The organism is Actinoplanes sp. NPDC024001, assembly GCF_040638955.1.
Taxonomy (GTDB): Bacteria; Actinomycetota; Actinomycetes; order Mycobacteriales; family Micromonosporaceae; genus Actinoplanes.
In genome coordinates this window covers 1-57,671 of the sequence record NZ_JBEZZB010000007.1, presented here as the reverse complement: position 1 = coordinate 57,671, position 57,671 = coordinate 1, and the positions used below count along the sequence as shown (strand labels likewise).

Genomic DNA, 57,671 nt, shown 5'->3' with positions numbered 1-57,671 from the left:
CGACGGCGACACGATCACCGCGGACGAGATCGTCGTGGCCACCGGCCGAAGCGCCAACAGCGAGGGCATCGGTCTGGAGACCGTCGGCCTGCCCGCCGGCGGCCCGGTGGCCGTCGACGACCACATGACCGTGACCGGGGTGGCCGGTGACTGGCTCTACGCCGTCGGCGACCTGTGCGGACGCGCGCTGCTGACGCACATGGGCAAGTACCAGGCGCGGATCGCCGGGAACGTGATCGCCGCCCGAGCCGCCGGCCGGCCACTCGGCGATGATCCGTTCACCCCGTACACCGACGTCGCCGACCACGGCCTCGTACCGCAGGTGATCTTCACCGACCCGGAGATCGGCGCGGTGGGCCTGACCGAGGCGGAGGCCCGGCAACAAAACCTCGACGTCCAGGTGGTCGAGTACGACATGGCGGCGCTGGCCGGCACGTACGTGTTGCGCGACAACTACGTGGGCCGCGCCAAGCTGGTGCTGGACAGATCGGCCGACGTGGTGGTGGGAGCGACCTTCGCCGGCACCGGCGTCGCCGAGCTGACCCACTCGGCGACGATGGCTGTCGTGGCCCGCATTCCTGTCCCGGTTCTCTGGCACGCGGTGCCGAGCTACCCGACCGTCAGCGAGGTCTGGCTCCGCCTGCTGGAGACTCTCGACGCGGCCCGGCACGGAGGCTGATCCGGTCAGTGGATCACCGGGCGGTCCTGCATGGTGGTGCAGTCCAGCGCGGCGGCGGCCGGGGCCGCCAGGCCCAGTTGCACCACCTGGCGGGTCAGGGCGGCGTCGAGCAGCCAGTCGGCGGCGGTGCGCACGCGGTTGCCGGGCGGCGCCAGCAGGTGGTAGCCGCGGGTGACCGCCTTGGCCGGCAGGCCGGCCAGCGGCACCCCGACCGGGTTGGCGGCGGCCTCGGTGCCTCCGAGATCCACCAGGAAGCCGAGGTCATGATGCTTGTACGCGCGCCGCCTGCCGTCGCCGTAGGACGCGGCGATGTTGTACGCGGCGCGCCGGCCCTGGCGCTGGGCGTGCTGGGCGGTCATCGGGGTCAGCTCGCCCGGGCGGGTCAGGTCCGGCACCGCGGCCGCGTCGCCGACGGCGTACACCTCGGGGTGCCCCGGTACGGTCAGGTACTCGTCGACGACCAGCCGGCCCCTTTCGGTCTTGAAGCCGAGTTCGCTGACGAGCGGGTCGGGGCGTACCCCGACGCACCAGATCAGCGAGCGGGTCGCGACGAACTCGCCGTCGGTGAGCTGCACCCCCTCGGACGTCGCCTCCCGCACCGACACGCCGGTGCGCACGTCGACGCCGCGGGCGCGCAGCACGGCGTCGGCGGTGTCCGACAGCCGCGGGCTCAGCTCGGGCAGGATCCGCTCCGCCAGGTCGAGCAGCAGCCACCGGGGCCGGGCCGGCAACCGCGGATGCCGGGCGTGCAGCACGTCGGTGTAGAGCACCCCCTGCGCGGCGACCTCGGTCCCGGTGTAGCCGGCGCCGACCACCACGAAGGTGGTGCGGGCGGCCCGCTCGGCGGCGTCGCCGGCCTGGACCGCCAGCTCGATCTGCCGGGTCATGTGGTCGCGCAGGTAGAGCGCTTCGGCGATGTCTCGGAAGCCGCGGGCATGTTCGTTGACGCCCGGGATGGGCAGCAGCTTGTTCACGCTGCCGAGGGCCAGCACGAGCCGGTCGTAGCCGCAGTCGCCGTGGCGGCCCTCGGCGTCCACCCAGCCGACCCGCCGCTGGTCGACGTCGATGCGGTCCGCCTCGCCGAGGATCAGACGGATGCCCGGCAGGGTCTCCGGCAGCGAGACGGTCACCCGGCGCGGATCGATCACCCCGGCGGCGACCTCCGGCAACAGTGGCAGGTAGAGGAAGTAGTCCATCGGGTTGATCAGCGCGATCTCGGCGCGCCCGCGGGAGAGCCGCAACAGGGCGCGAGCGGCGTGGTAGCCGGCGAATCCGGCGCCCACGATGACGATCCTCGGGCGGGCCATGGCGGTTCCCTTCCGCCGCGCCGCCGGGCGACGCGATCGCGCTCACCGTCGCACACTGCGCCTTTCCTTCGCCCCCGGGACAGTCCCTGGTCCCTGCCGCAGCCGACCACGAACAGGTCGCACCTGCCGTGACCACCGTCGGCAGGTAGCTTGACCGAAGCCCTGGCTGACCTCGACGCCGAACCATGCGCGACTGCTCTGCCGGCAACGCTCAGGGCCACCAGCGGCGAATGCGAAGGATCTCCTCGGTGAGGCGGACCGGCAGGTCGGGGTCGAGGGTGGCGACGATCGGGCCCGCGGCTTCAAGGTCACCCAGGCGCTCGCCTCGGTGGGCGGTGGCAAGGGCTCGCAGCAGTGGGTGCCAGTGATCGGTGGTCAGCTGGGGAGAAAGACGCTGAAGCATGCGGCGGCGGGCGTTGTTGTCGTCGGTTGCGAGGGCCGTGTTGAGCGCCAGGCCGGTCATGTGGGGTGCGAGGCGCGGGTGCAGACCGTCCATGACGGCCTCGAACAGGCTGGGTCGCTCGTCGATGTGGGTCACTGCGGCACACTCGCGGAAAAGGAGTGCCGCGCGGTCCGCGGAGTCGACGCCGCAGCGGGCCAACGTCCGAAGAGCCTGCCATCGAGGTGCGCCGGTCAGCGCGGCAGCCGCGACCTCCAGGGCAGTCGCTGCTGTTCGGCGGTGGGCGGGATCCAGCCGAGGCTGGAGGTCGTTGAGCAGCACGACCCGCTGCTGTGGGTGCGGCAGGGCGAGCACCGCCGACAAGAGGTGGGCGGGTGCCGGGGTCGGCGCGGTCGCGATGTTCAGGTGCAGAGCAACCGCGGGACCATCCCCGGCGCCGCGGTCGCCGGCGCGGGCCAGTAGATGCGGGTGGCCGGACAGATACGGCACGGCCTGGACCAGTGCCCAGCCACGGAGTACCTCGCCGTTGGGTGCCGCGGCGGGCAGGGTCAACAGGACGTCCAGGGCACGTTCCAGCAGGGGAGTTGCCGTCTGCAGGGAGGGCAGGAGGGCGACCACCGCCACGGTGCGTTGCCGGTGGCCGGTCAGGGCGGCGGCGAGAGTGAGGGCTCGCTCCGCCACGGTGGGATGCCCGGCCAGGTGGGGCCCCACAGTTTGAAGCACTTGGGTACGGCTGCCTCCGCGGAACCCGGAGGCCTCCGGCATGGCGGTGGCGTCGTCGAGGGCTGCCGCGGCCGCCGTCCCGCGCAGCCGATCCGGCAGGAAGCGGACGCTGTGAGCGACGGCGAACGCTCGCGGGTCAGTTGGCAGGGCCAGGAGAAACGCGAGCGTCTCGTCCAGTACACCCTCGGGACATCGGGCCAGGTGCGGAAGCAACGCTACGACCGCGTCGGTGAAGATGGGTCCCAACTGGTGTCCGGGCTCGGTGGCGCGAAGGGCGGCGATCAGGGGCCGACACAGCGAGCCGGGTTCGAGGCCCGCGGCCAGCTCGGCGATGCCGTACGCGAACGAGAACGTCGCCGCGTCACAGCTCGCCTCTTCGACGGCCGCGGCGACCAGGGCCGCGCGGGCCCGGGGTCCGCGTTGTGCGCCAAGGCTGACAGCACCCGGGCCCGCTCCGCACCGGCGGGCAACTCATCCGTCAGCTGCACCATCCGGTCCAGCTGGCCCGGGCCGGCGGCTACCGCGGCGAGGCCGGCGACCGCTCGGGAGCAGGCGAGGTCGTCGCCGATGACGGACAGATCCGCGACGGCCTGCTGAAGCAGTGGTACCCGGTCCGCCGGTGACAGGACAGGCGACAACCCGGCCACGGCATCGGCGCGGGCGGCGGCCTCCGGTATCGACCGGGCAATGCCGATCGCCCGGCCGACGAGGTCCGGGTGGGCGCCGAGTGCGGGCGCCAGGTCGCCGATCGCGGCCGCGCACCACGACTGTCCGAGGGCGCTGTGCGGTTCAAGCAGGCTCAATGCCCGGTCGAGCAGGTCGCGGTAGCCGGCGAGGTGCGGGGCGAGCGCACTCAACGCCATGTGGTGGTTTCTGCCCTCGGCCCGTACCAGGCCGACCAGCTCGAGCGCGTCGTTGAGCTTGGCCCGCCGCGGTCCGGGTGGCCACGTGGGCGCGAGGGAGGCGATCACCTGTACAGCGCTGATCATCGCCGTGGCGTCGGCCGCGTTCCGGATGTCGGCCAGCGCCCGGTCTTGGGCCTGTCGCCTGGTCCGGCCGTGCAGGTTCGGCACCAGCCGCGCGGTCGCCTCGGCCCGCTCCAGGGCGAAGGGGATGGCGTAGGCGATCGTCAGGGCGCGGCGCGCCAGGCCTGGTCGGTCGCGCAGGAGCGGGGTCAGGCTCGTCAGCGCGCTGCCCCGGTAGAACTCGGCCTCGATGCCCGCCGTGACCGCCAGGGCGGCGTCGAGCAACTCGGACCGGCGCTGCGGCAGCGCCCTGGCGAGCGCGATGCGGCAGGCGGCCCGGGTGTGTGCGATCTCCGCCCGCGCCGATTGTTCGGCGTGGTGCAGGTGCGCTGCCTCGCTGTCGTGGTCCACCCACTCGCCGTATCCGCTGTAGTCCTCCCGTGCCGCGGCGAGGAGCAGATCCTCGTCGATGCCGGCGAACGCGAGTCGCTCGGCGGCCGCTCGGAGACCGGGGTTTGTGCCCAGGTACGGAGCCAAGTCTGTGAGCACAGCGGCGCGGTCGAGGACGTGATCGGCCGCGCCGGCCCGGTGCAGCAGCTGCGCCACCAGCGCGTCGCGGTCGGCCGGCGGCAGCAGCGGCAGCAGTTCCGGGCCGGGGTCGGTGGCCAGCGCGCTGTGGGCGATGCGCTGTCGATCCGGCTCCGGCGCATGGCGGGCGATCGTCGCGAGAGTCGTGGCCCGCTGCCGTTCGCCGGTGATCCGGTTCGCATGGCCCAGCGCGGCGGCGGTGGTCCACACCCCGTACTCCAGTAGGCGCCCGAGCAGTGTCAGGCTCAGGTTCGCGGCTGGCGTGCCCACACTCGCCAGGGTCAGGCGGTAGCGCAGCTCCAGCGTCATCCGCTGCGTTGGGCCGACCCCCGGCCCTTCGATGCGGCGCCGCGCCTGCTGCACGTCGTCGAGATAGCCTTCGAGGTCGTCTCGGGTCGTCCGCAGCCGAAACCATGCGTTGTCGCCGTCGGCGTCCTCCATGACCAGCAGATGGTGCAGCTCCGTGCCGCGGCCGGACTCCGCGAGGTGGAAGGCGAGGCTGCGACGCTCGTAGCCGGAGAGCGGCCACATGTCAGGGCCACCAGCGCCGGGCCCGCAGCACCTCCGCCGCCGCGTCTTGCAATTGGCCGGCCGTGGCTACCCGCTGCAGCAGCGGGGTGAGTTCGGCGAGTCCTGTCGCGCAGTCCTCCCGCGTACCCGTGGCCAGCTCACGCCAGCGGGAACGGAGGTGCTGGTACACGTCGGTCGCCGACCATCTGTGTGCACGTTCTTCCTCGTCCAGGAACGCCTCACAGATCTCGTCCCGCCGGTCGGCGGGCAGCCGCCGGGCGAGACGACGGATGCTGTCCGTGTCGTCGCCGCCCTCAGCGATCGCCTGTTCGATCGTTTCCTGGTCGAGCGGCACGTCCGGCCGGTCGGCCAGATCCGCCAGCGCCGACACGCGTAGAGGCGTGATGCCGATGGCGCGTATCCGGGCGAGCGCCTCCGCCGGGCCACGCCGCACCGCCAACGCGCACAGCGCGCTCTCCCGGTCCCACTGATCCAGAATTTCGTCCGCCAGGTGTGTCGCGGTGTCCAGGGCGTCGCCACGCAGATGCGGGCTCAGTGCCGTCAGGAAGGTGGTCCGGCTACCGTGGCCGCTCTCCTCGGCGGGGAAGTCCGCGGCAGCGTCCAGCAGGACCTCGACCATCAAGTCCCGCTCGTGGTCGTTGGCCATCAAGGCGAGCGCCCCGGTGTGCGCGGCGATCCACGGCAGCCGTTGCGTGATCGAACGTGCCGCGACCCAGAATTCGTTGTCGAGCAGGGCGCGACGGTGGCGGGCGAACTGCAACAGAGCATGTCCGCGATCCTCGTCCTTGCGGATTTCGCGGATCAGGCCGAGCACGGTGGAGACCTGCTCGTCGGGGATGAACGGGTAGAGCGGCACCAGCGCCCGGTCCGGGTGGAACTCGCCTGGCACCCACTCGTACCAGCGCTGGGGGCGCTGCCTGAGAGCGTGTCGCAGCGGTTGCTGTTCCGCTACCCGGGCCGCGATGGCCTGGAGGATCTCGGTGACCAGGTCGTCCTTCGTTTCGGTCACCGGCAGCAGCGTGGTCAGGGCCTCGACTCGGTTGTCGGAGGGGGTCTGCCGAGCGAGTGTGCGCAGGCGCGGTAGGTGCGCGTCAACAGGTACGCCACGGCTGGCGATCTCGTGTACGAGGGTGAGGATCGTCATCGGGTCCTCGATGCGCAGCGACAACCGCAGCGCGTCGTCGAGCAGCTGCCCCCGATCGGCGCCCAGCCGGTCGGCCAGCGCGATTCTGGCTTCCACCTGTGTGTAGGCATCGCTGAGCGCGTCGATGGTGGCGAGCTTGGCCCGGTCGCTCGCTTCGCGGGCGAGCGCGAGGACCGCGTGGCGGCGATGGTCCGGGTCGGGAATAGCCGAGGCGTGAGCGAGGGCGACCTCGAAGTTCCGGTGATCGAGTAGCGGCGCGAGTTCCGCGATGACCCATGCCGGGACGGCGCCGTCCTCACCGTCGATGCCGCCGAGGAGGGCTTCCTCGACGATCGCCGGGGCGGCGCGCCCCGCAGCCGCCAGCGCCGCGAAGGCCGTCGTGATGGTGATCGCGTCGCCGATGCGCCGTGCCGAAATCAGCGCGCGGTCGACGTCGGCTGGGGTCAGGCGCGGAGCGAGCGCCGTGACGACGCGGCCCCAGCGGCTTCCGGTGAGCGATTCGGCGTGGGCGAGCGCGGTCCGCGTCAGGGAGTCGGGCAGCAGCGGCACGAGCAGGCGCAGCGCGAAGGAGCGGTCGTCGGCGCGACTGATTCCGGCGGCCGCGTCGAGCGCTTCGCTGAGCAGCGGTTCCGCATCGGGGACCAACGGAGCTAGGGCGGTCAGCGTCCGGGCTCGTTCGGCCGAGCCTGCGGGCAGATCCCGCAATGCGCCGGCCAACCGGGCTGCCCGTTCCTCCGGTGGCAAGTGCGGGGTGAGGGCCGCCAGCGCCTCGGCTTGCAGTGGGCCCGGTACGAGCGCGTCGACGGCCGCACGCGCACGCGGCAACAGTTCCGGACGGCGGGCGGCGCAGCCGGCCAGGAGGATGGCGCCGACGACCGGTTCCGCCGCCTGCTCGGCGGCGCGGACGAGCCTGTCGACGAGGGGATCCGGCATGGCGGGCACCAGTGTGCTCAGACTGCGTACGCCGAGCGTCCACGGCATCGGGCGACCGTCGATGCGGTCGGCGCCGGGCCGCACCGGCGCCTCAGTGGTGATCGGCACGTCGGCGAGTGGCGGCCACAGCCTCGGCGGTAGGGCCCCGAGCAGACAGGCGAGGTTCTCGTCGGCCTCCACCTGACCGGTGGATGCGATCACCTCGGTGGCCTCCGCTGCGATCTCGCCCAGCAGGTCGTCTGGAGCGGCGGCCGCAAGCTGTCCGTACGCCCGCAGCCGCCAGTCGGGCCGATGCGAGATGGACCGGGCAGCGTCGAGCCCAGCCGCCAGAGCATTCCGCCGCTCGCCGTCCGGCAGTCGCAGCGCGAGCAGCGCGAACGCCTCCGCACGTAACGGACTGAACGGCTGCTGCGCGGCGAGTCGAAGGGCGTGCCGGATGGGCCACAGACGATGGTCGACCGCGGCGGCCAGCAGGGCGGGTGGGATGTTGCGCGAGACGCTATTGACGGATGCGACGGCTAGGCCGTACCGAATCTGACGGACCAGGCCGGACGGGGTTCGGCCTCGCGCCACCTCCAGATCGGACTCGCGGTCTGCCAGCCGCCAGGCGAGCCGTACGTCGTCGACATACTCCTCCATCGCGCCGCGATCACCCTTGCGGGCGTACCAGGCGTTGCGGGAGCCCGCGGAGAGCCCGAGCAACCGGTGCACCTGTCCGTCCCGGCCGGCCATGGCCAGATGCTCCAGGAGGTGCCGCAAGTCGTAGGCGCTGAGCGCTGCGAAGGCATCCGCCGTCATGAGCAGCGAGCGTATGCTTGACCGCGATGACGGCGATACTCACCGGACTGGACGAGTACGAGGTCCGGCATGTGATCGCCCACCTCCTCCGCTCGGGTCACACCGCTGAGGCCATCACCAGCCTGCAGCATCTGCCGTTCCTCGGCGATGCGGTCACGCGTACGGGTGTCGATGCCCTGTTGTCCGAGCTTGACGACGTGATCCGCCACGCTGACAACGACTCGGGCCGCGGGGCGGGACCGCGTCTACGGGCCCTGCGCACGGGACTCTCTCACTCGGCGCACGTCCTTCGGAGGGATCCTGCGCAGCTCCCCGGTCAGCTGCTGGCACGTCTGACCGCTGAGCAGATCGGCGCGCGCCTCACCGGTCAGATCGATCAGTTCGCCGGCTGGCCCTGGGTGCGGCCCCTGCAGCAGGCGCATCTGGCGGCGCCGGCCGCATTACTGCGCACCATCGCCGCACGGGGCAGATTCATCGATGTGGCGGCCATGTCCGGTGACGGGTCCGTCATCGGGTCGGGCGACCGGGACGGGTTCGTGGCGATCTGGGAAGCCGGCACCGGACGGGAACTAGCGAGGTTGCGCCAGTTCGACTCGTACATCGTGGGACTGTCGGTGGTCGATGAGCAGACGATCGTCGTGGCTACCGGGCGCGGACCGGTCGTACGGGTCGGCCTGCGGACCGAGACGATTGAGGCGCGAGCCGACGGCGAGGGCCGGATCAGCGCGTTCGCGGCTACGCCTGACATGTTCTTCGTCGGGTACGCCGATGGCCGAGTGGCCGCGCTGGCGGCCGCCGATCTGCACACCCACTGGGTTCGCGACACCGGTGCGGGGGAGGTCAACGCCGTGGCGGCGTGCCACGGCGGCGTCGTGGCGGCAACCCGTGACGGCGCGGTGGTGCTCCTTTCGGATCCACCGACTGAGCCACGCCACCTGGCACGCCTGCCCACTCGACTGCACTCGGTCGCCGTCGCGCCGGACCAGACTGTGCTGGCCGGTGGCAAGGACGGCATCGTCTACCGGTTGTCCACCGAGGGGCTGGTCGGAAAGCTGATCGGCCACCGCAACCAGGTCCGGGCGATCGTGGTTACCGCTGCGGACCCACTGGCGGCGTTGAGCGCCTCCTATGACGGATCGGTGTTGCGGTGGGATCTCGTAACGGGAACACCGACGCTGGTCGGTCGGCACGCGGGCTGGGCACTGGCACTCGCGGCGAACGGCGACGTCGCGGTCAGCGGCTCGGAGGACGGAACGCTGCGGATGTGGCGACTGTCGCTTGCCGAAGGTACGCCGCAGCCCGTCGCGCGCGGGGTCCGCGCGGTGGCCCTCTCCGCGGACGGAACATGCGCCGCCGCCGCGGGTCCCGGACGGTTGCTGCGGGTCGTCGCGCTGCCGTGGGGTGAGGAGATTCTCGCTCGACGGCTGCCGGGACGAGACGTGACCGGCGTTGCCGTCACACCGACGGGCGATTACGTTCTCGCTTGTGCCAACGACGGATCGGTGTGGCGCGTGGACCTGGCCGCCGGCGAATGCCGTCGTCTGGGTCGGCACGGCAGAGGCCTGGACAGCCTGAAGCTGGCCGCCGGCGGCCAGCTCGCGATCTCGGCCGGACGCGACAGCACCGTCCGGGTGTGGGACGTCCGATCGGCCGAGCCCGTCGCGACATTCAGGGCGGACGCCTGGTTCGGCGCGATGACGATCACGCCGGACGGCGCCCGGATCGCGGCCGCGGACTGGGACTACCACATCCAGCTTTTCGGTCGCCGTCGCTCGAGGCCGATGCGTACCTTCGTCGGCCACGAGCAGACGATCTCCTGCCTGACTTTTGTACGGCAGGGACGCGCCCTGGTCTCCGGATCATGGGATGGGACGGTCCGGTTGTGGCCGATGCGGTCCAGCAGCCCTGGATGGGTCGTTGCACACGACGAGTGGGTCACCGAGCTGGCTGTCACGCCGGACGATCGCCTGGTGGTGGTCGGTTATGCGAGCGGGCTGGTTCGCGTGCACCGGCTTCGTGACGGCAAGCAGGTACATCACCTTCGCGGACATGAAAGCTTCGTCACGGCGGTCGAGCTGACGCCGGACGGAAAGCACGCTGTGACGGCCGGAGGGGAGGGCACCCTGCGGGTGTGGTCTCTGGCGGACGGCCGGCAGGTCTGCGCGTTCGATGAGGAACCGGCGCTGAGTTGCTGCACCGTGACGGGCGGCGATCCGGTGACGGTCTTTGCCGGTGACAACGCCGGAGAACTACGGACCTACCTGGTGCAGGGCGACCCGGATTGAGGTTGTCCGGGTTCCGGCTCTGGACCCGCTTTCCGGCAGTATTCGCGACGATCGCGGTCAAGGCCAGAACACGACCACCTGCGCGAACGCGCGTGCGACGTCGGTCGCCGGGTCGCGCCCGGCCACGGTGGCGACTGCCGGGCGCATCGCCACCAGGTCGGCCAGGAGGGCGGCACGGCCGTGGGCCGTCGCGGCGCGGAGCAACTCGCACCAGGCTTCGTCGCGTCCCGTCGGGGCGAGCTCGGCGAACCGGGACGCGAGCTTCGCGAGCACGCCGGCCCTGGTCTCGTCGTCCGTGATGTCGGCGGCCTCGGCGAGCAGTCTCCGGGCGAACGCGTCGTCCCCGACCACGGCGAGATCGGACAGGGCCCCGGGCCACCCGCTCTGCCGCTCGCCGCGTGTCGTCGCCCGGAGGCGCTCGGTCCGGACCAGCTCCAGCGCGCGGTCTGCCAGCTCTGTCCGGGTGTCGCCGGGCAGGTGCCGGGCGAGCCTCACGATGGCCGTCGCGCGGCTGGTCCGCAGGATGTCCCCGTCATCGCGCACGCGTACCTCGGCGAGTTGCCGCACCATGTCTCGGATCGCCGCCGGCGGCAGGGTGCCGGGCAGGAATGTCTCCCGCAGGTCGAGCAGGTCAGCCCGGGTCAGCATGCGGCCGATCACGCCCAGTTCGTCCCGGGCAGGGTGCTGCTCGTCCCGGTCCGCGAAGCCCTCCAGGGTCGCCAGGGCCTGCCGTCGCCGCTCCGCCGACCAGAGCGGCATGAGCGGCCGGACCGCGTGCGTGCCGCTGATCCGCCCCCACCTCGGCAGGGTCTGCAGGCACGTGGCGAGTAGCCGCTCGAGTTTGTCGCCGCGCAGCAGTTCCGCGACGGCGGCCGCCTCGGTGGTGAGCGGGTGACCGCCGCGAAGGCTCTGTTCCAGCAGATCCTGGGCGCGGTCGAGCAGGCCGGCCCGCGCGGCGCCGTCGCTCCGCCGGGCCAGGGCCACCAGCAGCTTGCACCGATGTCCCGGATAGTCGAGCGTCTCAGCCAGTTCGGCCGCGTCGGCGACGAGCCGCTCCGGCAATTGTGGGGCCAGACCGGTGAGCGCCCAGGCACGCTCGCTCTGTTCGCCCAGCGCGGCGGCCCGGCGTACGGCTTCGCGCAGGGCGTCGTCGGACAGGAAGGGCGCTGTCTCGACGGCGACCGTGGCGCGGGCGCTGTCGGCGTAGTTCGAGCCCGCGACCCGCTCCGTCTCGGCCGCCACGACCGGGGCGCGATCGGCCGGGTCGAGCAGCGGCAGCAGTGCCGGAACCGCGATCATGCGCTGAGGACTGGACCTGGTCGCGGCGACCGCCTCGCCCACCACGGCGGCCCGTTCGGCCGGCGGCAGTGACGTGTGCAGGCCGAAAGCAACCAGCAGCGGCGACCCGGCGGGACGGACCGAGGCGAGCCGGGGGCGCAGCGTGTCGTCGGCAGGTCGGCCGTGCAGGCGCAGCAGGGGCAGCGCCCACAGACCCGCGTCGTCCGCGGCGGAGAACCGTTCCTCCAGGGTGCCCACCGCCTCGTCAGGCAGGTGCGGAGCGAGGCGGTCCCACTGCTCCTCCCACTGTGTCCGGGAGATGCCCCGCAGCGCGGAGAGGGGCCGGTCCGCCGCCGCGAGCCAGTCCGCCAGGATCGCCTCGCGGGCGGCCGGGTCCATCGCGATCATGACATCGACTATCGGCTCGGCGCGCTGGTGCGGCTCGGGCACCTGCTCGACGGCCCGCAGCGCCTCCCGGGCGAGGGCTCGCTGGCGGCGCGCCGAGGCGCCGGGCACGAACGCGGCCAAGGCGGTGGCACGGTCGCGGGGGTCGTCGGCCCGGACGATGCGCAGGGCCTTGCGGCGCAGCGAACCCGACAGGTGCGGCGCGAGGGTGATCAGAACATCGCGGGTTTCGAACCAGCGGGTGCGTCCGGACAGCTTCCGCACGGTCCGGCCCAGCAGCCCGTCGCGCTGCCGTGCGGTCAGCGCCGGCAGCAGGTGTGCCAGCGCCTCCGCCGTCTCCCGCTTCTCCAGGGGAAGCCGGGCGAAGCCGTCGAGCACCTCGGGCAGGAGCTCATCCCGGTCCGCCGGGGGCAGCGACGGGAGGACGACCGCGAGCAGGCGGGTGCGCGGGTCCGCCCGGTCGAGCGCGCGGATCGCCGCAACGGCCCGCCGGAGGCCGTCCGCGGTCAGCCAGGGCGCGAGCGTGGCGAGCTGCCGGGCGCGATGCGGCCAGCGGAGCGCGTCGCGTACGCAGTCGTCCAGGGTGTACTCGGGAAGGTGGGGTGCCAGGCCCGCCAGCGCCGCCTCCTTGACGGCGTCCGGAAGGCGCAGCACCTCGATGACCGCGACGTTCAGCTCGGCGTCGGTCATCATCGGGGCCAGCGCGGCCAGGGTCTCGGCGCGGGCGCGCTGATAGCGGACGTCGCGCAGGCGCCGATAGACGCGCCGGCCGTCCTCGGCGGACAGGAACGGCACCACGGGGGCGAGGAAGGGGGCGACGTACTCCAAGTTCGGCGCCGCAGCCGCGGCGAGCTCGATCAGCTCGTCGACCACCGGAGCCCGCTCGGCCGGCGGAAGATGCGGTGCGAGCAGTGCGAGAGTCTTGGCGCGCCAACCCGGCGCCGGGATGGTGCGGGCCAGCGTGATCGCGTACGGCCTGCCGATCAACAGCAGCCGCTCGATCAGGGCGGTCGGCAGGGAGTCGCTGCGAGACTGCAGCGTGGCCAGCGCGAGCGCGAGGTAGACCTGATCCGCGACCAGCCCCGGCCGGCGATCAGGCCCGGCCGCCGGCAGCTCACGGTCGAGCATGCCGAGAGCACGGCCGAGGTCTCGGGCGTACCCCTCGATGTCGCCACGCGCCGACCTGGCCACGAACCAGGCGTTCCGGTAGGCGCCCAGGTCCTGCACGATCCACTCGAGCCGCAGCAGTCTCAGTACGTCGCTGGACCGGCCGCTCGACTCCAGATGCTCGACGAGGTTGGTCAGCTCGTACGCGTCCAGCGCGCCCACCGGGTTGTCCACATCACCTCCGCAGAAGGCTGTCCGGGTTCCGACTGAGGGACCCGCATCCGACGGTATTGTCGCGACGCCGGTGGCGCGGAACCATGTCGGCATGGCCAAGCCGCTCCGCGACCTCATCGTGGTTCTCCCGGGCATCACCGGCAGCGTCCTGCGGGCGGACGGCCGCGACGTCTGGGCGCTGAGCCCGCAGGCCGTCGGGTCCTGGGTGTTCAGCCGCGGCGACTCGCTGCAGAGTCTGGCGCTGACGGGCGGCGATCCCGGCGACGTGGTCGCCGACCGCCTGATGCCGACCGCCCACATGGTCCCCGGACTGGTCAAGATCGACGGTTACTCGAGGCTGGTGCGGCTCGTGCGTGACACCTTCGACACCGTTCCCGGGGGCAACTTCATCGAATTCCCGTACGACTGGCGTCTCGACAACCGCGTCGCGGCCCGCAAGCTGGCGCAGACCGTCGAGCGCGCCCTGTACGACTGGCGGCAGCGCACCGGCAACCCCGGCGCCAAGGCCGTCTACCTGGCGCACAGCATGGGCGGCCTGGTCGCGCGCTATCACCTGGAGGTTCTGGAGGGCTGGCGCGACTGCCGCGCCCTGGTCACGTTCGGCACGCCGTACCGCGGCTCGCTCGATGCCCTCGACTACCTGGCCAACGGCTACAAGAAGGCGTTCGTCAACCTGACCGCGGTGATGCGCTCGTTCCCGTCGGTGCACCAGCTGCTGCCGATCTACCGCGCTCTGCGCGTCGGCGACGACTACGTCCGGGTGGCCGAAACCGGCCCGCTGGACGGTGTCGACCCGGTGCTGGCCGCCGACGCGCTGGCGTTTCACCGCGAGATCGAGGCCAAGGTGACCGAGCACCAGGACAACGACGACTACCGCCGCGAGGGCTACACGATCGTCCCGGTCGTCGGCACCCGGCAGCCGACAAGCCAGTCCGGCGTGCTGGCCGGCGGCCGGGTGATCGTCGGCAAGGAGCTGCCCTCCTGGATCGACCCGCTGCTCGCCGACGGCGACGGCACCGTGCCCCGTGCGTCCGCGATCCCGATCGAGCTGTCGGACGCCTACCGCGACACGTTCGTGCCCGAGCGGCACGGCTCGCTGCAGTGCAACGCCGCCGTCCTGAACGACCTGCGCGGGCGCCTGGAGCAGTCGCAGGTGCGCGGCCTCGCCGCGATCCGCGGGCCGGGGGAGAGCCCGACCGCGGCCGAACGTCCCGCGATCGCCCTGGACCTGGACGACCTCTACCTGCCCGGTGAGCCCGTGGAGATCCGCGCCGAGCTGGTCAATGCCCCGGCGACGTTGCCGCTGCGGGCCCGGGTGGAGCCGGTTGAGCCGTCGAACGGGCCGCAGCCGCGGACCGTCCATCTCACGGCCGGGGCCGCGCTGGAGCTGACCGGCCTGCCACCCGGTGTCTACCGGGTCACCGTCGACACCGCGCAGGGCGGGCCGGCCGCCCCGGCGCCGGTGCACGACATCTTCGCCGTTGCGGGAGCCGACCATGACCTCGGATAGCGGCGCGCTCGCCTGGCCGGCCTGGCCGCGCGCCGATGAGCGTGGGCTGGTCCGCTTCGTCACGCCCCGGTCGAGTCGCTGGCAGCCGCTCGACGTCAGCCGCTTCGACCTGTCCGCGCAGCCGGACCGCTGCCGGGCCGTGGCGGAGGCGGTCTTCGACGCGCTGCGCGGCCGGGACATCCGGTACGCGCTGGAGGAGTACCACCCGTCGGACGCCCTGCAGAGCATCCGTACGCCGGCCGAGGTGCTGGTCTCGCCCCGCGAGGGCACCTGCCTCGACCTGGCCGCGCTGTTCTGCGGGCTGTGCCTGGCGTACGAGCTGCTCCCGGTCCTGGTCGTGGTCGAGGGCCACGCGTTCGCCCTGTTCTGCACGACGCACGGCCTCCGTCAGTGGAACGGGTACGACCGGCCCGGCCGGGAGCTGTTCGCCGGCGGTCCGCTCACCGACCCGGCGAGACTGGCCGAGCTGGTCGACAGCGGCACCTACCTGGCCGTCGAGTGCACCGGCTTCGCCCGCAGCGAGCTGCTCGGGCAATATCCGGACCTTCCCGAGGCCCGGGACCGCGCCGACGGGCTGCTCACCTTCGAGCGGGCCCTGGCGGCCGGCCGGGAGCAGATCGGCCGGGCCGACCGCCCGCTGCGGTTCGCCCTCGACGTCGCCACCGCGCACTACGAGTGGCGGATCGAACCGCACCCGGTCGAGGCGCTGCCCGGCGCCTACGCCACCGACATCTTCCGCCTGCTGGCGCAGGCACCCACCACGCTGGCCGGCGGGCTGAGGGTCCTCGACAGCGAGCGGATCGTCGCCGAGCGCACCCGCGACTTCGTCGGCCGCGACTTCATCTTCCAAGAGATCGACCGGCTGCTCGCCAAGACCGACTTCCCGTCCGGCTACATCCTGGTCCGCGGCGAGCCGGGCATCGGCAAGACGGCGCTGATGAGCATGCTGGTCAAGACCCGCGGCTACGTGCACCACTTCAACGAGGCGCAGGCAAACATCCACAGCACGCGTACGTTCCTCGCGAACGTCTGCTCTCAGTTGATCATCCGGTACCAGCTGGACCACGTGGTCCTGCCCGCGGAGGCCACCACCGATGGCGCGTTCCTCAGCCAGCTGCTGCAGGAGGCCGCGGAAAAGTCGGGCGGCCAGCCGGTGGTCGTGGTGGTTGACGCGCTCGACGAGGCCGAAGACGACGGGTTGGCGCTCCGGGCCAACCGGCTCGCACTGCCGCGCACCCTCCCACCCGGCGTGTTCTTCGTGATCAGCTCACGTGAGAAGAAGAACTACCGGCTCGACGTCGACCGGCGCGAGGACGTGTACCTCGAGGACACGAGCGACGAGAACATGGCTGACGTACGCACGTACGTCGTCAACCAGCTGCGGGCCCACCCGGAGCTCGTGCCCGCGCACAACGAGGACGAGTTCGTCGACGTCATGACCGGCAAGAGCCTGGGCAACTTCATGTACCTGGTCTACGTGCTCGCCGACATCCGGGCCGGCAAGATCTCGGTCGACACCATGGACGACGTCAACAACCTGCCGATCGGCCTGCGCGCCTACTACGAGCAGCACTGGGCCACGATGCGCGACCAGGACCAGGACCGTTTCGAGCGCATCTACGAGCCGGTGCTGCGGATCCTGGCAACCGTACGCGAGCCGGTGGAGTTGGCGAAGGTCGAGGAGTGGACGCAGCTGCCGCCGACCCGCATCCTCGACGTTATCCGCGACTGGCGGCAGTTTCTCAACGAGACGCCGTCCGACACCGGCGAGCCGCTCTACCGCGTCTATCACACCAGCTTCCAGGACTTCCTCGCCGTCGAGGGTGTCGGCCTGCGCCCCTACCACGAGAAGATCGCGCTGACCGCCCTCGCCAAGATCCCCAACTTCCTCGACCCGCCGTAGGGTCCCGGTGCATTCCCCGTCGCCGCCCGCGGCCCGCCCGCTGTCCGACCTGAGCACGTACGAGCTGCGCCACCTGGTGCCGCACCTGGCCGGCGCCGGCCGCAACGCCGACCTTCACCGTCTGTTGGCCATGCCCGACGGTGACCGCAACGCGCTGTGGCGCGAGCTGGACGACCGGGACGACCCGCAGGGCTTCCTGAACGCCGTGGCCGTGGCCGTGGCACGGCGGGAGGCGCTCGACTCGATCGGCACGCACCTGCCCGAGGCGGTCCGCTACGCCCTGTACGCCGGTTCGGTGCGCAGCCTCTCCGAGACCATCCCGGCGCCGCTGCTCGTCCGGGCCGTGACATGCCGCGTCCTGGAACCGCGCCAGGCCCTGGCCTACGCACGGCAGATCCTGTCACCCGGCCGGCGAGCCGCCACCCTGGCGCTGCTGCACCGCGAATTGCCGGAGCCCGACCGCAACGAGGTGGTCGGCGAGGCCGTTGACGCGGCCCGGGCGGCAATCGGCGGCTCCTCCGATCGTGCGATGCTCGTGCAGGTCACCACCGCGCTCCCGGTCGACCGCCTGGCCGAGGTCGTCGTCGCCGCGCGGGAGGCCACCGGCGACAAGGTGGCCGTAGCGGTCACCGCCGCCGCGGCGGCCCGGCGCCCCGACCTGCTGCCGGACGCCCTGCGATGGGCCCGGGAGCTGACCAGTCCCGCGGTGGGCGCGCTGGCCCTGACGCGCCTGGTCCCGCTGCTGCCGATGGACGACCGCGTCGCGGTCGCCCAGGAGGCGCTGGACCGCGCGCTGCGGTTCCCGCGACGCCGGGGCGACGGCAGCGTGGTGATGGACGGCGAGGACTGGTCGTACTTCGACGCCCTGGAACTGCTGTCCGAGCATCTGACGCCCGCGCAACTCGACGTCGCCGCAGCGGCCGCGGAGGAGATCGCGCTGACCGACGACCGGGTCCGGGTACTGAGCGCGCTGGCGCGGCGCTACCCCGACGGCCGGCGGGCCGCGCTGGTTGCCCAGGCCCTCACGAGCCTCGGCGAGATGACCAACCAGCAGTCCCGAAATCGGGCCGCCGCACCTCTGGCCGGGCTGCTGCCGAAACGCCGGGCCCGCCAGGTCCTCCTGCAGGGCTGGTGGTGGGCGGGCTCCGAGTGGACCGCCGACCGGCTGGTGGCGTCTGCCCCCTACGCGGGCGGCCGGCTCGTCGCCCCCTACCTGGCGGCGGTCCGGCGCATCCGGTCGCCGTGGCACCGCGCCCGCGCGCTGGCCGCCCTCCTCGACGTGGCGCCGCCCGCCGACCGTCCCGGCCTGGCCACGCGGGCGTGGCGTAACCTGCGCCGGCATTCCCCCAGCTCGACGAACGACACCTACACCTGGCGCGGCTGCGTGGAGCAGATCGCACCCCACCTCGAGGCGGCAGACGTTCCCGAGGCGCTGGCGACCGCCGAGCGCATCGGCGACGCGGACCTCCGCCACCGCGTAGTGTCCGCCCTCCGCCGCTACGCGCCGGACGACCCGGAGGTGCTCGGGGCGGTGGCGCTCATCGCCGACGAGGGCACCCGGGCCGAACAGCTGGCCGCTCTGGCCCCCGGCCTCGGCCCCGACCAGATCTCCCGGGCGCTGTCGCTCGCCGAGAAGATGACGCCCACGTGGCGCGTCATTCCACTGGCCGCGCTGGCGAGCCGGGTCCCCGCCGCCGACCGGCCGGCCATGCTGCGCCACATCCTGCAGGTGCTGCGCAAGGCGTGGAACACCGGCCAGACCACCGATCCGTTCCTCGCCATCGCGGCGATGCTCGACGGGCCCATCCTCGACGAGACGGTCGAGATGCTGCTCGACAAGCGCCCACCGGCGGACGTGGTGCCGGCCGTCCTCGCACTGGCGCCCAGGCTGACCATGGACCACTGGCGGCGGATCCTCGACTCCCGGCATTGGGCCGGCATCGTCCGAGCGGTGCCGGAGGACCTGGTCGCGGACGCGGTAGAGCTGGCGCTCGAACGGCTGGACGACGACGTAGGGGCGCTCTGCGCTCTGGCCTCGCGGGCGACGCCCGACCAGGAACGCCGGATCCGGCTCGCCGCCGACCGGTGCCGCTTCCCCATCGACCGGGCCGCGCTGCTCGGGGCGGTCGCGCCGCACCTGCCCGACGACGAGGCCACGGATGTCGTACGCGACGTCATTTCGTTCCTTCACGACGAGAGGCACCGCGACGACCTGCCGGGTGAGCGGCTGCGTGAATGGGGCGAGGGCTGGGCGGACCGTCCCTGCCCGCCCGAGGTCCAGCGGCTTCTGCTCGACGCCGCCTTCGAGATCGAGGCACCCGGCAACCGCGCGGCGGCGATCCGCGGCATCGCCGGCTGCCTGTCGCCGGCCATGCTGCGGGAATGCGTCGACCGGGCCCGGCGCGGCGACCATCCGTGCGTCGTCCTGGCGGCTGTGCTCCCGGCGCTGGCGGGCGAGGAGCGCAAGCAGGTGATGAACGAGATCCTGGCCGCCGACCCTGGTGGTGCGGCCCTGACCGAGGTGGCCGACCGGCTCAGCCCGGAGGAACTCGCCAGCCTGGTCGGCTTGGCCGGTTCGGGCGGTCCGGGGAAGAAGACTGACGCGGCGGGTTCGCTCGAGAACCTTCTTGCCTCTGACCTGACCAGGCTGCCGCCCGCCGCGGCGTCCGCGTTGCTGGTCGCGGAGTTCTCGGCCGACGGCACGCCGGCCCGCCAGAGCGTCACCTGGGAACCCCTCGCCGGTGCGCTGGTGGATGCCCCGCCCGACCTGGTCCGGCCGGTCCTGCTGGCCTGGCTGAGCCGGACCGACCGCACCCGCGCCCAGTTCCTGGCCGAGCTGGGCTCGCTGCATCACCTGCTGGCCTCTCGCGCCCGCCCTGTCATCCGGGCCGTCGACGAGGCGGGGGAGTGGTGGCCCTGAGACCGTTGGAAGTCTTCGGAGAACCGCCTATTCGCAGCCGCCTTCGGTAGTTCCCGTCCCGCCGCAGAGCTCACCTGCTGCCGTCGGAGGCGGCGGCGCGGGCCTCGCTGTTCACTGTGCGGGCGTCGGCCGCCTCGACGCCGCGCTCGGGATTCGGAGCGAAGTACCGGACGGTGATGCATGATCAGAGAAAGGCGGCGGATGCCTGCGTAGTGGGGCAATTCGGGTGTACTTCGGTCCAGCCGTGATCCGCGGCCGGCTCCCGTCAGGGAGTCGGGAAGGGGGAACAGATGGACGAGGTGATCCGGCCCGTCGAGCATGACGCCACGGAGATCACGTACGACGAGCAGCGCTACCCGGCCCGTCCGAACAGACTGCGCTCCCGCGCTCAAGTGCGCCGGCCCGAACGGCGCAGTACCGACTGGCGGACGGCCGACGGGACCAATCCGTCCTACGTTCAGTGGCTGGTGGGGCAGTCGATGCTGGCGGATGCCGACGTGCTGGGCCGGCAACTGTCCGGGCAGGCGATCATGTGGCGTAATCCGTACGCCCGGCCGGACGCGCGGCGGGCGCTGCGGACCGCATCGGTGTGGTTCACGGCGTACCCGATCTCGCTCATCACGCGCCCCGGTGAGTCCTTCCTCGGGGCGCTGGGCGATGACCAGCTGTGGCAGACCTTCCGCAAGATCGGGATCGATGCGGTGCACACCGGGCCGGTCAAGCAGGCGGGCGGCATCCGGGGCTGGCAGATGACGCCCAGCGTCGACGGCCACTTCGATCGCATCAGCACCCACATCGATACCGCCTTCGGCACCGAAGCCGAGTTCCGCCGGTTGTGCGAGACGGCGGACTCCCACGACGGCAGCGTCATCGACGACATCGTTCCCGGCCACACCGGCAAGGGGGCGGACTTCCGCCTGGCCGAGATGGCGTACGAGGACTATCCCGGCATCTACCACATGGTCGAGATCCTCGAGCAGGACTGGGATCTGCTGCCGGAGGTGCCCGAGGGCCGCGACGCTGTCAACCTCGACGCGGTCGCGGAGGCCAAACTCGCCGAGGCCGGGTACATCATCGGCGCCCTGCAGCGCGTGATCTTCTACGCCCCGGGGGTCAAGGAGACCAACTGGAGCGCCACGGCGCCGGTCATCGGCGTCGACGGCACCTGCCGGCGCTGGGTCTACCTGCACTATTTCAAAGAGGGCCAGCCGTCGATCAACTGGCTGGACCCGACGTTCGCCGGCATGCGCCTGGTCATCGGCGACGCCCTGCACTCGCTGGGCGACCTCGGCACACAGGCGCTGCGTCTGGACGCCAACGGGTTCCTCGGCGTCGAGAAGAGCGCGGAGGGGCTGCCCGCCTGGTCGGAAGGTCATCCGCTGTCGCAGGCGGCGAACCACGTGATCGCCGGAATGGTCCGCAAGATCGGCGGGTTCACGTTCCAGGAGCTCAACCTGACCATCGAAGACATCCGTGACACCGGCCGTGTCGGGGCCGACCTGTCCTACGACTTCGTCAACCGTCCCGCGTACCACCACGCTCTGGCGACCGGCGACACCGACTTTCTGCGCCTGACCTTGCGGACCTCGCTCGAGGTCGGGGTGGATCCGGTCAGCCTCGTTCACGCGCTGCAGAACCATGACGAGCTCACCTACGAGCTCGTCCACTGGGCGACCCTGCACAGCGCGGACGTCTACCGGTTCCGCGGGCGCGACATCACCGGCGCCGAGCTCGCCGAGACGATCCGCGCCGACCTGCTCCGGCACCTCACCGGGGAGGCCGCCGACTACAACCTCGTCTTCACCACCAACGGCATCGCCTGCACGACGGCGTCGGTCATCGCCGCGGCGCAGGGTCTGCGGACGCTCGATGAGATCGGCGAGGAGCACGTCGACGACATCCGCCGTGCCCACCTGCTGCTGGCCAAGTACAACGCCTGGCAGCCCGGAGTCTTCGCGCTGTCCGGGTGGGACCTGCTCGGCATGCTGCCGGTCCCGGCTGACACAGTCCAGGACCTGATCGCCGAGGGCGACACCCGCTGGATCCATCGCAGCGCCCACGATCTGATGGACGTGGCCCCGGACGCTTCGACGTCGTCGGCCGGGATGCCGCGGGGGCGCTCCCTCTACGGCGCCCTGCCCGCCCAGCTCGCCTCCGGCACCTCATTCGTCGCCGGGCTGCGCGCGCTGATCGCCATCCGCAACCGCCACGACATCGCCGTCGCCACCCAGCTGGACATCCCGGACGTGGCCCACAAGGGCATGCTCGTCATGGTGCACCGGCTGGACCAGGGCGAGACCGCGGTCGCCGACGCGCCGATCCAGGTCACCGTCCTCAACTTCACCGGTGACACCATCAACGGCGCTGTGCGCTCGACGCATTTCGTGCCCGGGTGCCGTGTGGTGGACGCCTGCACCGGCGACGAGATCGGTCGGGTGGACGGCCTGTACAGCTTCGGCGTCACCCTCGACCCGTACGACGGCCTGTTCCTCCTTCTCGAACCCACCTGATTTCTCATGAGATGGCAACTCCACGCCACTAGATCGCGGCCAGCGCGGTGCGGCAGGCGTCGAGCAGTCGCTCGTCGCTGTGCACCTGATCGCTGGAGGAGAAGTCCTCGGCGGCGTTGTGCCGACGCCGCTGCGCGAGCTCGCCTTCGAGAAGCGGCGCCAAGGCGGCCGCCAGCGGCCCGCGCGCGGCGGCGGCAATCGACGTACGCGTGTAGACGTTGCCCCGCCACGCTTTGCGCAGCACGGGCGCCGTCCGCTTGACGTCGCCGGTGATCTGCCACAGGGCGAGCGCCGCTCGGGCCGGCGTCCACCACGGGTTGCCGGACACCTTCATCAGCGGCGCCAGTGCCGGTGCGGCCGGGGCGGCGGCCGGGCCCATGGCGGCGAGCTGGGCGAGTGCGTCGACGGCCGCCGCGTCGCCGAGATGACTGATCAGCACCGGCAGGGCCTCGGGGGAGCGCTCGATCCGCCACAGCGCGCCCGCCGCGGCGACGGCGGTTCGGGCCTCGTTCCGGTGGGCCGCCGCGCGCAGGGCCGGCAGCGCCTCAGCCGCGCCTATCCGGCCGAGCGCGTCCGCGGAGTCCTGCCGAAGCGGCTCGGCCAACAGCAGCGGCACCGCAGGCGCGGCCGCCGGCCCGAAGGCACGCAGCGCCACCAGGAGGCTGTCTCGCTCGGCCGGTTCGCGAGCGTCCAGCCCGGCGATCACCTCGGCGACGATCCGGTCGGCATGACCCGGATATCTGCCCAGGTAGAAACCGGTGTTGACCGGCAGGACGGGCAGACGCAGGGAGGCGAGCAGCAGCGGCAGCGCCCGCTCGTCGCCGAGTTCCGCGAGCATCTGGAGCAGCGGGTGGAGACCGACAGTGTCACCGGCCCACACCGGTAGCCCATCGGTCCCCGGGTGGCCGGCGAGATCGGCGAGCCGTTCGGCGGCCGCGTCGGCGGCGGGCGCGGCCACCGGGCCCCAGCCGTTGAGGAACCGCGCTGCACGCCCGGCGATCTCCGGGCTGTCATGCCGGAGAAGCCCGGCGGCCCGGCCGACGATCTCCCGATAGTCGCCGCGCCAGCCCTCGACCAGTTTGTTGGCGGCGTACAGGGCGTCGCCCGTGATGTCGGGGTGTGGCGAACCGAGCAGCGGGATCAGGACCGTGATCCGCTCGTCCACGCGCGGGCCGAGCGGATCCGTCAGCCCCTCGATGAGGCGGGCGCAGTGCGGTGCGCGGCGTCCCGCCTCAGCCTCTTCCCGGAGCAGGCGAACGGCGCCGCGCAGGGTTTTGGTAGTGAACCCGGCCGGCACGGCGGGCGGGGCGACCTCTGCGTAGGCGCGATCCAGCAGCTCCGGGATCCCGTCGAGAGGCACCTGGTCCGGGTCGATCCGCGCGACGGCACTGAGCGCGGCCACCGCGGTGGAGGCGGGTGCGGTCGCGGCGACACCGAGCAGGTGCCCGACGGAACCCGGCTTCAGGCTCATACCGCCGAGGGCCTCCAGCAGGGCGCGGCGTACCCGGGCCTCGGGTTCCTCAGCCAGGCGGCCGGTGAGCCGTTCGGCAATGCCGGGCACGCCGGGATGCAGGGCGGCGAGCAGGGCCGGAACGGCGGCCCGCAGATCTGGATCGGGGTCGCCGGCGAGATCGAGCAGCCGCGAAACATCCCCGGTGATCCGGGCCTGGGCGGGCTTGGACTCGGCGATGCTCGCGAGCAGGTCCGCGATCCCGGACCGGCCGGGCACACCTTGCGTGGTGAGCGCCTCGACGAGAAACGGGACGGTGGCCAGCGTGGATTCGTACACATCGCCCTGGTGATGGACAGCGCCGAACAGAGCATCGAGGGAGGTCTCGCGGATCTCGGAGTCGGGGTCGGTCAGCCCGCGGATCCAGCCCGGCACGTCCCCGGCCGGACCGTAGGCGTGTTCCAGCGAATTCCAGTCGATGTCGTCGAGCGCTGCAAACATCCGAACATTGTCGGAGTGGCCTGCGGCGGATACAACGGTGGATCCCGTGCGGGACGGTCCACCGTACGCAGGCGCCTCCTTCGGCCTACGCCATCGATGATGGCGGTGATCGCGTTGACCACCCTGCCCCGCACTGATGGCACTGTAGTCCTTCCTGATTTGTTTTAATTCATCGCTTTTCAGTAAGACTTTCGCGGCGTCGTAGATCTCGTCGTAGATCTTCTCTTCGGCGTCCGGCGCGAGCATTATCTCGAGCGGTTTGGTCGGATCGGGAATAACGTAGGGGATACGCGGGACTGCGGCTTTGACGAAGCGTGCGAAGCGCTGCGGCCCGGAGCCTGGCGTTTTCGGGCCGGACCCGGTAGGGGTTCCGTAGTAGCTCTGCAGGATCTCCGAGGGCGGCCGGTCAAGGGTGTTGCGGATACTGACGTACGGCGGGCCGTCGACGGTGGGTATGACGTCGTAGCTGGTCGTTGTCTCGCTCGCGACCATGATCTGCGCATCCATGTCGGACAACAGGTCGTCCAGGGAAACCTTCCTGTTGACGATCGAGAGCAGAACAGAGATGTCGCTGTCCTCTGGTTTCTTGCGCTTCTCCGCGGGCCAATCGACGAACCATGAGGAAAGGTCGCCGGTCCAGGTGAACACACCGGTGAGGGGCGTGCTGCCTCCGATTTCGACTACTCCTCCGAGCCCGGACGCGCCGTTCACGGTGACATCGAGAGCGGCGAAGATGTGACTCGGGTCGAGGCTCTCCCCCGCGGGAGTCCGAATGGCGTTGGTTCCGAATAGCCCGTTGAGCGTTGCGAGGCTCACCGGCGGGCTGGTGAGCGGTGGCATCTGGTCAGGCCCTGCAATCAGCCAGTCGAAGGTCGGACCCAATGAGCCGGACGGGTTCATCGGCTTGGGTGGTCCGGCGGTGAACGTGCTGTAGTACAGGCGCCGGAGGCGACGGATCACATCGCCGCGGTCGGTGTACACCTGCTCCACTTCGCGGACCCAGGTTACGTACTGGCCGAGCGGAGTGACGTTCTGCTTGCGTACGACCGTTGGCCCGTTCGTCCACCACGGAGACGCCACCGGGCCGGCGGAAGCCGCCGCGGGCCCCGATCGTCCCGGTTCGACGTGGATGATGACGCGCCGGTTCTGTTCCTCGGGTCCGAACTCGTCTGTCTCCCTGTGCATGAACGTGGTGACCGACGCCGCCGGAATGCCGGGCGCTCCCGACGCGGGATGCATCAGCTCCGCGGCAACCGCGTCGGCGCGCGCGCAGGCGAGCGTCCAGTTGAGAGCGTCCTCCCCAGGCGTGCTGGCGTAGCCGTCGACACGCACCCGAGGCTCATCACCGCCGGCATACCACTTGGCGACCAGGTCGTCGATCTGCTGCTGTTGCGCGGCGGTCAGCGTGGAGACGGCGTTCGGGAAGAGCAGCATGGCGGTCGCCTCCGGCGAGGCGATCGCCGGTGTGCACGCGGTCCCCAAGAACGCCGACACCCCGCTGTTGCCGAGGCGTCGTTGCAGGTCTGCCGGTGTTCCGGCGGCCGGCGTGGCGCCGGGTCGCGCCCTGCCGGACGGGGTGCCGCCGCGCGAAGCGGTCTTCGAGTGTGCTGGACGCATCCCGGCGCCTACGCCGTTCCGCCGGGGGCGGTGTTGTCAGGTTCGGGAACGGGCAGGCGCAATGGATGAACCACAGCCCGGCGGCTCAGGTTCGGACTGCTCTGCGGTACGAAGGTCCAGTTGTCGGTGAGCTCGGAAACTCGTATATCAGTGACCACTGATCCCTGAGTCAGCGTCCGACTACCTCAGCCAGCCCACCCGGTGGGCCACCGCACCGAGGACACCCGACGAGAGAAGTGAGACAAGATGCCATCGATGGCACAGAAGATCAAGACATTCCTGGCGGGCCCCCAGGGCCGGCGTCTGGCCACGCGGGGACGGCAGGAAATGGCCAAGCCGCAGACCCAGCGTAAACTCCGCGAACTCGCCGGCAGGTTCAGCCGGAAATGGTGACCACAGCATCAAGAACAGCCGCCGGCTCACCCTCACATCGCTTTCTCACTTCGATCTGAGCCGGACCAGGCCAAGATGATTTTCATGGTGCCGTAGTACCGCAGGAAGCAATGAACGGCGACCCGATGAACCAATCGGGCCGCCGTTCGCAATGTTGGGGAGGGCTCTCCGTGTGACGTCACCGTTCGTCGATCGAGGAGCGGACAGAGTTCTAGGCTGCGGTGCGCAAGGCAATGGAGATGCCGATGCTGTGGGCGGCGAACGCGGCGATGGTCAGGGCGCTTGCCGGGGCCAGGACGCCATCTCGTCAAGGACCGGTAGTCTCGCCGGCTGGCTGCAGCGAGGAAGGCGGGGCGGCCGTTCCGGTCGCGTAGCGGCCCAGCCGGAGCATCAGATAGGGGAAACGGACTTCGGGTGCCGTGCGGCGCAGAGCCTGCCGGGCGTCGGCGTGCTCGACGGGTGCGCTCAGCGGTAGAACCGACACTCCGAGGCTGGTGGCGACGAGAGAGCCTGTGGAGAGGGCCTCGCCGGCGTGCAGCCAGTCGATCATGTGGTCGCTGGACCCGTACAGGACCGCCAGGGTCGCGGCCCGGTCATGGTCGCCGTGAACGATCGGTTGTCGCAGGTCGTCGTCAGCGGCGGCGATCCGGTCACTGCCGGTCCACAACGCCAGTTCCCCATGCCATTGCGCGTCGGTGGAGTCGAGGACCGGGACGTGCACGGACGCCACCGTCAGCGCGAGGATCTGGTCCGGGCGTAGGACCTCGAGGCGAACGTGCTGGGATCCGAATGCTGTACCGATGGCCTGCAGCGTTTCCGGGTCGATCGGATCGCCGGTGATCGGGTGCACGTCCGTGTGCCGCTGCTTGATACGGCGGGCCAGGTCGGCCGTGGCCGGGCTAACCGGGGCGGCCCCGTCGATGTGCAAACGTGCCAGGTGAGCCGGATCTGCGGCCTCGGGAAGGCGGGTCACCGTCACCTGCCACCCGCGCGCCGCCAGCGTCACCCGGGCGTGATGCAGGGCGGCGCCGCAGCTGATCGTGACGAGCCGACCGTCCGGGTCCGGCAACCCTGACATCCGGGTGGGGTCGGTGAACAGGTCGAGCACGCCATCACCCATCTGCCATCGCCACGGCTTTCTGTCGTACGCCGATGGTGCCCGTCCGGCCGCGACGACAGCCCGGTAGAAGGCCTCGCTGGTGATGCGATGGCTGAGCGGGCGCAGGACGCCAGCCGACATCATCGGACCGCTCGCTCGGTCAGTGAATCGAACACGCCGCCCGCAGTCTCCGAGACCTTGCTGCCGACGTCTGCTCTGAGACCGTGTGCTGCTCCGGGGGCCGGCCCCCGCGGAGCCACCCGGATGGTGAAGGTACCGCCGTCGGCGCAGATCACGGTCATCATCCACGGTGACCAGCCGGCACGGTAGTCGACGGTGACCGTGCGGGCGTCCATGACGATGTGGCGTGACCGGTCCGTCCAGGCCTCGGCACTCAGCACGAGCCGTTTCACCGGCCCACGGACATGATCGAGAATCGGCACCAGCAGGCGTAGCTCCTCATCGAGATCGGACGAATCCGGCCACCAGCTGCCGTCGCACAAGAGATGCTCGGACTGCGTCGGCTCAAGGCGCGCACAAGGACCGTCGAGGTGAGATGCCGATTCAGACTGATAGCGCAGAGATTTCATGATCGTGTTCCCGTCGTCCGGGACCCAACGCAGGCGCGGGCCCAGCCCGATGACACAGGGCGAGGACGAGGTCCACCGAGTCCGGTGAAAGGCGCGGCGTCGGCAGGCGAACCGCGCACCAGCCGAGGCCGGTACCGATGATGGAGCCACCGGTTACTCCTAGTGTACGTGCTGCCGAGCCCAAAGACGCGTACGGCATGGCGGGCGGCTTCCGCGACTGGTCAAGGACGGCTGCGGGAATCGGCACCTGTCCTGTCTCAAGAGCGGGCTGGCTACCTCGTACGCCCCCGCCCCGGCACCTCGACCGACAAGGCGGAGCGGCCCCGCTCTCGACCGCTCCAGTCGCATTCTCCCGGGACCCGCCGGGGGATCCGGAAGGATGACCTTGTGAGTGTCGAATCGTCCCTGGTGTTCGTCCTTGCCGCTGTTGCGGTGGTCGTGGTGGTGCGATGGATCGCCAATCGAACCGGCCTGCCCGCCGCGGCGCTACTGCCGATCATCGGAGTCGGATACGCCCTGCTGCCCGGACCCAACATATCGCTGGACCCCGACATCGTGCTGACGCTGGTGCTGCCACCGCTGCTGTACAGCGCGGCCCTGGAGTCGTCGCTGCGCGGGATCCGGGTGGTGAGCCTGTCGGTGATTCTGGTTCTGCTGACGGCCGTGGCGATCGGCTACGGCTCGCGTGGTTCGTCCCCGGCGGGACCCTGGCCGCCGGTATCGCGGTCGGTGCGGCGGTAGCGCCGCCTGACCCGGTGGCCGCGCTGGCCGTCGGCCGACGGGTGGGGCTACCCCCGAAATCGTCACGCTGATCCAGGGGGAAGGGCTGCTCAACGACGCGACCGTTCTCACCATCCTGAGCGTCGCCGTCGCCGTCGCCGCGGCTACGGGTGACGATTTCTCGGCGCCGTTTGCGCTGGGCCGTTTCCTGATCGCGGTGGCCGGTGGAGTGGCCGTCGGCGTGCTGGTCGCTTTCGCTGTCCGCCTTCTGTCCCGGGCGCTGAGCAGCGATCCGATGATGGCCAACGCGGTCTCGCTCGCCACCCCGTTCGTCGCCTACCTGATCGGCGAACACGTCCACGTCTCCGGCGTGCTGGCGGTGGTCATCGCCGGGCTCGTCGTCGGGCACCACACGCCGCGGTCGGCCTCGGGCGCGGGCCGGCTACAGATGAGCGCGGTGTGGCGGCTGGTCGACTTCCTGCTCGAAGGATGCGTGTTCCTGCTGATAGGTCAGCAACTGCCCGACGTCGTACGAGGACTGGCACAGTACGAAACCGCCACCATCGTCATCGCCGTCACGATCAGCGTCGGTGTCGTCCTGGTGCTACGGCCGGTGTGGCTGCTGCTGACCCAATCGCTGCCCCACTCGCTGCACACCTGGCTGGGCGGGAACCCGCCGGGATCATCCTCGCGGCGATCCAGGGTGAGCCGACCTCGCTCCGCGATGAGCCGGTCCAGCGGCTGCCCGTCCACGTGCGCCATGACCAGGTACGCGTCCTGGCCGGGTTCCTGGCCGAAGTCGTACACGTCGGCGACGCCGGGATGATGCAGGGTGGCCATGGCGCGGGCCTCGTGCTCGAACCGGCTCTGGAATCGCGGGTCGACGGCCCGGTCGGCGCGCAGTGTCTTGACCGCCACCTTACGGCCCAGCACGGTGTCGGTGGCCTGCCAGACGTCGCCCATCCCGCCGGAGGCCGCGATCTTCGCCCGCACGAGTGTGTGTATCCGGCACGTACCCCAGTCCTTCCTGCGCCGACCTATCCGGGGGCCGGGGCCGGCCCGCAGGACGGTCGCTGTGTGGTACACATCGCTCTCGAGCGGGGGAACGCCGCCTACGGACGGGGGACAACACCGGTTCGGGTCGGGATGATGTCGTAATGTCATAACTCGCAGGCACCCCAGCATGTCGCTCCAGACCTCGGCGACGCCGCGCTTCCGTCGCCCTGGAGCACCCTTATGAGAACGTCCGCCGGTGATGCGGTCGAACCGCCACCTTTCACCCGCGTTCCCGACAACCCCAGCGATGCCGTGTTGATTGACGCGGTCTCGCACGGCAGCGTGCCCGCGTTTGTCGCCCTTTTCGACCGCACGTCGCCAGCAGTCAGTGCCGAGGTGGCGGGGCTTCTGCCCGGAACCGGGCAACGCTGCGAGGTACTCGCTGCCAGTTACCTCGAGGTGTGGTGGCTGGCGGGCTGTCACACCGAGCCGGGTATCGACGTCGTCGAGTGGGTCAAAGCCATTGCGCGGCGGCGGATCGCGGACATCCACATCAGTGCGGAGTGGGACGGCGTACGGCCGCGGCCCAGCTATGCACAGCTGGAACTCGCCGGCCTGCTTCGCCGCCCGGTCGACGACCTGCTGCGGAGCTGACTGTCAGGGCTGTATCAGGCCGGGGGCGCTGGACAGGTCGGTGACGACCAGTTCGGCGACTTCAGTCAGCCGCCGGTTGTTATTGCGGGCGTAGGCGCGGATCCGGCGGAATGCCTCATCGACGCTGACCCCGTGCACCTGGGCGAGGGCGCCCTTGGCCTGTTCGATGATGATCCGGCTGTTCAGGGCGCCCTGCAGTTGTTCGGTCAGCGCCTCACTGCGGCGGATCGTGCGTTCCTGCATCAGGCCGATGGTCGCGACGTCGGCGAGCGCCTGCATGACTGGTACATCGGCGGAATCGAAGTCTCCGCCGGTTGAACTGCCGAAGATGTTCAGGGCACCGATCACCTGAGTACGCAGCCGCAGCGGAAACGCGTGCACGGACCGGAAACCGGCCTGCGCCGCCCGGGGCGCGAAGCGGGGCCAGCGATCCGTCGCCGCCGCCAGGTCGACGTTGATCACCGGTTGCCCGGTGCGGAACGCTTCCAGGCAGGGGCCCTGGTCGGTCTGCAGTTGGAACAGTTCCACCAGGCGGACGTTCTCGTCGGAACCCGCCATGAACGCCAGCCGCCCACGTTCGTCGGCGAGCATCAGCCCGGCGGCGGCCGCGTCGACCAGGCTCCGGGCCCGATCGGTGAGCATGTGCAGGAAGTCGAGCAGGTCGAACTCGGCGACCAGAGTATCGGCGGCCTCCACGAAGATTGTTGCGAGCCGCTCAGCCGAAACGGTGCTCATGGCCTGCCTCCCGGTGACCCTGTACCAAACTGCCGCTCATTCGTTGTTCCCGTCCCATCGCAGCCGCCGCTCGACGACATCGCGGGCGAATCCTCGAGAGGACGGTTCTCGGCATACGCGTACGCCCGCATCCGAACGAGAGCCTCACCGATGGATACCCCCAGCTGCATCATGACCATCCCCTGCGCCTGAAACAGCTCGGCCCGACGCCCGACGTCCAAGACCGAAGCGCTGTCACCTCCGCGCGCGACCCCGCTCTGGTGCATGTCGAGCAGCGCTTCGACGGTCACCTCCGCGAAGGGTGAAAGCGATATGCAGTTGCGTACCGGTCAACGGGCCCACCCGATCCCGGTAGGGGTCCATGACGTCGAGCCGGGCGGCGCCGACCTGAAGGGGAGTGCGAAGACGGCGCGGACGTCGTCACCCCGGCTCATGCCGGTGAGGCGATGGTCGAGGCGGTCGGTGGACGAGCCGGCCGTTCACGGCAGCGGAGCCGTGCGGGCAGTCGCGTGATCCGTCGCCGCGCGCCGAGCCCGCAACGCCGATGCTCATGCCCGCGACCGGGTTACCTATGGCTCCGGAGGGGTAACCACGGTGACGTGGATACCGACCGTGCCCGACGAGCAGGGTCGGGCGACGGCCTGGATGTCGGCCTGAATCGGCTGGAGGACCGGGTCGAGCGGGGCCTGGACCACCTCGGTGCCATGGTCAAACCCCGGCTTCGAGGGTGGCTGCATGCCGGGACCTTTCCTGTGGCCGTCGCTGCGGGCGGTCTTTTGACCGTGCTGTCACCGGACGACAGGTCCAGGGTGGCCTTGGCGCTGTTCACGCTGTCGGCAGCGCTGCTTTTCGGCATCAGCGCGCTCTACCACCGCGGCCACTGGACCGGACGTGTCGAGAACGTGCTGCGACGCTTCGACCACGCCAACATCTTCCTGATCATCGCTGGCACCTACACGCCGTTCTGCGTGCTCGTGCTGGCGCCGGGACAAGCACGGACGTTGTTGTGGATCGTGTGGTGCGGCGCGCTGGCCGGCGTCGCGTTCCGGGTCCTGTGGGTCGGCGCCCCTCGCTGGCTGTATGTGCCGGTGTACATCGCGCTGGGCTGGGTCGCCGTGATCTACCTACCCGGATTCTGGCGCTCCGGCGGCGTTCCGGTCGTCACGTTCCTGTGCCTCGGCGGCGTTCTCTACACCCTCGGCGCCGTGGTCTACGGCCTCAGACGACCTGACCCGAACCCGCGCTGGTTCGGCTTCCACGAAGTCTTCCACGCCCTGACCGTCGCCGCGTTCGCCGCCCACTGCATCGGCATCTCCATCGCCTTGCGCACCGCTGTCTGAAGGCCCTGCCGCTCGTCGATCGGCGAACGGTGACGTCCCACGGGAGACCACCCCTGCCCACCTTGCGAACGGCGGCCCGATTGGTTCAGCGGGTCGCCGTTCGGTGTTTCATGCGCGGGCGGACGGCGAAGCCGGCGGCACTGAGCCGGGCCAGCGAGGCGACGAAGCGCTCGGCGTGCGAGGCGGCAGCACAGCCGGGCGCCGCGCGATCCCGAGCAGCCAGCCCGGGACCGTGAGGGAGCCTGATCGTCTCAACCGTCGCCGAGGCCTACCACCACTTCCGTACCGGCCGGGAGGATCACCTCGCGCCCGTGGACCAGAACCGTCTCGTGACAGCCCTCGGGTGCCGACAGCAGGAACGTCGCCGAGGTGCCGCTCGCGGATACCGACAGTGCATTGCCGTGCCACTTGAGCCGGAAGGCAACGGCTTCCCAATCCGGCGGCAGCCACGGTTTGAAGGTCATCCGGCCGTTGCGTACCCGGAACCCACCGAACCCGTTGACCATCATCTGCCACGTTCCACCGGCGGATGCGATGTGGATGCCCTCCTCGGTGTTGCCCTGGTTGTCCACGAGGTCGACCGACGCCGCCCGGCGGAAGTACTGCACGGCCCGGCCGGGGTCGCCGACCTCGATGCTCATGATCGAGTGGGTCGCCGCGCTCAGGGAGGACTTGTGCAGCGTCAGCGGCTCGTAGTACTCGTAGTTGGCGAGCTTGACCTCGTCTGAGAACTCGTCCGGCAGCACGTAGGTCAGCATCACGACATCCGCCTGTTTGAGCAGTTTCGTACCGGCCAGGTTGTAGTGGTGGTGGCCGGAGGGATACATCGGCATGTCGTTGGCGTCGTGCTCAACCGGCAAGGTGGCCAGTCCGAAGTACCCGTCGAACTGCTCGATCACCCCGTCGTCGGTCACGGCCGGCAGGTGTGTCTGCTCCGCCTTGTTGAGCCAGTCCTCCACCTCCTCGCGCGTGAGCCCCAGGCGGGTCGACAGCGCTGCCAGTTCGCGGGCGTTGGTGTCGGAGAGCTCGGCGTAGACGCGGGCGGCCTGTTGGAGGTGCCAGCGCACCAGGTAATTGGTGTACGCGTTGTTGTCGACGTGCTCGTGGAACTCGTCCGGCCCGACGACCCGGCTCAGCACGTAGCGTCCCTCCGGCGTCGCCTCCAGCCGATCAGCCCAGAACCGGCTGGTCTCGAACAGGATCTCCGCGCCGAAGTCGGTCATCAGGGCGTGGTCGCCGGTAGCGGCGACGTAGGCGACGAGGCCGTACGCGACGGCCGAAGTGATGTGGATCTCCTCCTCGCCCATCCAGATCCGGTGCGCACCGTCGATCGTCCACTGGGGGGTTTCTTCGGCGCCGGTGTCGGCGGACTCCCACGCATAGCGCGCACCGCGGAAACCGGTCTCGCGGGCGTTCTGCCGGGCGCCGTCGAGGGTGTGGTAGCGGTACAGCAGCAGCGCCCGGGCGGTCTCCGGCTGGGTGTAGATGAAGAACGGGAGCATGAACACCTCGGTGTCCCAGAACGCGTGCCCCCGATAGCGCTCGCCGGTGAGGGCGTTCGCCCCGATGTTGACGTGCTGATCCGATTCGTTCGCCGCGATCAGCAGTTCGTAGATGCTGAACCGCACCGTACGCGTGGCGTCCTCGTCGCCGTCGATCGTGACATCGCAGTCCGCCCACTTCGCGGCCCAGGCCGCCCGGTTGCGTGCCCGGCACGCCGTGAAGCCCGCGTCCCGGTGGCGGCGAAGCTCCTCGCGGGCCGTCCGGCCCACGTCCGCTGCCGCGACGTCGCGGGATGTGTAGATGGTGACCAGCTTGTCCACGCTGACTGTCTCGCCCGCGGCGACCTGCGTACGCGATATCTGTTCGATGTGCTTGTACCGCTCTGCGACCTCCGGCTCCCCGGGTGCCGACACGGTCGTGCCGGCCGCGTAGCCGATGGTGATGCCGGTGCCGATGGTTCGTGTCTCGAGATAGACGCCGTCGGCGGACGCCGCGCGGTCGACCTCGTCGAGGTGACGGGACTTGGCCCACTTGTGCCACTTCATCTGCGGGTCGGCCGGCGGTGGATCCGGGTAGAACGGCCGCCGATCCAGGTTGTGCCGGGTGGCGTCGATGCCGCTGTGGACAGCGATCGAGGCGGTGTGGTTCTCCGGCGTGATCCGGGCCTGCAGGCAACACAGATGCTCATCGGCGCTGCTCGCGAAACGGATGGTGTCGATGCGGGTCCGACGGCCCGCGGAGTCCTCGAAGACGGTCTCGCGGGACAGGCTGCCGTCCCGCATGTCCAAGGCTCGCCGGTGGCGGACGATGGACGCGGTGGTGACGTCGAGCTTGACACCGTTGACCACGATCTCCAGTGCCACCCAGTCGGGAGCCTTCACGAGGTCGATGACGGCGCAGTCGTGGTGGTCGAAAACCCCGCGAAGGAACGTCCCGGGCAGGGCGCCCGCATGGCCCTCCTCGAGTGCGCCGCGCGTACCGAGATAGCCGTTGCCCGTGGTGAAGAGCGTCTCGTTCGTGTTGGCCAGTACCGGATCGAAGCGGTCCTCCACGATCTGCCATGAGGACTCCGCAGTGCCGGGGCCGGCGCTCATGACCGGCTGCCTTCGGATCGGGGACCGTACGCCGCGAGGATCTGCCGTTGTGTCTCCGTACGGGACAGGTAGGCGTTCAGCTCCGTACCGGCGCAGCGCTGCGCACCCATGGCGTTGCCGTACTGGCAGGCGACGACATAGTCGCGGTACTCGAGGTAGCCGAACCCCAACCCGGCCGCGAAGGAGTCCCCGGCGCCGGTCGCGTCGACGACGCGTCCCACCTCGATGCGGTCGACGACCTCCGAGGCGATCTCCCCCGAGCGCCGGTGGTAGAAGACCACGCAGCCACGTTCGTCCAGTGTTATGCAGACCGCCCCGACGCCACGGCCGAGACAGTGCTGTGCCAGGTCACGCAGCTCGTCGTGGTCGAGCCGCGGAGGGTCCGTCATCAGTTCCGGCGACTCGCCCAACCACGTCGAGCTCGCCTCCTCGAGGTTCATCTTCAGGATGTCGATGTACGGCAGCCACACGTCCCGGTCCGCCCACACCCTCGGGTGGCGCTCGCCGCTGCGGGTCAGCGTGGTCGTGGGCCCGTGCGCGTCCAGGACGATGACCCCGCTGCTGTTCTCCTTGATGTGGCGCAGGGTCGGCTGGCTCACCTCGTAGTCGGTGATCGGGACGCACACGAACGCATCGGCGTCGAGCACCTCGTCGAGGTCGCCGGGCAGGATCGGATTCATGAAACTCGTCTGCCGCTCGGCCCGGCGGTTGTGCTCGATGTAGCGCAGCTCGACGACGTCCCCCTGATCGTGCGACGACGTGATCCCGGACGTGTCGATGTTGCGGTAGGCGGCGAGGATCTTCTTGATCGGGCCCTCGTCCTGCCGCCGGACATGGGTGACGGGCACGATCGTGTCGCCGGGATCGAGCAGCGCCGAGAGCGCCACCGCCGTGTACAACGCACATCCGTACTTCTCGAACCGCTCGCCGGCGTGCGTCACGATCTGGTCGCGGGGGATCGGGCCCAGCACGGCCACCTTGCGGCTCGCACCGGTACGCGCATCAGTCGTCATGAAAGCCTCCGGGCACGTCATCAGCGTGCCGAGCTTCGTCGGGTCAGCGCGGGATGCTCACCGCCGCCATGACCGCACGGCTGGCGGCCAGGTCGACGAGGCCCAGTACCTGCTCACGGGTGCGGCCGGGCTGGTCGTTCCAGCGTGTCAGGTCCCGCACCCGGGCCATGCGTAGCTCCCGGGGCGCCGCCAGGCCCGCGATCCCGGCCGCGCGTAGGCCGCGTGACTCCTGCCAGGCGTCCCAGAGGTAGTCCAGCGCGGGCCCCGCCCTGATCACCGGGTCACCCGGTCCGCTCTGCCGGGCGGCGTGCACCACCGCGCCAACCAGGCAGGCGGCAGCGACCTCGCCGAATTCGCCCGACCGTCGACTGGCGAACCAGTGGTCCTGGATCCAACCTCGCGCGATCACCGCACGGGCATCCTCCAGCACGGCGTACGCCTCCTCAGGCCGGCCCCGCCACGGCCGGGGCTGGGGCTGGGGCTCGGGCCGCTGGAACGCGCGGATCCGGTCGCGCATCGATCGCCGCAGTTCCGGCCCTCCGCGCGCAGTGGTGAGCCGGTCCTTAATCGTCTGTCTCATCGCTGCTCCCGGGATCACGGGGGCCGCCCTTCATCGTGTGCACGATGAGGACGTCGCAGGATGCCCGTTGGGACACGTCCGACGGCACCGAGCCGAGCAGACGTCCGGAGAGGGTGTTGATGCCGCGGCTGCCCACGACGATGAGGTCCGCGGCCTGCTCAGTCGCCGTCGCCAGCAGCGCCTGACCGGGATCGCCCTTGACCAGCATCGCGTTGACGTCGGCGGCACCCGCCTCGGCCGCGCGTCGCCTAGCGGCCTCGAGCGCTTCTTCCGCAGCGTCGGTCCCGGCCACCTGGTACATGCTGGTGGGACCGACCACCGCGGCGAGGATGCTCTGCTCCTTCGCCGTCAAGGGGTGAAAGGCGCACACCACGACGAGCCGCGCGGAGCGCGCCGCGGCGATCTCGGCGGCTTGCTCGACCGCCTTGAGCGCGGACTCCGAACCGTCAGTGCCGACGATGATCGTGCGGTACCTCATGTCCCCTCCTACCCACCACTGCGGGTAATCGACGTGCATCTTCTCGACAGCAGGATGGGGCTGCCGGACCGTCAGTGCCCGCTCGGCCGGCGCCGGGGTGGCGGAGGCGGCGGCTCGGGACCGGGTTCGCCGGGGTGTTCGGGGACGGCTTCGAGGCCTTGATGGCGGAGCTGTTCGGGCAGGTCCTCCTCGGTGACCTCGTGACTGTGCAACAGCTGCGGCGGCCGCAGCAGTAGCCAGACGATGAAGATCGCCCCCATCAGGAGCATGATGAGCCCGAGAATCAGCGCGAGGTTCAATCCGGCGGACTTGGCGATGTCAGCGTCGCTGGCGGTCAGCCCGACGACGGTGACGATCACTCCGAAGATCAGGAACAGCGTCCCGGTGAAGGAACGGATGTCGAAGAGCTTCGCCAGGAAGTCGGTGCTCTGCTCGCCCGGTCTCTCCTCCGGTGACGTCATGGTGTGAACCTCCTCAGGCCCAGCAGGTCAGATCGCGTAAATGCCGACGTAGAGCCCGGCGTTCAGGGCGAGTACCCCGATCCCGAGAATGACCGGAGACCGGTACCACGGACGGGCGGCGGTATCCGACGCGTCGTGGATCTCCATGCCGTACACCAGACCGTGCAGTTCTGCGTCGGTCTTGCGCGGCTCTCGTAGTGAGGCCAGCACCATCGCGATGGCACCGACGGCGAACGCCGCGATCGAGCCCCACATCGTCTCGTGCAAATCGCTGCGGAAGTGCAGCACGTCCAGCTTGTAGAGCGCGTACACGGTGACGGCCGTGACCGTTCCGGCCAGGATGCCCCAGAATCCGGCGCTCTTGGTCGCCCGCCGCCAGAACATGCCGATGATGAACGCACAGAACAGCGGGACGTTGAAGAATGAGAACAGCGTCTGCAGGTAGTTGGAGATGTTGCTGAAGCCGGAGGCGATGAGAGCGGTGAGAACCGCGACGCCGACCCCGGCGACGGTTACCCAACGGCCCACCACGAGGTAATAGTGGTCAGGGCGGCCCGGCCGGATGTAGTCCTGCCAGAGGTCGTAGGTGAACACCGCGTTGAAGCTCGACACGTTCGCCGCCATGCCGGCCATGAACGCGGCCAGCAGGCCGGTCACCGCGACCCCGAGCACACCCGGCGGCAGGTACTTGTCCATCAGCGCCGGGATCGCGTCATTGTATTCGAGCCCGCTGCCAGGGGTCCCGATGCCGGGCAGCAGGATGAGCGCCGCCATACCCGGCAGAATGGTGATCAGTGGCACGAACGTCTTGGGGTAGGCGCCGATGATCGGGGTCAGTCGGGCGGAGTTGCTGTCCTTGGCGGCCATCGCCCGCTGGACCTCGGCAAAGTTCGTCGTCCAGTATCCGAACGACAGGCAGAAGGCCAGGCCGAGAATGATCCCGATCCAGTCGCCGATGGGGCTGGACCCGCCGACTCCGGTGCCGGTCCACGGTTCCACGAAGGCTCTGCCGTTCTCCCCGCCCAGCCTGTCGAACAGCCGGCCGAGGCCGCCGGTCTCCTTGATGGCGATGATCGTCAACGGGACCATGCCGATGAGCACGACGAAGAACTGCATCACCTCGTTGTAGATCGCGCTGGTCAGCCCGCCGAGAAGGATGTAGGACAGAACGAAGGTGGCGGACAGGATGATGGCGACGATGAGCGGGATGCCGAGCAGCGCCTCGAGAACGATCGACAGCGCGTAGAGGTTCACGCCGGCGATCAGCATGCTTCCCACGACGAAGGTGATCGCGTTGATCAGGTGGGCTTTCGGGTCGAACCGTAACCGCAGGTACTCGGGGACGCTGCGCACTTTGGAGCCGTAGTAGAAGGGCATCATGACGATGCCCAGGAACACCATGGCGGGAATGGCGCCGATCCAGAAGTAGTGCACCATCGCCGCGCCGTACTGGGCGCCGCTGGCCGACTGCCCGAGGAGCTCGACCGCCCCGATATTGGCGGAGATGAAGCCGATCCCGGTAACCCACGCGGGCAACGACCGGCCGGACAGGAAGAAGTCCAGTGATGACTTGACCGCGCGCTTGAGCGCGAATCCGATTCCCAGCACGAACAAGAAGTAGATCGCCATCAACGCCAGATCGACCGGGCTGAGGTCCAGACTCAGGGCACCGCCGCTGTCCGCCGCGAGAAACATGTTCGACCCCTTCCTGGCAATGGCCGGAGACGATTCTCGGATCAGGATTACCGAATTACAGTCGGCAGCGTGCCTTTCGGGATCGATCGTTTGTGCGCGCATGCCGCTCAGGCCAACCCGTGGCCGATTCATCGGTGTCAGTCGATTAATGACGTCAGTGAACAGCGACCGATCGAAGACGTCAAGAGGCCTGCTGAACTGCGACGATATTGCGCACGGCGAGGGATTGTGAGTTCTCGGGCATGGATGACCGCCGCCGGGTGCAGGACGTCAACCGCCGTGCACTCCAGTGGTCAAGTGGTGCGTTCACATGGCGATTCCTTGCAGCCTATGCCTATAGCCAAGCCGCTGCGTCGTCCGGTGATAGCCTGTTCGCCGAGGGCTTTCCGGCTTTTTGAGAGAAGCGACCAATGCGTCAATGAGCCTTATTATGGTGACATGCGTGGAACAGCTCGTCACCGGCTTGCCGGATTCACTGATCTCCACAGGGCCTCGTCCGGGAGCCGTTTGAGCCAGCCGTGACCGTGACGCGCCCTTGAATGATCGAGCGGCCTATCGATGCCGGCGACACCACGACTTGCCGCGGGGGCGGAGCCAGCGCGTCGTGCCCCGGGTCGCAGTCGATGATGATTGGGCCTGCCCCGTTGACGGCTATGCTCGGCAGGTGGTGACCTCCCCGGTCCGGATCGGGTCGTACCGCATCGAACGGTTGCTGGGCATCGGATCCTTCGCCACCGTCTGGCTGGGCTACGACGCGTCGCTCGACGCCCGCGTCGCCATCAAGGTGCTGGCGGAGAACTGGAGCCACGATCTGCGCATCCGGGAGCGGTTCCTCGAGGAGGCACGCCTGCTCTGGCGGCTGGACGACGATCGCGTCGTGTCGGTACACGCGCTCGGGGAGTTGCCCGACGGCCGGCCGTACTCGGTGATGGCCTGGGCGGACGGCGGAAGCCTGCATGATCGACTGGCGCGGGGACCGATTCCGGTCCGGCAGGCCGGGCCGCTGCTGCGGGAGATCTGCGATGGTGTCACGGTCCTGCACGACCACGGCATCGTCCATCGTGATCTGGCGCCCGGTAACGTGCTGTTCCGATCCCGTCCGGCCGCGCCCGGGTCGACGGCGTCCACTGAGCGGGTGGTCATCGCCGATCTGGGTTTGGCCAAGGCGCTCGCCGCGGCTTCCGGTCTGACCGCCCGCGCCGGTACGCCGGGCTACATGTCACCGGAGCAGGACGATCCGCTGGCCGTCGTAGACCGGCGCACCGACGTCTACGGCCTGGGCCAGTTGGGCGTGCGGCTGCTGGGCGCACCGGTGCGCCGCCGTCCGGGCGAACCGGTGCGCCTTCGCGACGGCGTGCCCCGCAAGGTCGCTGAGGTCCTGCGCGTGGCGACGGCCCGGCGGCCGGCCGATCGGTACCGGGACGCCGCGGCGCTGATGGCAGCCCTGGATCGGGCTACCGCCCGGCCGCGGGTGCGGCCCGTGCTTCGCGCCGCCACCCGGGTGACGTTGGTGTTGGCGTCGGCTGCCATGGTGTCCGTGCTGGCGTCCGATGCGGTTGGTGGCCGTTTCACGCGGCAGCCGGGGGTGGCGGTGGACGCGACCGGCCGGATCTCCGTCGTGCTGCCGGAAGGGTGGCGCGCTGTGCCGGGGCGGTGGGCCTGGCCCGGCAGTCCGGGCGGTCCGCGATATCCGGCGCTGCTGGTGTCGCCGGATCCGGTTCGCTGGCGGACCGACGGCGCCGTGCGCGGGGCGTTCCTCTCGTTGGCGAGCGATGGCCAGGCCGAGCGTGCGCCGGCCGGGGTCGTCGCTCAGATCCCGCACGCCGACTGCTCGCAAGCTGCGGTGCGGCGCAGCCGGCAGGCCGGAATCGACTGGGTGATCGCCGCCTTCGACTGCCCCGACCGGCGAGGCCGGTTGGTGGAGGCCGCCGGTACCGGACCGGCCGGGGCGGGGTTGGTCTACGTGCAGATCGCTCCGCCGCCCGGCAACTCACGGGCCTTCGTCGACACTTTGCTGGCCGGGGTGCGGGTGCGGGCGGCCTGATCGGCTCAGCTGACGACCACGACCGTGATGGTGTAGGTCTTCTCGTCCTGGGGGATGGTCACGGTGACAGTCCCCGGACGGACGAAACGCAGATCGACCACACCGCCCTCGTAGCTCTGTGACACCAAAGACCCGGGAGTCGCGGTCACCAGCCCCGGTCCGATGCCCTGCAGCCGCAGGACGCCGCCGGTGTGGAAGCACATCGACCTGACCAGGTCCAGCACGGTGTTCTGCAGATCCAGGTCGTATCGGACGGCGCCGTGGCAGGTGCCGGTCGGCTTGGTGGATGTCGGCGCGGCGGGTGCCGGCCTGGATGTGGTCGGTTTGACGGTCCGTGTCTTCTCGGGTTTCTGTCCGGCCGGCTGTCTCGCGACGCCGGGCTGGGGGTCTCCGGCCTGAGCCGGCGCGCTGGGCACCGAAGCCGGCGTCTGTCCCGAAGCGGCAGGTGTCTCGTTCGCGGCGGCCTGCCCGGGCCGTGGTGACACCGCGGGGTCGCCACAGGCGGCCAGCGGAATCGTGGCGATCAGGGCGAGCGTGCCGGCGGCTGCGATCTGACGAATCTTGCGATGGCGCATGACAGTCCTCTTTCTCTCTTGTCGTCGTTCTGTCCGGTCACTCGGTTAGTCACCGCTGCACCGCCTTTTGTTCGCGACTTCCTCGAAGTATTTATCTGTGGTCGGTGAGGCGAAGGCGCAACCGGCGCCGGGCCTCGTGAATCCGCGACTTCACGGTTCCCTCCGGGATTTCGAGAAGCGCGGCGATTTCGCCGTAGCCCAGGCCGAGGACGTCACGCAGGGCGGCCACCTCGGCGTATTCCGGGGGCAGCTCTTCGAGCGCTTCGAGCAGATCCAGCCGGGTGGCGGCCACGAGGCTGGTGCGCCGCGGGTCGGGCCGGTCGGGCAGGGGGGTGCCGGCCGCCTCACCGTCGTGTCGACGTCGGATCGCCCGGTAGGTCGACCGGGCGCGATTCGCCGCGAGTCTGTGCAGCCAGGTACGGAAGGTGGAGTTGCCGTGGAAGCCTGCGATTCCGCGGGCCACCGCCCACAGCGTGTCCTGGCACGCTTCCTCGGCGTCCTCGCGGCTCGGAAGGAACCGCCCGCACAACCGGAGCGTCTCCGGGCGCGCTGCGACCAGTAGGGCGTTCAGCGCGACCTTGTTCCCGGCCGAAGCGTCTCGTGCCAACATTTCGACGTCGGTTTCGTCGATTTCCACTGTGCGATCAGTCATGCATTGAGCATGCGCTCATTTCCCGCGACCAGAGGCTTTCCGGTATGCCACGCCGTCGAATACCCATGGTGAGCAAATCCGACATAGCTGTCAGGCGTCGTTACAGCATCGGGATCTCCTCGACGCCCGACGACGCGGGATCGGCAGGGGCCGCGTCGTGGCGAAGTCCCTCACCGGCCGGTGCGCAGAGCGAGAACCTGCTCGTGGTCGAACCATTCGCCGGTGGGCCGGAACCCGTACCGAAGGTAGAAGCCGTACGGTGAGCCCGGACCGGGCACGATACTGGTGATCAGCGTCTCCGCCCCGGGCCGCTCGCGCAGGTACCCGAGGAGCAGGTCGAGCGCCGCGCGGCCGTAACCCCGACCCTGATACCGGCCGTCGATCAGCATTCGCCACAGGTAGTACGGCCAGGGGATGACACCGTTTCCGGGCTCAGCAGCATCGGCCAGCAGGAGAAACCCGACCGGTTCGTCCTCCGCGTAGACGGCACGCAACCAGGGCCGTGCGCGCGGGTTGGCGGCCGCCTCCCGCAGCGATTCCGGCACCCCGTCCACGAACTGTTCCTGCCCGGGCCGGACGCGCAACGCCATGACCGCTTCACGATTGTCGTCGCCGATCGCGCGCAGTTCTACCGGTCCAGGTGGAGTCCGCATCCCGTCATCATGGCGGCGGCGAACCGGTGCGTCGAGCGACCACCGATCGGGCGAGAGTTCGAAGTACCGAGTGAGTGTGGCGGGGATGACCTGCGCCGATTCCGCGGCTCCCGCACCCGCGCGCTGGCCGAAACTCTGGACCTGCTCGTGATGGACCCGTCCCTGCCCGGCTGGACGGCCTCGACGTGTGCCGCCGGCTCCGCAGCGACCCCCGCACTCGGTCCCTGCCCATCCGAATGCTCTCGGTGCGCCAGTACCCAGCCGAGAGGCACGCCGCCTGCGAGGCCGGCGCCGACGGCTACCTCGGCAAACCGTTCCACGCCCACGACCTGCGTACCCGCGCCAACGCCCTGCTGACCCGAAGCCAGCACGCCGGCGCGGCCGCGCCGTACCTGTCACCTCAGCCACCCAAGATCATCTGAGCGGTCGCTCCCACGTCGGCATCGCCGGAACGGAGGCGAGCTTGAACCGGCCGGCGATCACGCGGCCGGCCTCCACCTCACTCTGCCGGGCGATCGAGGGCTCTTTGACATAACCTTTAGCCCAGCGGCGGTGCCACGTCATCGCCGTTCGCTGCTCCAGACCTCGGTAGCGTGCCGTCCGCCAGGCGACTGGAGCCGTCGTGATCGTCGAGAATCGTCCTGTCCGGCTGTCCTTTGATGTGTCGGGTGACGACAGCGCACAGCAGCACATTGACCGCAATAGGGGGTGGGTCAGGTGTGGTGCCGCTGATCCGCTCCACGAGCCTGCCGTCGGTCTGGTGGGGCAGCGGTGACTGTGGGCCGCCGCGAGCGGATGCTCGCGGCGCAACCTCCGTACCTGGTCACCACTGGAACGGACCGTCGGGCGGTGGCGGTGGGCGTCACGGCTGACGCGAGTACCTCAGTCGTGGAAGTGAAGGTGCACGGCCGGTGGTCGGAGGACCTGGGGAAGCAGGTGCGGGCCACCCTGCAACTGTGCCTGGCCGGCCCGGCCACGTGGATCATCATCGACCTGCACGATGTAGGTGATCTCCATGGGGTCAGCCGGCCATTCTGGATGGCCGCGGTGCGCGCGGCCCGTTTCGGGCCCGCACCCGCCCGGATGGCGTTCTGCGTGCCTGCGAGGACGATGCTGAGCTACCGGCTACGGCATGGCGAAGGGCACCCGCCACTACTGTTCGCTGCCATGCCGGAAGCACACCGGGTGATCGCTGAGCAGTCGCCGCGTACGCACCGGCTGCAGGCCCGGCTGGGCCCGCAGCCGAGTTCGGTGCCGGCCGCCAGGGATCTCGTCCGGCAGGCCTGCCGCAGCTGGCAGCTGCCTCAACTACGGAGTGAAGCCTCGCTGATCGTGTCCGAGCTGGCCGCCAACGCTGTGCAGCACGCTCGCACTGATCTGGTGGTCACCGCGTCGCGCAGCGGCTCTCGGATACACCTGGCTGTTCGCGACGGGGATACCCGATATCCGCGACTGGTCGAACCGGCCGGCGTAGGAGAGGCGGCTTTCCTCAGTGAACAGGGGAGGGGTTTGCAGCTGGTCCATGCGGTGGCCGCCGCCTGGGGCGCCATGCCGGCCCGCGGCGGCAAGGTGGTCTGGGCCACATTGTCCCCGGAATCGCCGGCGACCTGATCAGGGGCGAGCGCTTGCGCGAGTACGGGTCCTTGCCGTCGTGATGTGCCACCCCCGCAGGAGAACACCAGCCCGATCCCCAGGCCGGGCGTGGTCGAGTACCGCATGAGCCGTCCTGGCCGGGTGGTGGTTGAACCCGCGCGCTCAGCCCACCGTCGCAGCGCCGGTCCGGAGTATGGTGAGACTCATCTGTTGGCTCATGCCGCCCGGGCTCTTGGCGTCTGCGCCGGGAAGGGGACGGCGGTGCCGGTATTGACGCATGGCTCCGACCGACTTTCACACGATTGTCCGTCGTCTTGATTTCGGCTCACAGCGAGGACGAACGCAGGACGGTGGTCCAGCGTCTCATCGACCGGCAGCCGGCGGACCTGGGCCTGCTACGGCGGATCTGCCTCGCCGCCGTCGAGGCGTTGTCGGCCAGCGGGTCCGGTATCAGCGTGATGACTGCCGACGGGACACGTGGGGTGTGCGCGACATCGGATCCGGTGAGTGAGCGCGTCGAGGAACTGCAGTTCGTCCTCGGCGAAGGTCCCTGCATCGATGCCTTCGCCGATCGCCGGCCGGTGCTCGCGGCGGACCTGTCCGACAGCGAGGTCCACCGCTGGCCGGTGTACGCTCCCGCCGCCCGGGCCGACGGCGTCTGCGCCGTCTTCGCGTTCCCGCTACAGGTCGGCGCCGCACGGCTCGGTGTCATGGACATCTTCCGCGATCGGGTGGGCCCGTTGAGTGGTACGGAAATGCAGACCGCCTTCACCATCGTGGAGGTGACCGTGGAGGCGCTGCTCGACATGCAGCACGAGTTGGCGCGCGACGGTGACGGCGCCGCGGTCCTGGATTTCGGGCGCCATGCCGAGCTGTTTCAGGCGCAAGGGATGGTCATGATGCAGCTGGGGGTATCCATCGGTGAGGCTCTCGTACGGATGCGGGCTCACGCCTATGCCGAGAACCGCCGTCTCGAGGACGTCGCCCGCGACATCGTCGAACGACGGCTGCGATGGGACGGGAACAACTGATGGGCGGCTGTTTGGTCAAGGGCTATCGGGAGGCAGGCCATGAGCACCGTTTCGGCTGAGCGGCTCGCAACAATCTTCGTGGAGGCCGCCGATACTCTGGTCGCCGAGTTCGACCTGCTCGACTTCCTGCACATGCTCACCGATCGGGCCCGGAGCCTGGTCGACGCGGCCGCCGCCGGGCTGATGCTCGCCGACGAGCGAGGGCGGCTGGCGTTCATGGCGGGTTCCGACGAGAACGTCCGCCTGGTGGAACTGTTCCAACTGCAGAACGACCAGGGCCCCTGCCTGGAAGCGTTCCGCACCGGGCAACCGGTGATCAACGTCGACCTGGCGGCTGCGACGGATCGCTGGCCCCGCTTCGCGCCCCGGGCGGCGCAGGCCGGTTTCCGGTCCGTGCACGCGTTTCCGCTGCGGCTGCGTACTCAGGTGATCGGTGCCCTGAACATCTTCGGCAGTTCAACCGGCGGAGACTTCGATTCCGCCGATGTACCGGTCATGCAGGCGCTCGCCGACGTCGCGACCATCGGCCTGATGCAGGAACGCACGATCCGCCGCAGTGAGGCGCTGACCGAACAACTGCAGGGCGCCCTGAACAGCCGGATCATCATCGAACAGGCCAAGGGTGCTCTCGCCCAGCTCCACGGGATCAGCGTCGATGAGGCGTTCCGCCGGATCCGCGCCTACGCCCGCAACAACAACCGCAGGCTCACCGAGGTCGCCGAGCTGATCGTCACCGACCTGGCCGCCCTGCCCGGCCTGGCGGAGCGCTGACGGTCATCTCCGCGGCAGGTCGCCGACCGGACGGCGGGGTAGGGCGGCGAGTTCCCACCGCCGCAACAGGACAGAACCGCGAGCAGAACGGTCACGTAGGCGACGAAACGGAAGGTCATCAAGCCGGCTTCCAAGCACGGATGGGATGAGGATGCTGGTTCGGTGTACCAGCCGAGCCAGCACCACCGTGGTTGTAGTCGCCCGATCGGTGCCAGGGAATCGCTCCCGGCGGCGGGCGACTGGCCGGTGCTCAAACCCGGCACGAGCCGAGCCGAACAAAAGTTCTCGCCGGCGGGACCAACGATGTGTAGAGGTTCCGCTCGCAGAAGGAGAACAAGTCATGCGTACCCATCGGCTCGTACTCGCCGCCGCAATCGGCGTCAGCGCTCTTGGAACGGCGGTGGCCGGCGGCCCCGCCGCGGCCGGTCCGGTCACCGCGGCCGGGGCGGAACATGCCGCGCCGGCGCAGGTCTCGTTGCCGCATGGCTGGCAGCGCTGCGTCAACACGGCCGAGAACTACTCGATCGGGTATCCCGGCGACTGGTACACCACACAGATCCGGCCGGAGGAGGTGTGCGCCCAGATCCACCCGGATCGGTTCGTCATTCCGCTGGAGAGCGAGTATCCACTGACCGCCCTGAACGTCCAGCGGGTGGCGGCGTTGCCGAGCAGGAGCGACACGGAATTCGAGCGCACGCTTCTCTGGCAGCAGACCACGGTGGCCGGGCGGCCCGCCGTCCGGTTCGAGACGGCCAGCACCGGCGCCGGCATGGATTTGGAAGGCACCAGACGGTACGGGTACGTCATCCGCCTCGGGCAGGCCCTGATCTCGGTGCACACGGCCGCCGCACCGGGCGAGACCCGCTACGCCGACTGGCGGCAGGTCGTCAACCGGGCGGCCCGCACGCTCACCGCCGCTGCACCCCCGGGGCATCGCAGCTGTGCCCCGATCCGGCCGGAGACCTCGTTCTACGAGGCGGGCCGGGTCGGCAGCGAGCAACTGACCACGCCCGCCTCCCGATGCACCACGATCAGCGTCTCGCACATCTCGGATCCGACGAACCCGGCGGACCGCTGCCAGAGGTTCCTGGTGGGGTTCTGGCCCTTGGTAGACGGCTCGCTGACCTACACCGAGCCGGTGACCGCGTGCGGCGAGCATCGTACGGTGCTGGCGCGCAATGTGCCGGACAACGCCCACTACCTGGTGATCTACGACGTCGACTACATCGAGCCCGACGTCCAGCCGGTCGACTTCAAGATCTGGCACTGAGCGAAGGACAGCCGGAGATCGGCTGTCTTCCCGCTGTGGCGTACTCCAGAAGCCCGAGTTGTCAGGCAGTGAGATTCAGCGCCGGCGGGTCGTCACGCGGACGGGGTCCTCCGCCAACGTCCCCAGGTCGAGGCGGAGCATGGCCAGCAGCCCGCCGTGCCGCTGCGGGTCAATACGCTCCGGTAGCTCACGGTCGACGAAATCTGCTCTGTCGTGCTGGCCGCGCTCTCGAAGAACGGCCAGGACACGGGTCTTTGTGATGATCATGTCGGCTCTCCCGGGTCCACTCGTGGGCGGTGGATGACGTGGAGGCTGGGAATGGCGCAGGGCGGCGAGGTGCTCGACGAGCTGGTGGAGGCGGCGTCCCCGCCGAGGTCGATGGCGTCGTGGGTCCAGACGTGGGTGGCGGGCAGCGGGTAGTGGCCGAAGGCAGCACCCGGCCGGTGAACGCGAGGAAGGGCCGGCTCCGTCAGCGGATGCCGGCCCTGTCCAAGCGTTCTGTCATCAGTTCTTGAAGACGTCCTTGATCTTCTCGCCGGCCTGCTTGACGTTCGACGACTTCTGGTCCGCCGTGCCCTCGGCTTGGAGTTCCTTGTCGTCGGTGGCCTCGCCGATGCCCTGCTTGGCCTTGCCGGTGGCTTCTTGCGCCTTGTTCTCGATCTTGTCGTCGAGCCCCATGGCGATCCTCTCCCGCACTCGTACACGGACCTCGTCGGCTGACGAAGTCTCGGTGAGAACGGTTCTCTCTCAGGCGTGCCCCTGGCCGGCGATGCGAAACACTTCGCCGGCCTTCGATCGGCTGCTCGCTAAACGCCACCCTGCTCAGCTGGTGGCGGGCCTGGCACCTGAGCGGTGGGCCTTTCTACTGGGCGCCGGTGACGGCTCCGGCGTCCACGGCGAGATCGGGATCGTCGGCGGGCTGTGGCACGCACAGCCAGAGGGCCTGGGGGATGACCTCGACGAACAGCCGGTCACCTGCCTCGACGAGATCGCCGTCGAGCTGACGCGGCTGCGGCCGGCTACTGATCACGTCGATCCGGCTCCCGCGAAAGACCTCGATCGACGGAATGCGGTCGCTGCGCCGCAGGAGCCCCCATCCCAGGGCCACCCATTTGCGCAGCGTGCTGGGCGTCAAGATCGCTATATCCAGGATGCCGTCGTCGGGTTGCGCATCGCTCAGCAGCCTCACCCCGCCCTGCAGACGGCCCACGTTGGCGATCAGTACCGAACGGGCGCGCCGCCGCATCGGTGTCCCGTCATCGATGCGTACCGTGACCCGCATCGGCCGGTCCTTGAGATGCTTCATCGCGCCGAGCACGTACGCGGGCCAGCCGATGTGTGCCTTCGCCGTGTCTGAGGTGGCATCGAGCATGTGCGCGTCGAAACCCATGCCCGCCATCACGGCGAAATGCCGGCCTTCGAAGGCGCCGACATCCAGGTGCCGAAGGCCGCCGTCCAGCGCGACGGCGAGACCGGCGGCCAGATCGGTCGACAGCCCCAGGTTCGCGGCGAGCAGGTTGCCGGTACCGGCAGGCAGAACGGCCATCGACACCTCGGTACCCACCAGCGCCGACATCGCCGACATCACGGTCCCGTCACCGCCGCAGACGAAGACCACCTCGGCGCCCGATTCGACGGCCGTGCGGGTCTGCTGGCGGCCAGGGTCGTCTGCGGTGGTCTCGAACCATCGCGGGGCGGGCCAGCCGGCCGCGGACAGCGTGTCATCGACGGTACGGCGTAGTTCGCCGATGTCGTCGACCTTCGAAGGATTGACGACGACCGCCGATCTGGGCGCCTGGTTGGTGCGACTCTGACCGGTCGTGACCGTCATCGTGGTGCCTCGCTTTCCACAGGTGTTCCCGGATTGATCGAGGCGGGTTCGGGTGCCCCGTCGCGTTCGCCGGCAGGCTCAGTTCCCGGCGGCTCGCCGTCCGGGGTTGGTTCGCCTTCCGGGTGGCTGAACAGGTAGCGGATGGCGGTGTTGAGAACCGCGAGCACCGGTACGGCGACGAGCCCGCCGACGATTCCGGCCACGACGACGCCGATGGCGATGGCCACGATTACGGCCAAGGGGTGCAGGGCGACGGCGCGTCCCATGATCAGCGGTTGCAGGACGTGGCCTTCGAGTTGTTGTACGGCGATGACCACGCCCAGGACGATCAGTGCCTTGACCGGGCCGACGGTGACGAGCGCGACAAGCACAGCGACGGCGCCGGAGAGGGTGGCGCCGATGACGGGGATGAAGGCACTGAGGAAGACGAGGGCGGCCAGCGGCAGGGCGAGGGGGACGCGCAGGATCGCTAAACCGATGCCGATGCCGACGGCGTCGACGAAGGCGACCAGCACGGTGGCGCGCACGTACGACACCAGGGTGTGCCAGGAGTAGTAGCCGGCCCGGGCGATAGGGATGCGAGAGGTACGGGGCAGCACGCGGCACAGGAACGTCCAGATCTGCCCGCCGTCGCGGAGGTAGAAGAAGAGGGTGAACAGGACGAGGAAGAAGCCGGCCACGACTTCGCCGAGGGTAGTGGCGGTGCTCAAAGCCCCGGAGGTCAGTGCGCCCTGATTCTCGGTGATCGCGTTCTGCAGCCGGTCGAGACCGTCGCTGAGCTGGCTCTGGGACAGCTGCAGTGGTCCTTGGGCCAGCCACCCCTGCACCTCGGCGATGCCTTCGCTGACCTGCGTGCTCAGGTCGTCCAGTTGCGAGATGAACGTTTGCACGATGAGGGTGAGGCCGCCGAAGACCACGATCAGCCCGCTGACGAGGACGAGCCCGGCGGCGAGCGAGCGGTTGACGCGCCGCTTGCGCAGCGCGGCCGCCAACGGTTCGAAGAGCGCGGCCAGCAGCAGTGCGATCGCGATGGGGATGACCACGATCCGTAGCATGCTGATGACCCGGATCACCAGATATGCGGTCGCGATGAACAGAATGATCCGCCATGCCCAGGCGCCCGCGACGCGTACGCCGCGCGGCAGGCCGTCGTCCACCGATGCTGTCTGTTCCGCCGTTACGAGCGACGGTTCACCGAGCGACGGATCCGCGGTGAACGGTGGTGGTGTCCAGCCGCGCTGGGCGGCAGAGAGACGGTTCTGTGCCCGGCTGCGGGCGGTGTCTACCCAGACCATGGGCATCTCGTCAGCTCCTCACCGACGTGAAAAAACCGCTCGGAGCCCGGACGTCAACGACAACGCATCGTGCGGACAAGCGGGTGCGGCAAAGGCGGAATGAGGCCGCAGAGGTCCGGACGGCCGTCGTGATCAGGCACGCGACATGGTCACGACATCGAACGTTGTGCACACGGAGTACCCCACTGACCGGATAGCAAACTGCGCCTCGGTGATCGCGGGTGGCGACTTCGCTGGTCACGGCATCTTGACAGCATGATCCTCCGTCAACGTGACCCTGACCCACGACTGCGTGGCCGAGTCCGGGTACGCGACAACACCGAGTGACCAGCCCGGCTTGTGCCAGCAGCCGGCCCGTCCACCCTCCGTGTTGCACGTTGCTTCCGGCCCCCATGCCGCCGCGCGGGCGGAATCATCGACCTGCTTGATGATCTGCGACGGGGGCGCCGGGACGCGGAACTGCTGGAACCACCGATTTCTTCTCCATTGCGGATGGGAGTCCACAGGCGTGAACTTCAGCCCGCTGTCAGCGTGCCAACTGCTGGAGGGCGGGATCGGGATGGCAGCCAGCTCGCGGTTGCCTGCCTGGCAGACGGCGGAGCAGTCCACAGCGCACCCGGCCAGCACTAGAAAGGTCGTCGCAGACAAAGCGATCAACGGCCCGGTACGCACAGTGGCACCTCCTTACCGCCTTTCTGCACGGTCGCACCACGGTGCAAACGCCGCCCATCCTCAGGCCCTATCCGGTGTATGAACGCATCCCCGAACCCAAGCAGCTCGTCGAATATCCCGGCCAGCACTACGAGATCCTCTCCCACCACTTCCCGGAGATCATCACTCGCACCGCGGGCTGGCTCGCCACCATCGTGAACGCCTGACCTGACCGAACCAGGAATCAGCCGGCATCACGTGCGGCCGGCTGATCGCTGGATCGCTGGTCCGAACGCACCAGGCGTTGTGCCGGGGCCTGCCGAGTCGCCAACTCTGCGGCCGCGCTGGCTCCCGAGCTCGAGGACAGTCATGACTTCACCGGCCAGTCAAACCGCGTCACTTGACCCGTCACCTGTCGGTCTGGCAGACGCCAGCGTCCGGACCCGGGCCAGCAGATCCTGGTTGTTGAATGGTTTGAACAGGTAGTCGTCGGCGCCGACGGCTAAGCCATCGTCAACATCGGCATAGTGTGACATCGCCGAAACCAGCATGATCGCTACGGTGCACGTGCTGGGATCCGCGCGCAGCATGCGGCACACCTGGTACCCGTCCATACCCGGCATGGCCCGGTCGAGAAGCAGCACGTCCGGTGGCCGGCGGCGCGCGGCCGCCACGGTGTCGGGACCGTCGCAGGCAAGCATCACTTCGTGCCCGGCGCGGGTCAGCAACATCCGCAGGACGGTTCGCGTGTCGGCGTCGTCATCACCGACGAGGATGAATGCCATCAGATCTGCTCCTTGCAGCGTCGGATTGGGGGAGCGCCACCCTGACGCGGTCGGTCGGCGTTACCGGCCACGACAGCTTCTCGGCCCGCGCCGGGGCCCATTCGCTGAGGTGGCACCATCATCGCGCCGATGGGAGGAGCACCGAATCGGTCACCTTACCGATTTCCCGTGAATCGAAAATGCCTGTTATACCGCCTAGATCGCGTGATGTCCGGCGTGTCTAATTCCACCGCACCGAGAGCCGGTCGGGATTCCCGCTGGTGCTAGTCGGTTCCTGCTGGTCTGAAAACTCGGCGGGGGGTGGGGAAAGACCGACTGCCTCATCGACCCGTGCCAGGACGTCGCTGTCGTCCTGGTCGACTCCACGTAACAGGTCGACAGCGGTGGCCCGGATCTGACCGATGATCATCGTGAGTGGCAGAGCGGGCTGCGACTCGAGAAGCTTCGCCGCGATCCGTACCGCCTGCAGCGCGGCGGTGTCCGCTCGGCTGGCGTGCCGGCCGGGATCATCACGCCCGGTCAGATCGGTCGCGAGTGACTCGCCTGCGGCGCGCACCGCGTCGGCGAGCGAGGTGATCGCAGCACCGAGTTCGGGCGGCGAGGCAATACACAGGCGGGTCAGTGTGACCGCGTTGCGTGTCAGCACCCAGATGTTGCCGACGACGTGGTCGAGCCGCTCGGTCGTCGCCTCGACCTGCCGCACCTGCCGCAGGCGCTCCCGGGCGCACCCCTCTGCGTCCCGCAACAACCGCGGCAACCATCGATGTGACGACGATCGGACGAATCGGCGGTGAGACTGATATGAGCTGCGTCCGCTCCGCCGACTGGCTCCGTTAACGAGTGTGGGCGGCAGATGTTCGCGAGTTTCGGCGCCAAGTTGTCGGCTCTGCGGGCCGTGATGTTCGTGAGAGTCGGCATCACTTGCCTGCGCCGCGGCTGAGTAGCTGTGCCGCTTCCGGAGGTCGCGCGCCCGATCGCTCGGCGCGTAGCTTTACCGGGATGAGCGCAGAAGCCCGCAACGTGGTCGTGATCGGTGCCTCCGCCGGCGGTATCGAAGCGTTGCAGCGGTTGTTGTCAGGCATCGCGCCGGGTCTACAGGCCAGCGTGCTGATCGTGGTTCACACCGCACCGAGTAACACCCGGGGGATGCTGACGGCGGTTCTGGCATCACACAGCAGTCTGCCGGTAGCCACAGCCGTCGATGGCCAGCAGCTGTTGCCTGGGCTGGTGACGGTGGCACCTGCGGATCGGCACTTGATCATCGACGAGGGTGGCAAGTTGCGGCTGTGGGCTGGCCCGCGGATCAACCGGACCCGCCCTGCCGTGGACCCGCTACTGGTCAGCGCCGCCCGCCACTTCGGTCCCCGGACCACCGCCGTGATTCTGTCCGGGACCTTGGACGATGGTGCCAACGGTGCCGCGGCTGTCGCCGCGGCAGGCGGCACCGTGCTGGTGCAGGACCCCGCCGACGCGGCCTATTCCGAGATGCCCCGTGCCGCTCTCGCGCTGGTGAACGCCGCCACCACTGCCCCGGCAACCGCTCTCGGCCGGCTGATCACTGAAGCGGTGCCGCGCCGCGTCAATGGCAGCACACCGCGGCGGCGACTACACGAGGAGCACCGGATGACCGAACATGTCCTTCACGGCAGTAAGGGTGTCCCGTCGCGGTTGGTGCTGTCCTGCCCGGACTGTGGCGGCGGGGTGAGCGCCGTCGCTGACGGCCTCGCCCTGCGGTACGAGTGCCACGTCGGGCACTCGTTCGCCCCGCACGCGATGGCCGCCGCTCAGGCCGACAGCATCGAGGCGGCCCTGTGGACCGCTGCCGCCCGCCTGCAAGAACACGCCGCCGTGCAGCAGAGCATCGCCAAACGGATGAACAATCGCAGTTCCTGGAGCACCCGCCGGGCGGAGGAGGCCGCCGCCGAGTCGTTGAGCGCCGCGCGCATCATCACCGAACAGTTGCTGCCCGCACTGCTCTCCGCCCGCGACGCGCCAGCCATCGCCTCCACCGATCGATCTGAATAATGCACGTGTGGTCAGGCTATGGCGGTCAGGCCGGCCCTCTGATCTGCCGCAGACAGGCCGATCCGCCCTCGGAACCGTAACCGTGTGTGAGCGTCAGGCTGGCCGGGTGGCCCCGGTGCACCGTCCTGATCCCATTACGGCCGGGGCTGCACGAGCCGGTTCTGGTAGGCGAGCACCACGGCCTGGGTCCGGTCCTCCACCTCCAGCTTCATGATCACCCGGCAGACGTGCGTTTTGACGGTCGCCTCGGCGAGGAACAGTCGGGCGGCGATCTCCCGGTTCGGCAGCCCAAGCGCCATCAGTGAGAGGATCTCGCGCTCCCGTGGAGTCAGCCGCTCCAGCAGTCCGGGTACCGGGGCGGCTGCACCCAGCCGGCCGGCGATGTCGGCGATCACGCCGCGGGTCACCGCCGGGTGCAGGTACGCGTTGCCGGCACAGACTTCCCGGATCGCGGTGGCGAGCTCTGTCGGGGCGCCGTCCTTGACCAGGTAGCCGGACGCCCCCGCACGTAGGGCCGCGAACACTTCGGTCTCGTCGCTGAACGTGGTCAGCACCAGGACCTTGACGGTGTGCGCGCGTTCCGCCGCGAAATCGTCCGCGGTCAGCTGCCGGGTCGCGGCCACTCCGTCCAGTTGTGGCATCTGCAAGTCCATGACCACGACGTCCGGTTCCAAGTCGCGAGCCATCGCGACGGCCTGCAGGCCGTCGCCGGCCTCGCCGACCACCTCCATGCCCTCCTGCGCGGACAGGAGCATGGCGATCCCGGCCCGGATCATCGGCTGGTCGTCGGCGAGGAGGATCCGAATGCTCATCGCCGCTCCGCGGAAAGAGTGCCTACCCCATGGGCCCGGTCGCTGAAGAACGCTGTGGGAGGCCGCATACCGGAATTATCGCTCAGCTCGCCGCCAGTGCGGTCGGATCGGCGGTACCACCGCTGCGGATGTACGACCACGGCGGTACCTCGGGCCCGGCCGAGGCTTCCGGTCACCACCGGCGCGGTAGCTGGTCGACGCCGCGGTGGGCGGACGACTTCGATGCTGCCGGACTCGCAGCATATGTGTAGTTCGTGAGCATCCCTTCCATCGAGGAGCAGACCGAAAATGAGCACCCCGAACGATCACACACCGGTACCCAAGGCTGCGGCAACGCCGGCGCGGACCGCTATCTCCGCAGCCTGCACCGCGGCCGGTTACATCGCGGTGTCCCTGCTCGCCAGCGCCACCGCCGGCGCTGCCGACACCGTCTGGGAATCGTTGTTCCCGCCGGCCGCCGCCGTCGCGGTGTGCTGGGCCGGGTACCGATGGAACCGCGAGCGGAGGGAGCAGCAGCGCCGCGAGTCCGAACTACGGGCGCTCATGACCATGGCCAGCCATGATCTGAAGTCGCCGCTGGCGACCGCGACCGCGCACCTGGAGATGCTCCGGCAGGACCACGCCGAAGGGCTCGGCGACGACGCGGGGCAGCAGCTGAGCGGGATGGAACGCGCCCTCGGGCGCATCAACCGGCTCGTCGAGGACCTTCTCTGCTATGCCGCCGCGGAGCAGGCACCCATGGATCTGCGCCCGGTGGCGCTGAGCGATCTGATCGCCGACGTGATCGCCGACCACGCCGGTGACGGCTCGTGCGTCACCGTGGACGGGCCGTCGCCGTCGGTCGTGGCCGACCCTGAGCTCCTGCGCCACGTGCTCGACAACCTGATCGGCAATGCGATCAAGTACACGCCGACCGGCGTTCGCGCCCGGGTCGTGGTCGCGGTCCGTGCAGCATCCGGCGGTGCGCTGCGGGTGGAGGTCGCCGACCGCGGCATCGGAATCCCCGAGGCCGACCGGCCGAAGGTGTTCGACGCCTTCCACCGATCCGCGAACAGCGGCGCCTACCGCGGCACCGGGCTTGGGCTGGCCATCTGCCGGCGGATCGTCGAGCGGCACGGTGGCCGGATCGGCGTCGACGAGAACCCGGGCGGCGGCAGCCGCTTCTGGTTCACCCTGCCGCAGCCGGCGCCGTCCGGCCCCGCCGCTCCGGCGATGGCGGCCACAGCATCGGCGGCCGTGAAGTGAACGCGCCGGCCAGAACCCGCGAACCGGGCACCGGGCACTCCGCGCGGTGGGAGGGTGTGGTGGTGGGGCGTTGGAATGCGTGGCTGCTGCCCGCGCTGATCACGGTGGCTCAGATCTGCTGGTGGCCCGGATCGGCGTTGCTGCGCGGATCCACCGTTGCGCCGGTGCCGGCAGCCGCCATGGTGACCGGCACGCTGGCGATCGGTTGGGCCCTGATCCAGCGCCGCGAGCGGCCGGTGACCGTCACGCTGGTGGTCTCCGGCGTGCTCGAGCTGCTCTATTGGATCGTGCCGGACGGGCACCAAGCCTTCTCCGCCGGCGACGCCGTGCTGCCCGTGGAACTCGCCACGTTGATAGCGATCTTCAACCTCGGCATGCACGCCGCGTGGCGGACCGCCGTGCTGGTGTGCGCCGGGCTGACACTGCTGTCGTTCGCCACGGCGTCGGCCGAGGAAGGGTTCAGTGTGCTGGGCCTGCTCCGCCTGCCGGTCGGGATGATCATGTACCTGGCCGTCGCCGCGTTCGGCCGCCGGCGCGGACGGCGGAAAAGGGAGCGCCGCGAGGCCGAGCATCGGCTGGCCGCGGCTCGCCGGGCCGGGATCGAGGCGGCGATCGCCGAGCGGCGGCGGCTGGCCCGGGAGTTGCACGACGAGGCCGCGCACCATCTCACCGCGATCGTGATCGACGCCTCGACGGCGCAGATGCTCGGCGACGAGCGGCCGGACGTGCGCGGCGAGGTGCTGGACCGCACCCGACGTACCAGCGAGGACACGCTGGCGACGCTGCGGAACCTGGTCGATGTCCTGCCGTTCGCGGACATGCCGGCACCGAGCCTGACCGGGCTGGCGGACGACTTCCGGCTGCTGGGTCAGGTGGTGGAGGTCGACCTGCCGGTCGTGGATCCACCGCGGGTGGTTGCCGAGGCCGCGTACGGCATTGCCCGAGAGGCGCTCACCAACACCCTCCGGTACGCGCCGGGCGGCACGGTACGGCTGCGCCTGTCGGACAACGGGGAACGGGCGGAATTGATCGTCGACGACGACGGCCGGCACGCGAGCGCGCCGGTGGCGGCCGGTCTCGGCGGCGGGAACGGGCTGACCGGCATGCGCGAGCGGGCACAGGCGATCGGCGGAAGTCTGGAAGCCGGACCCCGCCCGGACGGCGGCTGGCGCGTGCGCGCCGTCCTGCCAGTACCGGCCGACACACTGCGACCGGACGCCGCGGCGGCGCAGCATCGGCCCGTCGATCTCCGGGCAGGAGAGCACGACGACGGTGTCAGCGTCGGAACGGGCGACCGCC

Annotated in this window: 45 protein-coding genes and 2 pseudogenes (1 of these 47 running past the window's edge); 21 read left to right on the top strand and 26 right to left on the bottom strand. The window is 69.9% G+C overall.

Features of this window, described 5'->3' with window-relative positions:
* A protein-coding gene (locus AB0F81_RS04880; protein ID WP_360191026.1) for an FAD-dependent oxidoreductase crosses the window boundary here: on the top strand, positions 1–679 show its 3' portion. 464 nt of this gene lie to the left of the window's left edge; the window shows 679 of its 1,143 coding nt (coding positions 465–1,143); the start codon falls outside the window, past its left edge; its stop codon occupies positions 677–679.
* Between the two features lie 5 nt (positions 680–684).
* On the opposite strand, the gene AB0F81_RS04875 is transcribed toward AB0F81_RS04880, so the two are convergent.
* From AB0F81_RS04875 to AB0F81_RS04860, 4 genes are all read right to left on the bottom strand, one after another.
* Positions 685–1,986 carry an NAD(P)/FAD-dependent oxidoreductase gene (locus tag AB0F81_RS04875; protein ID WP_360191023.1) on the bottom strand — a complete coding sequence of 434 codons (1,302 nt, stop codon included), beginning with the start codon at positions 1,984–1,986 and terminating at the stop codon, positions 685–687.
* Between the two features lie 211 nt (positions 1,987–2,197).
* Positions 2,198–3,355: a hypothetical protein gene (locus AB0F81_RS04870; protein ID WP_360191020.1), complete on the bottom strand. Its 1,158-nt coding sequence runs from the start codon at positions 3,353–3,355 to the stop codon at positions 2,198–2,200.
* A gap of 35 nt (positions 3,356–3,390) precedes the next feature.
* On the bottom strand, positions 3,391–5,193 hold the full coding sequence (locus AB0F81_RS04865) for a hypothetical protein (protein WP_360191017.1): 1,803 nt from the start codon (positions 5,191–5,193) through the stop codon (positions 3,391–3,393).
* 1 nt (position 5,194) lies between these two features.
* The gene (locus tag AB0F81_RS04860; RefSeq protein ID WP_360191014.1) at positions 5,195–8,002 is read right to left on the bottom strand and encodes a hypothetical protein; all 2,808 of its coding nucleotides are present in this window, start codon (positions 8,000–8,002) and stop codon (positions 5,195–5,197) included.
* Between the two features lie 92 nt (positions 8,003–8,094).
* On the opposite strand from AB0F81_RS04860, the gene AB0F81_RS04855 reads away from it, so the two are divergent.
* Positions 8,095–10,353, top strand: coding sequence for a WD40 repeat domain-containing protein (locus tag AB0F81_RS04855; protein ID WP_360191011.1), 2,259 nt, complete (start codon positions 8,095–8,097; stop codon positions 10,351–10,353).
* Positions 10,354–10,410: 57 nt separating this feature from the next.
* Here the strand turns inward: AB0F81_RS04855 and AB0F81_RS04850 are convergent, their stop codons facing one another.
* Entirely contained in the window at positions 10,411–13,377 is a 2,967-nt protein-coding gene (locus AB0F81_RS04850; RefSeq protein ID WP_360191008.1) for a hypothetical protein, read from the bottom strand.
* A 91-nt stretch (positions 13,378–13,468) separates the two neighbouring features.
* Here AB0F81_RS04850 and AB0F81_RS04845 point away from each other — a divergent pair, with 91 nt between their 5' ends.
* The 4 genes from AB0F81_RS04845 (at position 13,469) to treS (ending at position 22,220) form a co-directional block, all read left to right on the top strand.
* The gene (locus AB0F81_RS04845; RefSeq protein WP_360191005.1) at positions 13,469–14,887 is read left to right on the top strand and encodes a hypothetical protein; all 1,419 of its coding nucleotides are present in this window, start codon (positions 13,469–13,471) and stop codon (positions 14,885–14,887) included.
* Entirely contained in the window at positions 14,874–16,790 is a 1,917-nt protein-coding gene (locus tag AB0F81_RS04840; RefSeq protein WP_360191002.1) for an ATP-binding protein, read from the top strand. The genes AB0F81_RS04845 and AB0F81_RS04840 overlap by 14 nt, the downstream gene beginning before the upstream one ends.
* 7 nt (positions 16,791–16,797) lie before the next feature.
* Positions 16,798–19,710, top strand: coding sequence for a hypothetical protein (locus AB0F81_RS04835; protein WP_360190999.1), 2,913 nt, complete (start codon positions 16,798–16,800; stop codon positions 19,708–19,710).
* Positions 19,711–20,000: 290 nt separating this feature from the next.
* Positions 20,001–22,220 (top strand): maltose alpha-D-glucosyltransferase, encoded by a 2,220-nt coding sequence (gene treS, locus AB0F81_RS04830; RefSeq protein ID WP_360190996.1) that lies wholly within the window; start codon positions 20,001–20,003, stop codon positions 22,218–22,220.
* 28 nt (positions 22,221–22,248) lie between these two features.
* On the opposite strand, the gene AB0F81_RS04825 is transcribed toward treS, so the two are convergent.
* A complete protein-coding gene (locus AB0F81_RS04825) occupies positions 22,249–25,605 on the bottom strand; it encodes an OmpA family protein (protein ID WP_360190993.1) in 3,357 nt (1,118 codons plus the stop codon).
* Between the two features lie 438 nt (positions 25,606–26,043).
* Between AB0F81_RS04825 and AB0F81_RS04820 the strand changes: the two genes are divergently transcribed.
* Positions 26,044–26,181: a hypothetical protein gene (locus tag AB0F81_RS04820; protein WP_360190991.1), complete on the top strand. Its 138-nt coding sequence runs from the start codon at positions 26,044–26,046 to the stop codon at positions 26,179–26,181.
* 307 nt (positions 26,182–26,488) lie between these two features.
* Here the strand turns inward: AB0F81_RS04820 and AB0F81_RS04815 are convergent, their stop codons facing one another.
* Together AB0F81_RS04815 and AB0F81_RS04810 are read right to left on the bottom strand one after the other, a co-directional pair.
* On the bottom strand, positions 26,489–27,424 hold the full coding sequence (locus AB0F81_RS04815; protein WP_360190988.1) for a nitroreductase: 936 nt from the start codon (positions 27,422–27,424) through the stop codon (positions 26,489–26,491).
* Positions 27,421–27,870: a DUF5994 family protein gene (locus tag AB0F81_RS04810; protein WP_360190986.1), complete on the bottom strand. Its 450-nt coding sequence runs from the start codon at positions 27,868–27,870 to the stop codon at positions 27,421–27,423. Before AB0F81_RS04810 ends, AB0F81_RS04815 begins: the two co-directional genes overlap by 4 nt.
* A 387-nt stretch (positions 27,871–28,257) precedes the next feature.
* On the opposite strand from AB0F81_RS04810, the gene AB0F81_RS04805 reads away from it, so the two are divergent.
* The gene (locus tag AB0F81_RS04805) at positions 28,258–28,611 is read left to right on the top strand and encodes a hypothetical protein (protein WP_360190984.1); all 354 of its coding nucleotides are present in this window, start codon (positions 28,258–28,260) and stop codon (positions 28,609–28,611) included.
* A gap of 58 nt (positions 28,612–28,669) precedes the next feature.
* A pseudogene (locus AB0F81_RS04800) lies at positions 28,670–29,170 on the top strand (cation:proton antiporter); the annotation flags it as partial.
* 122 nt (positions 29,171–29,292) lie between these two features.
* On the opposite strand, the pseudogene AB0F81_RS04795 reads toward AB0F81_RS04800, so the two are convergent.
* Positions 29,293–29,553 (bottom strand): annotated as a pseudogene (locus tag AB0F81_RS04795) (protein kinase); the annotation flags it as partial.
* Between the two features lie 273 nt (positions 29,554–29,826).
* Here AB0F81_RS04795 and AB0F81_RS04790 point away from each other — a divergent pair.
* Positions 29,827–30,240, top strand: coding sequence for a hypothetical protein (locus AB0F81_RS04790; RefSeq protein WP_360190981.1), 414 nt, complete (start codon positions 29,827–29,829; stop codon positions 30,238–30,240).
* A 3-nt stretch (positions 30,241–30,243) separates the two neighbouring features.
* Here the strand turns inward: AB0F81_RS04790 and AB0F81_RS04785 are convergent, their stop codons facing one another.
* A complete protein-coding gene (locus tag AB0F81_RS04785; protein ID WP_360190979.1) occupies positions 30,244–30,975 on the bottom strand; it encodes a GAF and ANTAR domain-containing protein in 732 nt (243 codons plus the stop codon).
* 599 nt (positions 30,976–31,574) lie between these two features.
* Between AB0F81_RS04785 and AB0F81_RS04780 the strand changes: the two genes are divergently transcribed.
* Positions 31,575–32,315, top strand: a complete 741-nt coding sequence (locus AB0F81_RS04780) for a hemolysin III family protein (RefSeq protein ID WP_360190976.1) — start codon at positions 31,575–31,577, stop codon at positions 32,313–32,315.
* A gap of 251 nt (positions 32,316–32,566) precedes the next feature.
* On the opposite strand, the gene AB0F81_RS04775 is transcribed toward AB0F81_RS04780, so the two are convergent.
* From AB0F81_RS04775 to AB0F81_RS04750, 6 genes are all read right to left on the bottom strand, one after another.
* Positions 32,567–34,912, bottom strand: a complete 2,346-nt coding sequence (locus tag AB0F81_RS04775) for a glycosyl hydrolase family 65 protein (protein ID WP_360190973.1) — start codon at positions 34,910–34,912, stop codon at positions 32,567–32,569.
* The gene (locus AB0F81_RS04770; RefSeq protein WP_360190970.1) at positions 34,909–35,925 is read right to left on the bottom strand and encodes a carbohydrate kinase family protein; all 1,017 of its coding nucleotides are present in this window, start codon (positions 35,923–35,925) and stop codon (positions 34,909–34,911) included. Before AB0F81_RS04770 ends, AB0F81_RS04775 begins: the two co-directional genes overlap by 4 nt.
* 43 nt (positions 35,926–35,968) lie before the next feature.
* Entirely contained in the window at positions 35,969–36,505 is a 537-nt protein-coding gene (locus tag AB0F81_RS04765) for a hypothetical protein (protein WP_360190968.1), read from the bottom strand.
* The gene (locus tag AB0F81_RS04760) at positions 36,489–36,983 is read right to left on the bottom strand and encodes a universal stress protein (protein ID WP_360190965.1); all 495 of its coding nucleotides are present in this window, start codon (positions 36,981–36,983) and stop codon (positions 36,489–36,491) included. The genes AB0F81_RS04765 and AB0F81_RS04760 overlap by 17 nt, the downstream gene beginning before the upstream one ends.
* 71 nt (positions 36,984–37,054) lie before the next feature.
* Entirely contained in the window at positions 37,055–37,444 is a 390-nt protein-coding gene (locus AB0F81_RS04755; protein ID WP_360190963.1) for a hypothetical protein, read from the bottom strand.
* A 27-nt stretch (positions 37,445–37,471) separates the two neighbouring features.
* A complete protein-coding gene (locus AB0F81_RS04750) occupies positions 37,472–39,139 on the bottom strand; it encodes a sodium:solute symporter family protein (RefSeq protein WP_360190960.1) in 1,668 nt (555 codons plus the stop codon).
* A gap of 664 nt (positions 39,140–39,803) precedes the next feature.
* Here AB0F81_RS04750 and AB0F81_RS04745 point away from each other — a divergent pair.
* Positions 39,804–41,183, top strand: coding sequence for a serine/threonine-protein kinase (locus AB0F81_RS04745; RefSeq protein WP_360190957.1), 1,380 nt, complete (start codon positions 39,804–39,806; stop codon positions 41,181–41,183).
* A gap of 5 nt (positions 41,184–41,188) precedes the next feature.
* Here the strand turns inward: AB0F81_RS04745 and AB0F81_RS04740 are convergent, their stop codons facing one another.
* The 3 genes from AB0F81_RS04740 to AB0F81_RS04730 form a co-directional block, all read right to left on the bottom strand.
* Complete coding sequence (locus AB0F81_RS04740) at positions 41,189–41,758, bottom strand: hypothetical protein (protein WP_360190954.1); 570 nt, start codon at positions 41,756–41,758, stop codon at positions 41,189–41,191.
* Positions 41,759–41,849: 91 nt separating this feature from the next.
* Positions 41,850–42,410, bottom strand: coding sequence for an RNA polymerase sigma factor (locus AB0F81_RS04735; protein ID WP_360190952.1), 561 nt, complete (start codon positions 42,408–42,410; stop codon positions 41,850–41,852).
* 170 nt (positions 42,411–42,580) lie between these two features.
* Positions 42,581–43,063 (bottom strand): GNAT family N-acetyltransferase, encoded by a 483-nt coding sequence (locus AB0F81_RS04730; protein WP_360190950.1) that lies wholly within the window; start codon positions 43,061–43,063, stop codon positions 42,581–42,583.
* 98 nt (positions 43,064–43,161) lie between these two features.
* Here AB0F81_RS04730 and AB0F81_RS04725 point away from each other — a divergent pair, with 98 nt between their 5' ends.
* The 5 genes from AB0F81_RS04725 to AB0F81_RS04705 all read left to right on the top strand — a co-directional run bounded on the left by AB0F81_RS04725 (position 43,162) and on the right by AB0F81_RS04705 (position 47,728).
* Positions 43,162–43,485, top strand: coding sequence for a response regulator (locus tag AB0F81_RS04725; RefSeq protein WP_360191145.1), 324 nt, complete (start codon positions 43,162–43,164; stop codon positions 43,483–43,485).
* A gap of 427 nt (positions 43,486–43,912) precedes the next feature.
* Positions 43,913–44,674: an ATP-binding protein gene (locus tag AB0F81_RS04720; protein ID WP_360190947.1), complete on the top strand. Its 762-nt coding sequence runs from the start codon at positions 43,913–43,915 to the stop codon at positions 44,672–44,674.
* Positions 44,675–44,958: 284 nt separating this feature from the next.
* Positions 44,959–45,687, top strand: coding sequence for a GAF and ANTAR domain-containing protein (locus AB0F81_RS04715; protein WP_360190944.1), 729 nt, complete (start codon positions 44,959–44,961; stop codon positions 45,685–45,687).
* A 39-nt stretch (positions 45,688–45,726) separates the two neighbouring features.
* Entirely contained in the window at positions 45,727–46,458 is a 732-nt protein-coding gene (locus AB0F81_RS04710; RefSeq protein ID WP_360190941.1) for a GAF and ANTAR domain-containing protein, read from the top strand.
* A gap of 340 nt (positions 46,459–46,798) precedes the next feature.
* The gene (locus tag AB0F81_RS04705) at positions 46,799–47,728 is read left to right on the top strand and encodes a hypothetical protein (RefSeq protein ID WP_360190938.1); all 930 of its coding nucleotides are present in this window, start codon (positions 46,799–46,801) and stop codon (positions 47,726–47,728) included.
* A 75-nt stretch (positions 47,729–47,803) separates the two neighbouring features.
* Here the strand turns inward: AB0F81_RS04705 and AB0F81_RS04700 are convergent, their stop codons facing one another.
* The 4 genes from AB0F81_RS04700 to AB0F81_RS04685 all read right to left on the bottom strand — a co-directional run bounded on the left by AB0F81_RS04700 (position 47,804) and on the right by AB0F81_RS04685 (position 50,860).
* Positions 47,804–47,995, bottom strand: a complete 192-nt coding sequence (locus tag AB0F81_RS04700; RefSeq protein ID WP_360190935.1) for a hypothetical protein — start codon at positions 47,993–47,995, stop codon at positions 47,804–47,806.
* A gap of 237 nt (positions 47,996–48,232) precedes the next feature.
* Complete coding sequence (locus AB0F81_RS04695) at positions 48,233–48,406, bottom strand: CsbD family protein (protein ID WP_360190932.1); 174 nt, start codon at positions 48,404–48,406, stop codon at positions 48,233–48,235.
* A 184-nt stretch (positions 48,407–48,590) separates the two neighbouring features.
* Complete coding sequence (locus AB0F81_RS04690; RefSeq protein ID WP_360190929.1) at positions 48,591–49,559, bottom strand: diacylglycerol kinase family protein; 969 nt, start codon at positions 49,557–49,559, stop codon at positions 48,591–48,593.
* Positions 49,556–50,860 (bottom strand): AI-2E family transporter, encoded by a 1,305-nt coding sequence (locus AB0F81_RS04685; protein WP_360190926.1) that lies wholly within the window; start codon positions 50,858–50,860, stop codon positions 49,556–49,558. The genes AB0F81_RS04690 and AB0F81_RS04685 overlap by 4 nt, the downstream gene beginning before the upstream one ends.
* A gap of 740 nt (positions 50,861–51,600) precedes the next feature.
* Here AB0F81_RS04685 and AB0F81_RS04680 point away from each other — a divergent pair.
* Complete coding sequence (locus AB0F81_RS04680; RefSeq protein ID WP_360190923.1) at positions 51,601–51,732, top strand: hypothetical protein; 132 nt, start codon at positions 51,601–51,603, stop codon at positions 51,730–51,732.
* Between the two features lie 159 nt (positions 51,733–51,891).
* On the opposite strand, the gene AB0F81_RS04675 is transcribed toward AB0F81_RS04680, so the two are convergent.
* Positions 51,892–52,290 carry a response regulator gene (locus AB0F81_RS04675; protein WP_360190920.1) on the bottom strand — a complete coding sequence of 133 codons (399 nt, stop codon included), beginning with the start codon at positions 52,288–52,290 and terminating at the stop codon, positions 51,892–51,894.
* Between the two features lie 220 nt (positions 52,291–52,510).
* Complete coding sequence (locus tag AB0F81_RS04670) at positions 52,511–52,993, bottom strand: hypothetical protein (protein ID WP_360190917.1); 483 nt, start codon at positions 52,991–52,993, stop codon at positions 52,511–52,513.
* A 296-nt stretch (positions 52,994–53,289) separates the two neighbouring features.
* On the opposite strand from AB0F81_RS04670, the gene AB0F81_RS04665 reads away from it, so the two are divergent.
* The gene (locus AB0F81_RS04665) at positions 53,290–54,315 is read left to right on the top strand and encodes a chemotaxis protein CheB (protein ID WP_360190914.1); all 1,026 of its coding nucleotides are present in this window, start codon (positions 53,290–53,292) and stop codon (positions 54,313–54,315) included.
* 134 nt (positions 54,316–54,449) lie between these two features.
* Here AB0F81_RS04665 and AB0F81_RS04660 read toward each other — a convergent pair whose 3' ends face one another.
* A complete protein-coding gene (locus AB0F81_RS04660; RefSeq protein ID WP_360190911.1) occupies positions 54,450–55,127 on the bottom strand; it encodes a response regulator transcription factor in 678 nt (225 codons plus the stop codon).
* Between the two features lie 288 nt (positions 55,128–55,415).
* On the opposite strand from AB0F81_RS04660, the gene AB0F81_RS04655 reads away from it, so the two are divergent.
* Positions 55,416–56,372: a HAMP domain-containing sensor histidine kinase gene (locus tag AB0F81_RS04655; protein ID WP_360190908.1), complete on the top strand. Its 957-nt coding sequence runs from the start codon at positions 55,416–55,418 to the stop codon at positions 56,370–56,372.
* 62 nt (positions 56,373–56,434) lie between these two features.
* Positions 56,435–57,671, top strand: a 1,237-nt coding sequence (locus tag AB0F81_RS04650; protein WP_360190905.1) for a histidine kinase, incomplete at its 3' end; no start/stop codon positions are given.

Excerpts from the sequence above, each read along its gene's own strand:
- AB0F81_RS04875 (WP_360191023.1), bottom strand. The coding sequence starts at position 1,986 with ATGGCCCGCCCGAGGATCGTCATCGTGGGCGCCGGATTCGCCGGCTAC.
- AB0F81_RS04865 (WP_360191017.1), bottom strand. The coding sequence starts at position 5,193 with ATGTGGCCGCTCTCCGGCTACGAGCGTCGCAGCCTCGCCTTCCACCTC.
- AB0F81_RS04860 (WP_360191014.1), bottom strand. The coding sequence starts at position 8,002 with ATGGCCGGCCGGGACGGACAGGTGCACCGGTTGCTCGGGCTCTCCGCG.
- AB0F81_RS04855 (WP_360191011.1), top strand. The coding sequence starts at position 8,095 with ATGACGGCGATACTCACCGGACTGGACGAGTACGAGGTCCGGCATGTG.
- AB0F81_RS04845 (WP_360191005.1), top strand. The coding sequence starts at position 13,469 with ATGGCCAAGCCGCTCCGCGACCTCATCGTGGTTCTCCCGGGCATCACC.
- AB0F81_RS04840 (WP_360191002.1), top strand. The coding sequence starts at position 14,874 with ATGACCTCGGATAGCGGCGCGCTCGCCTGGCCGGCCTGGCCGCGCGCC.
- treS (WP_360190996.1), top strand. The coding sequence starts at position 20,001 with ATGGACGAGGTGATCCGGCCCGTCGAGCATGACGCCACGGAGATCACG.
- AB0F81_RS04825 (WP_360190993.1), bottom strand. The coding sequence starts at position 25,605 with ATGCTGCTCTTCCCGAACGCCGTCTCCACGCTGACCGCCGCGCAACAG.
- AB0F81_RS04820 (WP_360190991.1), top strand. The coding sequence starts at position 26,044 with ATGGCACAGAAGATCAAGACATTCCTGGCGGGCCCCCAGGGCCGGCGT.
- AB0F81_RS04815 (WP_360190988.1), bottom strand. The coding sequence starts at position 27,424 with ATGATGTCGGCTGGCGTCCTGCGCCCGCTCAGCCATCGCATCACCAGC.
- AB0F81_RS04810 (WP_360190986.1), bottom strand. The coding sequence starts at position 27,870 with ATGAAATCTCTGCGCTATCAGTCTGAATCGGCATCTCACCTCGACGGT.
- AB0F81_RS04790 (WP_360190981.1), top strand. The coding sequence starts at position 29,827 with ATGAGAACGTCCGCCGGTGATGCGGTCGAACCGCCACCTTTCACCCGC.
- AB0F81_RS04785 (WP_360190979.1), bottom strand. The coding sequence starts at position 30,975 with ATGAGCACCGTTTCGGCTGAGCGGCTCGCAACAATCTTCGTGGAGGCC.
- AB0F81_RS04775 (WP_360190973.1), bottom strand. The coding sequence starts at position 34,912 with ATGAGCGCCGGCCCCGGCACTGCGGAGTCCTCATGGCAGATCGTGGAG.
- AB0F81_RS04770 (WP_360190970.1), bottom strand. The coding sequence starts at position 35,925 with ATGACGACTGATGCGCGTACCGGTGCGAGCCGCAAGGTGGCCGTGCTG.
- AB0F81_RS04765 (WP_360190968.1), bottom strand. The coding sequence starts at position 36,505 with ATGAGACAGACGATTAAGGACCGGCTCACCACTGCGCGCGGAGGGCCG.
- AB0F81_RS04760 (WP_360190965.1), bottom strand. The coding sequence starts at position 36,983 with ATGAGGTACCGCACGATCATCGTCGGCACTGACGGTTCGGAGTCCGCG.
- AB0F81_RS04755 (WP_360190963.1), bottom strand. The coding sequence starts at position 37,444 with ATGACGTCACCGGAGGAGAGACCGGGCGAGCAGAGCACCGACTTCCTG.
- AB0F81_RS04750 (WP_360190960.1), bottom strand. The coding sequence starts at position 39,139 with ATGTTTCTCGCGGCGGACAGCGGCGGTGCCCTGAGTCTGGACCTCAGC.
- AB0F81_RS04740 (WP_360190954.1), bottom strand. The coding sequence starts at position 41,758 with ATGCGCCATCGCAAGATTCGTCAGATCGCAGCCGCCGGCACGCTCGCC.
- AB0F81_RS04735 (WP_360190952.1), bottom strand. The coding sequence starts at position 42,410 with ATGACTGATCGCACAGTGGAAATCGACGAAACCGACGTCGAAATGTTG.
- AB0F81_RS04730 (WP_360190950.1), bottom strand. The coding sequence starts at position 43,063 with ATGCGGACTCCACCTGGACCGGTAGAACTGCGCGCGATCGGCGACGAC.
- AB0F81_RS04710 (WP_360190941.1), top strand. The coding sequence starts at position 45,727 with ATGAGCACCGTTTCGGCTGAGCGGCTCGCAACAATCTTCGTGGAGGCC.
- AB0F81_RS04705 (WP_360190938.1), top strand. The coding sequence starts at position 46,799 with ATGCGTACCCATCGGCTCGTACTCGCCGCCGCAATCGGCGTCAGCGCT.
- AB0F81_RS04700 (WP_360190935.1), bottom strand. The coding sequence starts at position 47,995 with ATGATCATCACAAAGACCCGTGTCCTGGCCGTTCTTCGAGAGCGCGGC.
- AB0F81_RS04695 (WP_360190932.1), bottom strand. The coding sequence starts at position 48,406 with ATGGGGCTCGACGACAAGATCGAGAACAAGGCGCAAGAAGCCACCGGC.
- AB0F81_RS04690 (WP_360190929.1), bottom strand. The coding sequence starts at position 49,559 with ATGACGGTCACGACCGGTCAGAGTCGCACCAACCAGGCGCCCAGATCG.
- AB0F81_RS04685 (WP_360190926.1), bottom strand. The coding sequence starts at position 50,860 with ATGCCCATGGTCTGGGTAGACACCGCCCGCAGCCGGGCACAGAACCGT.
- AB0F81_RS04675 (WP_360190920.1), bottom strand. The coding sequence starts at position 52,290 with ATGGCATTCATCCTCGTCGGTGATGACGACGCCGACACGCGAACCGTC.
- AB0F81_RS04665 (WP_360190914.1), top strand. The coding sequence starts at position 53,290 with ATGAGCGCAGAAGCCCGCAACGTGGTCGTGATCGGTGCCTCCGCCGGC.
- AB0F81_RS04660 (WP_360190911.1), bottom strand. The coding sequence starts at position 55,127 with ATGAGCATTCGGATCCTCCTCGCCGACGACCAGCCGATGATCCGGGCC.
- AB0F81_RS04655 (WP_360190908.1), top strand. The coding sequence starts at position 55,416 with ATGAGCACCCCGAACGATCACACACCGGTACCCAAGGCTGCGGCAACG.